Annotated in this window: 53 protein-coding genes and 2 tRNA genes (2 of these 55 only partly in view); 24 read left to right on the plus strand and 31 right to left on the minus strand. The window is 68.2% G+C overall.

Annotated features, from left to right (window positions below):
• The 3 genes in view from ASD72_RS13875 to efp are tightly spaced (at most 11 nt apart) and all read right to left on the minus strand, a layout consistent with a single transcriptional unit that may run on beyond the window.
• Positions 1 to 365: the beginning of a TRZ/ATZ family hydrolase gene (locus ASD72_RS13875; RefSeq protein WP_056880538.1), read on the minus strand. Its footprint begins 976 nt before the window's first position; 365 of the gene's 1,341 nt are visible here — the first part of the coding sequence; it begins with the start codon at positions 363 to 365; its stop codon lies off the left edge, out of view.
• A gap of 11 nt (positions 366 to 376) precedes the next feature.
• A complete protein-coding gene (locus tag ASD72_RS13880; protein WP_056880539.1) occupies positions 377 to 592 on the minus strand; it encodes a hypothetical protein in 216 nt (71 codons plus the stop codon).
• Positions 592 to 1,158 carry an elongation factor P gene (efp, locus tag ASD72_RS13885; protein ID WP_056880540.1) on the minus strand — a complete coding sequence of 189 codons (567 nt, stop codon included), beginning with the start codon at positions 1,156 to 1,158 and terminating at the stop codon, positions 592 to 594. Before efp ends, ASD72_RS13880 begins: the two co-directional genes overlap by 1 nt.
• Positions 1,159 to 1,259: 101 nt before the next feature.
• Here efp and epmB point away from each other — a divergent pair, with 101 nt between their 5' ends.
• Positions 1,260 to 2,279, plus strand: coding sequence for an EF-P beta-lysylation protein EpmB (gene epmB, locus ASD72_RS13890; protein ID WP_056880541.1), 1,020 nt, complete (start codon positions 1,260 to 1,262; stop codon positions 2,277 to 2,279).
• A gap of 99 nt (positions 2,280 to 2,378) precedes the next feature.
• Positions 2,379 to 4,454: an EAL domain-containing protein gene (locus ASD72_RS13895; RefSeq protein ID WP_056880542.1), complete on the plus strand. Its 2,076-nt coding sequence runs from the start codon at positions 2,379 to 2,381 to the stop codon at positions 4,452 to 4,454.
• Positions 4,455 to 4,535: 81 nt separating this feature from the next.
• Here the strand turns inward: ASD72_RS13895 and htpX are convergent, their stop codons facing one another.
• Positions 4,536 to 5,417 (minus strand): protease HtpX, encoded by an 882-nt coding sequence (gene htpX, locus ASD72_RS13900; protein ID WP_056880543.1) that lies wholly within the window; start codon positions 5,415 to 5,417, stop codon positions 4,536 to 4,538.
• A gap of 115 nt (positions 5,418 to 5,532) precedes the next feature.
• On the opposite strand from htpX, the gene gluQRS reads away from it, so the two are divergent.
• The 6 genes from gluQRS (at position 5,533) to ASD72_RS13925 (ending at position 9,206) form a co-directional block, all read left to right on the plus strand.
• Positions 5,533 to 6,453: a tRNA glutamyl-Q(34) synthetase GluQRS gene (gene gluQRS, locus ASD72_RS13905; RefSeq protein ID WP_056880544.1), complete on the plus strand. Its 921-nt coding sequence runs from the start codon at positions 5,533 to 5,535 to the stop codon at positions 6,451 to 6,453.
• A gap of 45 nt (positions 6,454 to 6,498) precedes the next feature.
• The gene (phbB, locus tag ASD72_RS13910) at positions 6,499 to 7,239 is read left to right on the plus strand and encodes an acetoacetyl-CoA reductase (protein ID WP_056880545.1); all 741 of its coding nucleotides are present in this window, start codon (positions 6,499 to 6,501) and stop codon (positions 7,237 to 7,239) included.
• Positions 7,240 to 7,402: 163 nt separating this feature from the next.
• Positions 7,403 to 7,906: a polyhydroxyalkanoate synthesis repressor PhaR gene (gene phaR / locus ASD72_RS13915; RefSeq protein WP_056880546.1), complete on the plus strand. Its 504-nt coding sequence runs from the start codon at positions 7,403 to 7,405 to the stop codon at positions 7,904 to 7,906.
• Between the two features lie 73 nt (positions 7,907 to 7,979).
• Entirely contained in the window at positions 7,980 to 8,720 is a 741-nt protein-coding gene (phbB, locus tag ASD72_RS13920; RefSeq protein ID WP_056880547.1) for an acetoacetyl-CoA reductase, read from the plus strand.
• A gap of 53 nt (positions 8,721 to 8,773) precedes the next feature.
• Positions 8,774 to 8,944, plus strand: a complete 171-nt coding sequence (locus ASD72_RS20985; RefSeq protein WP_155944648.1) for a hypothetical protein — start codon at positions 8,774 to 8,776, stop codon at positions 8,942 to 8,944.
• Positions 8,945 to 8,987: 43 nt separating this feature from the next.
• On the plus strand, positions 8,988 to 9,206 hold the full coding sequence (locus ASD72_RS13925; protein ID WP_056880548.1) for a hypothetical protein: 219 nt from the start codon (positions 8,988 to 8,990) through the stop codon (positions 9,204 to 9,206).
• Between the two features lie 3 nt (positions 9,207 to 9,209).
• Here the strand turns inward: ASD72_RS13925 and ASD72_RS13930 are convergent, their stop codons facing one another.
• The 7 genes from ASD72_RS13930 to ASD72_RS13960 all read right to left on the minus strand — a co-directional run bounded on the left by ASD72_RS13930 (position 9,210) and on the right by ASD72_RS13960 (position 13,846).
• Positions 9,210 to 9,665 (minus strand): phage tail protein, encoded by a 456-nt coding sequence (locus tag ASD72_RS13930; RefSeq protein ID WP_056880549.1) that lies wholly within the window; start codon positions 9,663 to 9,665, stop codon positions 9,210 to 9,212.
• Positions 9,666 to 9,731: 66 nt separating this feature from the next.
• Positions 9,732 to 10,082 carry a VOC family protein gene (locus tag ASD72_RS21215; RefSeq protein ID WP_162250391.1) on the minus strand — a complete coding sequence of 117 codons (351 nt, stop codon included), beginning with the start codon at positions 10,080 to 10,082 and terminating at the stop codon, positions 9,732 to 9,734.
• A 14-nt stretch (positions 10,083 to 10,096) separates the two neighbouring features.
• Positions 10,097 to 10,363 carry a hypothetical protein gene (locus tag ASD72_RS21220; RefSeq protein ID WP_162250392.1) on the minus strand — a complete coding sequence of 89 codons (267 nt, stop codon included), beginning with the start codon at positions 10,361 to 10,363 and terminating at the stop codon, positions 10,097 to 10,099.
• A 5-nt stretch (positions 10,364 to 10,368) separates the two neighbouring features.
• Positions 10,369 to 10,608, minus strand: coding sequence for a hypothetical protein (locus ASD72_RS13945; RefSeq protein WP_056880552.1), 240 nt, complete (start codon positions 10,606 to 10,608; stop codon positions 10,369 to 10,371).
• Positions 10,609 to 10,646: 38 nt separating this feature from the next.
• Positions 10,647 to 11,189, minus strand: a complete 543-nt coding sequence (locus tag ASD72_RS13950; protein ID WP_235578014.1) for an SRPBCC domain-containing protein — start codon at positions 11,187 to 11,189, stop codon at positions 10,647 to 10,649.
• On the minus strand, positions 11,186 to 12,097 hold the full coding sequence (locus ASD72_RS13955; RefSeq protein ID WP_056880553.1) for a M48 family metallopeptidase: 912 nt from the start codon (positions 12,095 to 12,097) through the stop codon (positions 11,186 to 11,188). Before ASD72_RS13955 ends, ASD72_RS13950 begins: the two co-directional genes overlap by 4 nt.
• A gap of 18 nt (positions 12,098 to 12,115) precedes the next feature.
• Positions 12,116 to 13,846 carry a formylglycine-generating enzyme family protein gene (locus tag ASD72_RS13960; RefSeq protein WP_155944671.1) on the minus strand — a complete coding sequence of 577 codons (1,731 nt, stop codon included), beginning with the start codon at positions 13,844 to 13,846 and terminating at the stop codon, positions 12,116 to 12,118.
• A gap of 230 nt (positions 13,847 to 14,076) precedes the next feature.
• Here ASD72_RS13960 and rnd point away from each other — a divergent pair, with 230 nt between their 5' ends.
• Entirely contained in the window at positions 14,077 to 15,186 is a 1,110-nt protein-coding gene (rnd, locus tag ASD72_RS13965) for a ribonuclease D (protein ID WP_056880555.1), read from the plus strand.
• Between the two features lie 17 nt (positions 15,187 to 15,203).
• Positions 15,204 to 15,279: transfer RNA gene (locus tag ASD72_RS13970), tRNA-Ala, on the plus strand.
• A gap of 482 nt (positions 15,280 to 15,761) precedes the next feature.
• Here the strand turns inward: ASD72_RS13970 and ASD72_RS13975 are convergent.
• The 3 genes from ASD72_RS13975 to ASD72_RS13985 form a co-directional block, all read right to left on the minus strand.
• Complete coding sequence (locus ASD72_RS13975; protein WP_056880556.1) at positions 15,762 to 18,533, minus strand: TonB-dependent receptor; 2,772 nt, start codon at positions 18,531 to 18,533, stop codon at positions 15,762 to 15,764.
• 273 nt (positions 18,534 to 18,806) lie between these two features.
• Positions 18,807 to 19,727, minus strand: a complete 921-nt coding sequence (locus tag ASD72_RS13980) for an alpha/beta hydrolase-fold protein (protein WP_081420362.1) — start codon at positions 19,725 to 19,727, stop codon at positions 18,807 to 18,809.
• Between the two features lie 22 nt (positions 19,728 to 19,749).
• Complete coding sequence (locus tag ASD72_RS13985; RefSeq protein ID WP_056880557.1) at positions 19,750 to 21,366, minus strand: alpha-glucosidase family protein; 1,617 nt, start codon at positions 21,364 to 21,366, stop codon at positions 19,750 to 19,752.
• Positions 21,367 to 21,735: 369 nt separating this feature from the next.
• Here ASD72_RS13985 and ASD72_RS13990 point away from each other — a divergent pair, with 369 nt between their 5' ends.
• Together ASD72_RS13990 and ASD72_RS13995 are read left to right on the plus strand one after the other, a co-directional pair.
• Positions 21,736 to 23,121 (plus strand): MFS transporter, encoded by a 1,386-nt coding sequence (locus ASD72_RS13990; RefSeq protein WP_056880558.1) that lies wholly within the window; start codon positions 21,736 to 21,738, stop codon positions 23,119 to 23,121.
• Positions 23,121 to 24,803 carry an alpha-amylase family glycosyl hydrolase gene (locus ASD72_RS13995; RefSeq protein ID WP_056880559.1) on the plus strand — a complete coding sequence of 561 codons (1,683 nt, stop codon included), beginning with the start codon at positions 23,121 to 23,123 and terminating at the stop codon, positions 24,801 to 24,803. The genes ASD72_RS13990 and ASD72_RS13995 overlap by 1 nt, the downstream gene beginning before the upstream one ends.
• Positions 24,804 to 24,966: 163 nt before the next feature.
• On the opposite strand, the gene ASD72_RS14000 is transcribed toward ASD72_RS13995, so the two are convergent.
• The 4 genes from ASD72_RS14000 to ASD72_RS14015 form a co-directional block, all read right to left on the minus strand.
• Positions 24,967 to 26,001: a LacI family DNA-binding transcriptional regulator gene (locus ASD72_RS14000; RefSeq protein ID WP_235578023.1), complete on the minus strand. Its 1,035-nt coding sequence runs from the start codon at positions 25,999 to 26,001 to the stop codon at positions 24,967 to 24,969.
• Positions 26,002 to 26,098: 97 nt separating this feature from the next.
• Positions 26,099 to 26,575, minus strand: coding sequence for an OsmC family protein (locus ASD72_RS14005; RefSeq protein WP_056880710.1), 477 nt, complete (start codon positions 26,573 to 26,575; stop codon positions 26,099 to 26,101).
• Between the two features lie 39 nt (positions 26,576 to 26,614).
• On the minus strand, positions 26,615 to 27,133 hold the full coding sequence (locus ASD72_RS14010; RefSeq protein WP_056880560.1) for a rhodanese family protein: 519 nt from the start codon (positions 27,131 to 27,133) through the stop codon (positions 26,615 to 26,617).
• A gap of 9 nt (positions 27,134 to 27,142) precedes the next feature.
• Positions 27,143 to 27,454: a metalloregulator ArsR/SmtB family transcription factor gene (locus ASD72_RS14015; RefSeq protein ID WP_056880561.1), complete on the minus strand. Its 312-nt coding sequence runs from the start codon at positions 27,452 to 27,454 to the stop codon at positions 27,143 to 27,145.
• 73 nt (positions 27,455 to 27,527) lie between these two features.
• Here ASD72_RS14015 and ASD72_RS14020 point away from each other — a divergent pair, with 73 nt between their 5' ends.
• Positions 27,528 to 28,388, plus strand: a complete 861-nt coding sequence (locus tag ASD72_RS14020; protein ID WP_056880711.1) for an MBL fold metallo-hydrolase — start codon at positions 27,528 to 27,530, stop codon at positions 28,386 to 28,388.
• 7 nt (positions 28,389 to 28,395) lie between these two features.
• Here ASD72_RS14020 and ASD72_RS14025 read toward each other — a convergent pair whose 3' ends face one another.
• From ASD72_RS14025 to ASD72_RS14055, 7 genes are all read right to left on the minus strand, one after another.
• The gene (locus ASD72_RS14025) at positions 28,396 to 29,085 is read right to left on the minus strand and encodes a murein L,D-transpeptidase catalytic domain family protein (RefSeq protein ID WP_056880562.1); all 690 of its coding nucleotides are present in this window, start codon (positions 29,083 to 29,085) and stop codon (positions 28,396 to 28,398) included.
• 107 nt (positions 29,086 to 29,192) lie between these two features.
• Positions 29,193 to 30,245 (minus strand): L,D-transpeptidase, encoded by a 1,053-nt coding sequence (locus ASD72_RS14030; protein WP_056880563.1) that lies wholly within the window; start codon positions 30,243 to 30,245, stop codon positions 29,193 to 29,195.
• Positions 30,246 to 30,254: 9 nt separating this feature from the next.
• Positions 30,255 to 31,550, minus strand: a complete 1,296-nt coding sequence (thrC, locus tag ASD72_RS14035; RefSeq protein WP_056880564.1) for a threonine synthase — start codon at positions 31,548 to 31,550, stop codon at positions 30,255 to 30,257.
• A gap of 38 nt (positions 31,551 to 31,588) precedes the next feature.
• Complete coding sequence (locus ASD72_RS14040) at positions 31,589 to 32,518, minus strand: homoserine kinase (protein WP_056880565.1); 930 nt, start codon at positions 32,516 to 32,518, stop codon at positions 31,589 to 31,591.
• A 37-nt stretch (positions 32,519 to 32,555) separates the two neighbouring features.
• A complete protein-coding gene (thrA, locus tag ASD72_RS14045) occupies positions 32,556 to 35,048 on the minus strand; it encodes a bifunctional aspartate kinase/homoserine dehydrogenase I (protein ID WP_056880566.1) in 2,493 nt (830 codons plus the stop codon).
• A 331-nt stretch (positions 35,049 to 35,379) separates the two neighbouring features.
• On the minus strand, positions 35,380 to 35,850 hold the full coding sequence (locus ASD72_RS14050) for a GNAT family N-acetyltransferase (protein ID WP_235578015.1): 471 nt from the start codon (positions 35,848 to 35,850) through the stop codon (positions 35,380 to 35,382).
• Complete coding sequence (locus ASD72_RS14055) at positions 35,847 to 36,989, minus strand: hypothetical protein (protein WP_155944649.1); 1,143 nt, start codon at positions 36,987 to 36,989, stop codon at positions 35,847 to 35,849. The genes ASD72_RS14050 and ASD72_RS14055 overlap by 4 nt, the downstream gene beginning before the upstream one ends.
• Positions 36,990 to 37,133: 144 nt before the next feature.
• Between ASD72_RS14055 and ASD72_RS14060 the strand changes: the two genes are divergently transcribed.
• From ASD72_RS14060 to ASD72_RS14085, 6 genes are all read left to right on the plus strand, one after another.
• A tRNA-Arg gene (locus ASD72_RS14060) sits at positions 37,134 to 37,210 on the plus strand.
• A gap of 237 nt (positions 37,211 to 37,447) precedes the next feature.
• The gene (locus tag ASD72_RS14065; protein WP_056880568.1) at positions 37,448 to 38,980 is read left to right on the plus strand and encodes an aldehyde dehydrogenase family protein; all 1,533 of its coding nucleotides are present in this window, start codon (positions 37,448 to 37,450) and stop codon (positions 38,978 to 38,980) included.
• Between the two features lie 149 nt (positions 38,981 to 39,129).
• Positions 39,130 to 39,408: a DUF4190 domain-containing protein gene (locus tag ASD72_RS14070; protein WP_056880569.1), complete on the plus strand. Its 279-nt coding sequence runs from the start codon at positions 39,130 to 39,132 to the stop codon at positions 39,406 to 39,408.
• A 14-nt stretch (positions 39,409 to 39,422) separates the two neighbouring features.
• Positions 39,423 to 40,478: a quinone-dependent dihydroorotate dehydrogenase gene (locus tag ASD72_RS14075; RefSeq protein WP_056880570.1), complete on the plus strand. Its 1,056-nt coding sequence runs from the start codon at positions 39,423 to 39,425 to the stop codon at positions 40,476 to 40,478.
• Positions 40,475 to 41,515 carry a UDP-N-acetylmuramate dehydrogenase gene (murB, locus tag ASD72_RS14080; protein WP_056880571.1) on the plus strand — a complete coding sequence of 347 codons (1,041 nt, stop codon included), beginning with the start codon at positions 40,475 to 40,477 and terminating at the stop codon, positions 41,513 to 41,515. Before ASD72_RS14075 ends, murB begins: the two co-directional genes overlap by 4 nt.
• Positions 41,516 to 41,531: 16 nt before the next feature.
• Positions 41,532 to 42,440, plus strand: coding sequence for a DMT family transporter (locus ASD72_RS14085; RefSeq protein ID WP_056880572.1), 909 nt, complete (start codon positions 41,532 to 41,534; stop codon positions 42,438 to 42,440).
• Positions 42,441 to 42,452: 12 nt separating this feature from the next.
• Here the strand turns inward: ASD72_RS14085 and ASD72_RS14090 are convergent, their stop codons facing one another.
• Complete coding sequence (locus ASD72_RS14090; protein WP_056880573.1) at positions 42,453 to 45,194, minus strand: serine/threonine-protein kinase; 2,742 nt, start codon at positions 45,192 to 45,194, stop codon at positions 42,453 to 42,455.
• Between the two features lie 95 nt (positions 45,195 to 45,289).
• Between ASD72_RS14090 and ASD72_RS14095 the strand changes: the two genes are divergently transcribed.
• On the plus strand, positions 45,290 to 46,186 hold the full coding sequence (locus ASD72_RS14095) for a GGDEF domain-containing protein (protein ID WP_056880574.1): 897 nt from the start codon (positions 45,290 to 45,292) through the stop codon (positions 46,184 to 46,186).
• Positions 46,187 to 46,199: 13 nt separating this feature from the next.
• Here ASD72_RS14095 and ASD72_RS14100 read toward each other — a convergent pair whose 3' ends face one another.
• Positions 46,200 to 47,141: a DedA family protein/thiosulfate sulfurtransferase GlpE gene (locus ASD72_RS14100; RefSeq protein ID WP_056880713.1), complete on the minus strand. Its 942-nt coding sequence runs from the start codon at positions 47,139 to 47,141 to the stop codon at positions 46,200 to 46,202.
• A gap of 387 nt (positions 47,142 to 47,528) precedes the next feature.
• On the opposite strand from ASD72_RS14100, the gene ASD72_RS14105 reads away from it, so the two are divergent.
• Both ASD72_RS14105 and ASD72_RS14110 read left to right on the plus strand, forming a co-directional pair.
• Positions 47,529 to 48,944 (plus strand): pectin acetylesterase-family hydrolase, encoded by a 1,416-nt coding sequence (locus ASD72_RS14105; protein WP_056880575.1) that lies wholly within the window; start codon positions 47,529 to 47,531, stop codon positions 48,942 to 48,944.
• A 54-nt stretch (positions 48,945 to 48,998) separates the two neighbouring features.
• Positions 48,999 to 49,607: a hypothetical protein gene (locus ASD72_RS14110; protein WP_155944651.1), complete on the plus strand. Its 609-nt coding sequence runs from the start codon at positions 48,999 to 49,001 to the stop codon at positions 49,605 to 49,607.
• A 166-nt stretch (positions 49,608 to 49,773) separates the two neighbouring features.
• On the opposite strand, the gene ASD72_RS14115 is transcribed toward ASD72_RS14110, so the two are convergent.
• Positions 49,774 to 50,445, minus strand: coding sequence for a phosphatase PAP2 family protein (locus tag ASD72_RS14115; RefSeq protein WP_056880714.1), 672 nt, complete (start codon positions 50,443 to 50,445; stop codon positions 49,774 to 49,776).
• Positions 50,446 to 50,449: 4 nt separating this feature from the next.
• A complete protein-coding gene (ispG, locus tag ASD72_RS14120; RefSeq protein ID WP_056880577.1) occupies positions 50,450 to 51,715 on the minus strand; it encodes a flavodoxin-dependent (E)-4-hydroxy-3-methylbut-2-enyl-diphosphate synthase in 1,266 nt (421 codons plus the stop codon).
• 83 nt (positions 51,716 to 51,798) lie between these two features.
• Here ispG and ASD72_RS14125 point away from each other — a divergent pair, with 83 nt between their 5' ends.
• Together ASD72_RS14125 and ASD72_RS14130 are read left to right on the plus strand one after the other, a co-directional pair.
• A complete protein-coding gene (locus ASD72_RS14125; RefSeq protein ID WP_056880578.1) occupies positions 51,799 to 53,034 on the plus strand; it encodes an ATP-binding protein in 1,236 nt (411 codons plus the stop codon).
• Between the two features lie 13 nt (positions 53,035 to 53,047).
• Complete coding sequence (locus ASD72_RS14130; protein ID WP_056880579.1) at positions 53,048 to 53,602, plus strand: response regulator transcription factor; 555 nt, start codon at positions 53,048 to 53,050, stop codon at positions 53,600 to 53,602.
• Positions 53,603 to 53,605: 3 nt separating this feature from the next.
• On the opposite strand, the gene ASD72_RS14135 is transcribed toward ASD72_RS14130, so the two are convergent.
• Positions 53,606 to 54,292, minus strand: a complete 687-nt coding sequence (locus tag ASD72_RS14135) for a hypothetical protein (RefSeq protein ID WP_056880580.1) — start codon at positions 54,290 to 54,292, stop codon at positions 53,606 to 53,608.
• A 98-nt stretch (positions 54,293 to 54,390) separates the two neighbouring features.
• Positions 54,391 to 56,192, minus strand: the 3' portion of a protein-coding gene (locus ASD72_RS14140) for a TonB-dependent receptor (RefSeq protein ID WP_056880581.1). It continues 400 nt past the right edge of the window; the window shows 1,802 of its 2,202 coding nt (coding positions 401-2,202); the start codon falls outside the window, past its right edge; it ends in the stop codon at positions 54,391 to 54,393.

Genomic DNA, 56,192 nt, shown 5'->3' on the forward strand with positions numbered 1-56,192 from the left:
TCGGCGATGGCGAGGGTGATGCCGTCGGCCACGAAATCGGGCCCGATCACCGCGCCCTCGATCGGCCAGATGTGCTCCTGCAGCCAGACCTTCAGCGGCAGGTCGTCGGCGACGCCGCGCAGCAGCGTCATCGGGTTGTGCGTGTGGGCATTCACCAGGCCGGGGATCAGCGCGGCATCGGGGCGCGACACCGTTTCGCGCGGGGCGAAACGCGTCCGCGCTTCGCGCACCGGCACGATCGCCACGATGCGGCCGCCGGTGACGGCGACCGCATGGTCTTCCAGCACGACCCCGTGCGGGACGACCGGCACCACGAAACCGGCTTCGATCAACAGGTCGCAGGCTTCAGGGGTGCGATCGCTCATGGGGCCTCGGCTCAGAATCCCAGCGTGTAGCTCAGGCCGATGGCGCCGGCGCCGAACAGCAGCCAGCACAGCAGCATCAGGGCCAGGGCGCGTCCATAGCCCAGCCGCGGCACGCTGGGGAACAGCCGCGGCAAGGTTGCGTTCCAGCACAGCATCACGCCCAGCCCGGCCACCAGCACACCGATGGCCCAGATGCCGAGGTAGAGATAGAGCGCCTGCTGTTCCATCACTTCACGCGGCTGACGTATTCGCCGGTGCGGGTATCGACCTTGATGATCTCTTCCTGGCCGACGAACAGCGGCACGCGCACGACCGCGCCGGTTTCCAGCGTGGCCGGCTTGCCGCCGGTACCGGCGGTATCACCCTTCACGCCCGGGTCGGTCTCGGTGATCTGCAGCTCGACGAAATTCGGCGGGGTCACCTGGATCGGATTGCCGTTCCACAGGGTCACCACGCAGTCTTCCTCACCCTTCAGCCACTTCTCGGCGCCGCCCATGCCGGCCTTGTCGGCCTGCACCTGCTCGAAGGTCTCCTGCTGCATGAAGTGCCAGTACTCGCCGTCGGAGTACAGGTACTGCATGTCGGTATCCACCACGTCCGCCGCCTCGACCGAGTCGGTGCTCTTCATGGTGATTTCCTGCACGCGGCCGCTCTTGATCAGGCGGTACTTCACGCGGGTGAACGCCTGGCCCTTGCCGGGCTTCACGTACTCGGTATCGCTGATGATCGCCGGTTCGTTGTGGATCAGGATCTTCATCCCGTTCTTGACGTCGTTCATGCCGTAACTGGCCATGGGTAAACTCCTTGGGTAAGACAAACCCGCCGCGGGACACGGCCGGCCGGATAGAATGGGAAGCCCGCCGGACCCGGCGGGCGCTTGTTTTCAGACCCGACATGATAACCGCAGCCCCCGACCCCCGACAGCCTGCCGCGCTGCTGCCCGCCCGCTGGCAGCAGGCCCTGCGGGACGCCGTGCGCGATCCGCGCGAGCTGCTGGACCTGTTGGGACTGGCCTCGCTGGCACCACGCCTGTCGGATGAAGCCGCCGCCCAGTTCCCCTTGCGCGTGCCGCGGGGCTTCGTGTCCCGCATGCGCCATGGCGACCCGCACGACCCCCTGCTGCGCCAGGTGCTGCCGCTGGACGTCGAGATGAACCCGGCGCCCGGCTACGGCCTCGACGCCGTCGGCGACGGCGCGGCCCGCACCGGGACCGGCATCCTCCAGAAGTACCGTGGGCGCGCCCTGCTGGTGGCCACCGGCAGCTGCGCGATCAACTGCCGCTACTGCTTCCGCCGCCACTTCCCGTACGCAGAGGAAACCGCCGCGCGCGAAGGCTGGCGCGAAGCCGTGGCGTTGATCCGCGACGACACCACCATCGAAGAGGTGCTGCTGTCGGGGGGCGACCCGCTGTCGCTCTCGAATGGCAAGCTGGCCGAACTGACGCGCGCGCTGGCGGATATCCCGCACCTGCGCCGCCTGCGCATCCACAGCCGCCTGCCCATCGTGCTGCCCGAGCGGGTCGATGACGGCCTGCTCGCCTGGCTCTCGGCGCTGCCCTGGCCGGTGGCGCTGGTGGTCCATGCCAACCATGCGAACGAATTCGACACCACGGTGGACGCGGCCCTCGGCCGCCTGCGCGCCGCCGGCGTGCAGCTGCTCAACCAGGCCGTGCTGCTCGGGGGCGTGAACGACAGCGTGGACGCCCTGGCGGCGTTGAGCGAACGCGGCTTCGCGGCCGGCGTGCTGCCGTACTACCTCCACCAGCTCGATCGCGTGGCGGGCGTGGCGCATTTCGAAGTCGATGACGCGCGCGCGCGCGCACTGCATGCCGCGCTCGCCGCGCGGTTGTCCGGCTACCTGGTGCCCCGCCTGGTGCGCGAGGTACCCGGCGACACCGGCAAGCGCCCGCTCTAGGCGGCGCAACCTGCGACGGCGCGCCGCATCTGCGACGCGTGCATTGGACGCTCCGCGCCCCTTCGTGTATTAAACCCGCACCCCTGGCGGACCCGCTGCATGCAGATCGGCAAAGACACCACCCTTCGATTGACTCTCGTGGACGACAGCGCCGAGGACGCCGAGGCGATCGTCTCCGCCCTGCGCAACGGCGGTATCGCCGTCCGTCCGCTCCGCCCGCTGGACCCGGCCGAACTGGCGCAGATGGTCGCCTCGCAGCCGATGGACCTGCTGCTGGCCTCGCGTTCGGCCAAGGGCATCCCGCTCGCCACCGTGCTGTCGCAGGTCGATGCCAGCGGCAAGGACATCCCGGTGATCGTGCTGGCCGACGGCCTCAACGAAGCCGACGTGCTGGCCGACCAGGCCGCCGGTGCCCGTGCCAGCGCGCTGCGCGGCCGCTTCGACCACGTGCTGACCGTGCTGCGCCGCGAATGGGGCGACCTCGATGCCCGCCGCTCGCAGCGCCGCCTGGAAGGCCAGCTGCGCGAGACCGAGCGCCGCTGCGATGCGTTGATCTCGTCCTCGCGCGACCCGATCGCCTACATCCACGAAGGCATGCATATCCGGGCGAACGATGCCTACCTGGAGATGTTCGGGTTCGAATCCTTCGAAGACGTCGAAGGCCTGTCGCTGCTCGACCTGGTCGGCCCGCAGTACGTCAACGACTTCAAGGCCCTGCTGAAGAAGCTCAGCAAGGGCGAACCGCCGCCGCCGCGCTTCGAACTGGAAGCCCGCAGCATCGACGGCGACAGCTTCCCGGCCACGCTGGAATTCGCCACCGCCACCTACGAGGGCGAGCCCTGCGTGCAAGTGGTGTTCCGCCGGCGCGAGGAGTTCGATCCGGAACTGGCGCGCGAAGTCGAGGACCTCCGCCAGCGCGACATGGTCACCGGCCTGATGAACCGCGCCACCTTCCTGCGCGAGCTGGAGACCGCCGTGGCCCAGGTCGCCCGTGGCGAAGACCAGTACGCGCTGCTGCTGCTGGAGCCCGACCACTACCAGCGCCTGCTGCATGACATCGGCATCGATTCGGCCGACGCGCTGGCCGCCGCGCTGGCCGCCCGCCTGTCGGAGAAGCTGGACGGCGAATGCACGGCGGCGCGCTTCGGCGAACGCACGTTCGCGGTCCTGCTGCGCGGCAACCATGCGCACACGGCCGCCCTGGCCGACAAGCTGCGTGCCGCCTATGCCTCCCACGTCTTCAACGTGGGCGAGCGCTCGGCGTCGGTGACGGCCAGCATCGGCGGCGTGCAGATCGGCGAGAAGATCGCCAGCGTCGGCCAGGTACTGACCCGCGCGACCGACTCGCTGCAGACCGCCACCAATCTCGGCGGCAACCGCATCGAGATCTTCGACCCCGGCGCCGTGGATCGCGCCGAGGAAGAGCGCGTGCAGAACTGGGTCAAGCGCGTCCAGGAAGCGCTGCAGGACGGCAGCTTCCGCCTCTACTTCCAGCCCGTGGTCAGCCTGCAGGGCGAACCCGGCGAGGTGTACGAAGCGCTGCTGCGCCTGGAGTCGAACGGCGAGGTGGTGCTGCCGCAATCCTTCATCGGTATCGCCGAAGACAACGGCCTGCTGGATGCCATCGACCGCTGGGTCGTGAACCGTGCCATCGAGGTGCTGGCCGAGCGCAAGCGCGCCGGGCACGACACCCGCATGGTGGTCAAGGTCAGCCCCGCGTCGTTCGCCGACAACCGCCTGCTCGACCTGATCGCCCGCCAGCTCGCGGCCCTCGACGTACCCGGCGACCGCCTGTGGCTGCAGACGCCGGAGGCCAAGGTGTTCACCCACCTGCGCCAGGCGCAGGCCTTCCAGGCCGCTGCGGCCAAGCTCGGCTGCCAGGTGGGCCTGGAGCACTTCGGTGCGGGCCTGGATTCCTTCCAGTTGCTCTCGCACTTCCAGCCGACCTTCCTCAAGATCGACCGCGTCTTCAGCGAAGACCTGGGCAAGACGGCGGAACACCAGCAGAAGATCCGCGAGATCGCCGGACGCGCCCAGGCGCTGGGCATCCTCACTGTCGCCGAGCACGTCCAGGACGCGGCCACCATGGCGTTCCTGTTCACCACGGGCGTGGACTACGTGGAGGGCAACTTCCTGGCCACGCCGGGGCCGATGATGAACTACGACTTCGGCTGACCCCGTCGCAGTCCCGCGTTGGAGCAAAAAAAGAAACCCGCCGGAAGGCGGGTTTCTCGTTCACGGCATGCGCAGGACGACTCAGGCGAACGTGCCCTGCTGCGCACGCAACGCGGCGATGCGTTCTTCCAGCGGCGGATGGCTCAGGAACAGCTTCTTCATGCCCTGGCCGATGCCGCCGGCGATGCCGAACGCCTCTACCTGCGCCGGCAAGGTGCTGGGACGCTGCTGCTGCGACAGACGCTCCAGCGCGGAGATCATCTTCTGGCGGCCGGCCAACGACGCGCCACCGTGGTCGGCGCGGAATTCGCGACGGCGCGAGAACCACATGGCGATCATCGTCGCGAACAGGCCGAACACCACTTCCAGCACCATCACGATGATGTAGTAGCCGAAGCCGCGGCCGCCGCCCTCGCGGTTGCCGGACAGGAACCCGTCGACGATGCCGCCCACCACGCGCGCCAGCACGATGACGAAGGTGTTCAGCACGCCCTGCAGCAGCGCCATGGTGACCATGTCGCCGTTGGCGACGTGGCTGACCTCATGACCGAGCACCGCTTCGGCTTCATCGCGGCTCATCGAGCGCAGCAGGCCGGTCGAGACCGCGACCAGCGCGTTGTTGCGGTTGGCGCCGGTGGCGAAGGCGTTGATCTCGGGCGCGTCGTAGATGGCGACCTCCGGCATGCCGATGCCCGCGGCCTGCGCCTGGCGCTGCACGGTAGCCACCAGCCAGCGCTCGGCGTCGTTGCGCGGCTGTTCGATCACCTGGGCGCCGGTGGCGCGCTTGGCCATCCACTTGGAGGTCAGCAGGGAGATCAGCGAGCCGCCGAAGCCGAGCACGGCTGCCATGGGTAGCAGCACGGCCAATCGTTGGGGATTCACACCCAGCAGCGAAAGTACAACGCTGACCAGGATCAGCACTGCCAGATTGGCTGCAAGGAAAAGGCTGACACGCGTGAACACGAGAGGAACTCCAGGAGAATATGCGAAGGTATACGGACGCAGAACTGCGGTTGCGGACACGCAAATTCAAGCAACTGCCTGACTACGTGGTTCAGCTTTCCTTTTCTTCCGACGAATGACCGAGACCGATCCCCACCTCATCTATCGCGGACGCTTCGCGCCCTCGCCCACCGGCCGACTGCACTTCGGATCGCTCGTGGCCGCGCTCGGCAGCTGGCTGCTGGCGCGCCACCACGGCGGGGAATGGCTCATCCGCGTGGAAGACCTCGATCCACCGCGCGAGATTCCCGGCGCCGCCCAGGCGCAGCTCGCGACGCTGGCCGCGTTCGGACTGATGTCCGACCTGCCCCTGCTCTGGCAGAGCCAGCGTCATGACCGCTACTCAGAGGCGCTAAGCCGACTCCTGGCCGACGGCGCCGCCTTCGAATGCCGGTGCAGCCGCACCGACCTGGCGGCTGTTGGCGGCATCCATCGCGCCTGCGTCGCCCACGGCCCGGCGCGTCCGCCCGCCATCCGCCTGCGCGTGGCCGACGACAGCCGCGTGGCCTTCGTGGATGGCCTGCAGGGCCGCATCGAACAGGCGGTGGACCGCGAGGTGGGCGATGTGGTGCTGCGCCGTGCGGACGGCTTCTGGGCCTATCAACTGGCGGTCGTGGTCGACGACGCCGACCAGGGCATCACCGACGTGGTGCGCGGTGCGGACCTGCTCGATTCCACCCCGCGACAGATCCTGCTCCAGCGCGCGCTCGGCCTGCCCACGCCGCGCTACCTGCACCTGCCGCTGATCGTCGATGCGGAGGGTCAGAAGCTGTCCAAGTCGATGGCCGCCTTGCCGATCGACGACCATGCCCCGCTGCCAGCGCTCCGGGCTGCGTGGACGGCCTTGGGACAACCCGCCGCCGCGCTGGCCGACGCCCCGTCGGTCGCCGGGGCGCTGGCGTCTGCGCAGCGGCATTTCCGTCCCGAAGCGCTGCCAAAAGTGAGACATGCGACGTTCGCTGCAGCGCACAACAAACCTGTCGCAGGCGCTGTCTAGAATCCAAGGGCCGTCGGCTTGCGACGGTCCAAGGAGATCTCCCACATGACAGCGCGCGTCGCCCTGGTCACCGGTGGCACCGGAGGTATCGGTACCGCCATCTGCAAGAAGCTGGCCGACATGGGCCACAAAGTCGCCACCAACTACCGCAACGAAGAGAAGGCGCGCGCGTGGCAGGCGCAGATGAAGGCCGACGGCTACGACATCGCGCTGGTCAAGGGCGACGTGACATCGCCCGACGAAGCGCAGGCGATGGTGAAGGAAGTCGAGCAGACGCTCGGCCCGGTCGAAGTGCTGATCAACAACGCCGGCATCACCCGCGACGGCACCTTCCACAAGATGTCGGCCACGCAGTGGGGCGACGTGATCAACACCAACCTCAACTCGGTGTTCAACGTCACCCGCCCGGTGATCGACGGCATGCGCGACCGCAAGTGGGGCCGCATCATCCAGATCAGTTCGATCAACGGCCTGAAGGGCCAGTACGGCCAGGCCAACTACGCCGCGGCGAAGGCCGGCATGCACGGCTTCACCATTTCGCTGGCGCGCGAGAACGCCAAGCTCGGCATCACGGTCAACACGGTCTCGCCCGGTTACGTCGCCACCGACATGGTGATGGCGGTGCCGGAGGAAGTCCGCGCCAAGATCGCCGCCGACATCCCCACCGGCCGCCTGGGCAAGCCCGAGGAAATCGCCTACGCCGTGGCGTTCCTGGTGGACGAACAGGCCAGCTGGATCACCGGATCCAACCTGGACATCAACGGCGGCCACCACATGGGTTGGTGACACCCGGGGCGGCGCCGCAGGCGCCGCCCTTCCATGGCCTGCACGTCGGCATGCTGCGCAGCATTATTCCTTGGCTGAACAGGGCAACCCCCTCTTGTGGCCTGTTGCAAGGGCTGTTGCGCTGCGTCATGCTGGCTCCATACGCGTTTAGAGTGAATGCTCAATGGCTGCGATCCGCATCATCAAGAAGTACCCCAACCGTCGTCTGTACGACACCGAGATCTCCAGCTACATCACCATCGAGGACGTGCGCCAGTTGATCGTCGATGGCGAGGATTTCGAAGTCCGCGACGCCAAGACCGGCAACGACCTGACCCGCACCGTGCTGCTGCAGATCATCAGCGAGCAGGAGCAGGACGGCGAGCCCGTGCTCTCCACGCAGCTGCTGAGCCAGATCATCCGGTTCTACGGCGACTCCCTGCAGGGCTTCATGGGCAACTACCTGGAGCGCAGCATGCAGTTGTTCATGGAGCAGCAGCAGCAGTTCCGCAGCCAGATGGGCAACCTGCTGGGCCAGACCCCGTGGACCATGATGAACCAGCTGACCGAGCGCAACCTCGAGCTGTGGCAGGAATTCCAGCGCAACCTCAGCGGTGGCCTGGGCCGCCCGACGACGGTGAAGCCGAAGGAAACACCGCGCGAGACGCCCAAGACGCGCGCACGCTGAGACACCCTGTAGTGAAACCCGGCCCGCGCACGTTGCGCGGGCCTTTTTTTAGCCCGCGACACAGGAAATACGCATGACGCAACGCATTGCCGTGGTGACCGGTGGCCTGGGCGGCCTGGGCCTGGCCATCAGCCAGGCGCTGGCGCGCGCCGGCCGCAAGGTGGTGGCCGCCGACCTGCCCGCCTCTCCCGAACGCCTCGAACGGTTCCATGCCGAAACCGCCGGCCTGGACATCGAGCCCGCCACCGTCGACGTGGCCGACTTCGATGCCTGCGCCGCCTTCGTGCAGGGTATCGAGGCGCAACATGGCGCGCTCGATATCCTGGTCAACAACGCCGGCATCACCCGCGACGCCACCCTGCGCAAGATGGACAGGGCGCAATGGGATGCGGTGATCGGGGTGAACCTGGACAGCGTGTTCAACCTCTGCCGCCATGCCGTGGACGGCATGCAGGCACGCGGCTTCGGCCGCATCGTCAACATCAGTTCGGTGAGCGGCCAGACCGGCAACTTCGGCCAGGTGAACTACGCCGCGGCCAAGGCCGGCCTGCACGGTTTCTCGATGTCGCTGGCGCGCGAAGTCGCCCGCAAGGGCGTCACCGTCAACAGCGTCTCGCCCGGCTATGTGGAAACCCCGATGACCGCCGCCATGCCCGGCGAGGTGCGCGAGCGTACCGTCGCCGCGGTTCCGGTCGGCCGCATCGGCCAACCCGACGACATCGCACGCGCCGTCGCCTTCCTCACCGCGGACGACGCCGGCTACATCACCGGCGCCAACCTGCCGGTCAACGGCGGCCTGTTCATGAGCTTCTGACCGGAATCCCGGTCCCACGCCGACACACTTACGAATCCTCACGAGGCTCCCGCATGAAACTCACCCCTCCCACCTTCGGCGTCTGGCTGATCGCGCTGCTGCTCGGCGGCGGCGGCATCGCCGCGAAGTTCGGCTATGTGCCGGTGCTGGCCCCGCACGCGTTCTGGCTGGTCGTCGCCGGCTTCGGCCTGCTGGTCGCGGCGACCGTCTTCAGCAAGCTCTGAAGCACCGGGCTATGCTCCCGGCGTCGATCGTCGGGAGCTGTCCATGGATCTGATCGCTTCGTTGTTGGGCGACCTGTGGGCCCGGCCCCGCCTGGTCGTCCCGCTGCTGCTCGGCGTCGCGGCCGGCCTGGGTCTGTTCCACTTGACCGGCAAGGAACCCTCGTCCGCCGCCATGGCGCTGGGCTGTGCGCTGCTCGGCCTGGTCATCGGGTTCGCGCTGGAGTACCTGCGCGAACCCTCCCCGCACGACCCTGACGCCTGACCGTCATTCCATCTCGAAACGCTCGAACGCGATCTCCAGCGTTTCGAACAGCGTGTCGCCCAGCGCCGCGTCCATCGGCGAAGGCGTGTACGCCGCCGGTCTCGCCCGCAGGAAGCGCCAACGCATCACCGGGTTGCCCTGCTCGTCCAGCAACGTGATGGCGACGGTGCGTCGCGCATCGCCGCCATTGCGTGCCTCGTCCCACCACTGGTACCACGCCAACGAACCGATCACGCCCCGGCGCAGCACCAGGTTGTCGTAGTGGGTCAGGGTGGACAGCTTGATGGCTTCCGGCGTCTTGTCGTTGCCGTTGCGGTATTCATTGACCTGCAGGCGGGCTTCGGGGAACAACACCTCGGCCACGCCCCCGTCAGGTCCATCACCCAGTCCGAGATCGACGAGGAAGTTCATTCCGGCATACGGGCGGTCGCGCTGTACGGGCATGGGCAGGGGTTCCATGTGGGAAGGGAGGTGTACCCGCGTGGGGAACACTACTCTTCCAACGCGATCCTTCGCGCCGAGAGGTCAGGCCGTCTTCGCCTGCCCGATCCACAACCGATTGCCGTCGGGATCGTCAATCCGGAACTCGCGCATGCCGTAGAACGTGGTGTCCAGCGCGGGCACGTCCAGGCCGTTCGCGCGCGCCTGCGCATGGAAAGCGTCGATGTCGTCCGGATAGAGATAAAGCACCGCACCGCGCGGCGCGTCGGGGTTCACGTTGATCGACTGGTCCAGCATCATCCGGCAATCGCCCCAGCGCAGCTTCGCCCAGCCCCAGTCGTCGCGGCGATCTTCCACCGCGAAGCCCAGCTGTTCGTAGAACGCGATCGCCCGCGGCAGGTGGCGGACGGGTTGCATGGGGATGATGTGGGACACGGGGTTTTCCCGCTTCATTTGTCGTGGGGGTGCGTGAAGCGCGATGCAATGAGAATAAGCGTCGAGATCGCAAGTACGAACCAGCAGATCACGAAAACCCCGCCCGCGCACCACACAAGTGCAAAGAGCACGTCCGCAAGCATGTCGCGACCGGCATACCTCGCAGCACCGGAGCTGAGCCCCAAGACGAGCGCCACCCCCCATGCGCAGAACGCAACGCGTTTTGCGCGGCCGATGATGACGTCATCGGTCACCGCGCGCCGAGTGCGCTCTTGCTGCAAGGGCCCTACTCCGCCGCCCACACCACATCGACACCTTCGGACTCGCCCACCGCCGTGCGCAGCAGCGCGACGAAACCGGCGCTGGCGCCCAGGCTTTCCAGCGCATCGATGGCGGTATGTTCGACGTAGTAATCCTGGTCCTTGGACGACTCTTCTTCCATGTAGTCCACCAGCATCTGCAAGTCCGCTTCCGAGATGCTGCCCAGCGTGCGGCCACTGTCCTTTTCCGACAAACGAATGCTCATGCGGTCTTCCTTTCCTCGAACGTTGGGGTGGATGGAGGTCAGCGCGGGGCGCCGTCGGCGCCCTTGCGCAGGAAGGCGGCCAGGCCGCCCAGTTGCAGGCCCTGCACCTTGTCCACGACGGGCGCGAACGTGCTCATGTCGTCCGGCGTATAACCGCCGGCGCGGTACCACAGGGTGATGCGGGTGCCGCCTTTCTCTTCGACGAAGCGCCATTCCAGCGCGCCGTGCAGGCCCATGCCCTGCAGCGGGCCGAGGCCGCCGGTCATGCGCATCAGCTTGCCGGGGTCGGTGAAGGTCACCGTCATGTGCCAGGCCTGCTGCGCGCCGTTGATCTCGCAGAAGCAACCGCCCACCTTGTCGCTGATGGACAGCTTCGATGCATCGCCCCACCACGTGTGGTCGGCGGGCCACCAGCGGCCGACGTCGTTCACCAGCGCTGCGTAGGCCACCTGCGGCGCGACGGGCACCCATTCGGAATTCTCGACGGTGAAGCCATTCGGCTGCGCGTCCTTGATCGCCGCCTGCGCTGGCCCGGCGACGGTCGCGACGGCCAGCAGGAAGGCGCCGGCCAGCGCCTTCACTTCGCCGCTCCCTGCGGACAGAACTTGGCGCGATACGCCATGGCCTTGGGCATCAGTGCGGTGAGGTTCTGGATGCGCGTACCGGGATTCGGGTGCGTCGACGAGAATTCCGGCGGCGCCTGTCCGCCACTGGCTTCGCTCATGCGCTGCCACAGCGGCACGGCTTCTTCCGGGTTGAAGCAGGCGGCCGCCGCCAGCATCAGGCCCACTTCGTCGGCCTGGGTCTCGTGTTCGCGCGCGTAGGGCAACAGGTAGCCGTAGCCCATCGCGGCCATCACCATCTGCTGCTGTTGCGGGTCCATGCCGCTCATCGCGCCCGCCATCTGCCCGATCTGGGTGAGCTTCTGCTGCGACATGCGCTGGGCGCCGTGGCGCAGCAGCGCGTGGGCGATCTCGTGGCCCATCACCACGGCGACGGCGTCGGCGTTCTTGGCCACCGGGATCAGCCCGGTATAGACGGCCATCTTGCCGCCGGGCAGGCAGAACGCGTTGGCCTGGTCGGACTGGATCACGTTGACGTCCCAGTCGAAGGACTTCCAGTTGCCGTTGGGCTGGGTGCCCTTCTCCGCCGCGATGGCGGCCTCGACCTCGGGCACTTTCGCGATCAGCCGCTGGGCGATGCTGCGCACCTGCTGGGCGATCTGCGAATTGGGGTCGACCGGTTGCTCCTGCTGCAGGATCTCCTCGTAGGCCTGCAGGCCGAGGGCCTTCTCTTCCTCCACGCCGATCGAGTTGTCGATCAACACCTTCTCGCCGGTGTACGGATCGACGACGCGGTTGTTCAGGTAGTAGCAGCCGCCGTAGACCAGGAACCCCAGCAGGATGATCCAGCGGAGGTTGCCCAGTCCGCCGCCCCGCCGCCCGCCACCCTGCCCGTACTGCGAGCGCCCGTAAGGATCTTGCCTCATCACCCTCTCCCTGGCGGCCTAGATGCCGCGAACGACGCGGAAGCCCACCCGCGCATTAGTCATATCCGAATCCGATGACGAACGCCATGCGGCACGCGCCTGCGCCGGTGAACTGGCCCAGGAGCCGCCGCGCACCACCCGCGACCGGCAGCCGGGATTGAACCACGCGGCTCCGTCCGCCGGGGCGCGCCGGTAGCTGGCGTGCCAGCAGTCGCTGACCCACTCGCTGGTATTGCCTTCGAGGTCCTTCAGGCCGAACGCATTGGCGCGGAAGCGCCCCACCGGCGCCGGACCCCAGTAACCGTCGCCGTAGGCGATGAAGGCGTTGTTCCAGTTGCGGCCGCTGGGGGAGCGGTCATTGCCCCCGGTCAGGTTGGCCACCCCGCGCGGCGGCTGGCCGTTGCCCCACGGATAGCGGCCCTGCTGGCCGCCGCGCAAGGCGTATTCGTACTCGGCCTCGCTGGGCAGGCGATAGCCGTGGCCGGTCTGCCCGGCCAGCCACTCGGCGTAGGCTTCGGCGTCGTACACACTGACGTGCAGCACGGGCATGTCGTCGCTGGCGGGGTCGCCGGCATAGTCGGACTGCCAGTCCACGCCACTGCGCCGCACGAAGTTGCCGCTGCGTTCGTCGTAGATGATGGAATGGCCGCGGCGGGTGGCGCGCGGCCGGTACTGGGTGGCCTGGACGAACCGGCGGAACTCGCCGACGGTCACCGCATGCCGCGCCATCGCGAAACCGCGGTCGAAGCGCACGTAGTGCGCGGGCTTCTCGGCATCGGCGGCATCGGCCTCGTCCTCGGCCGCCCCCATCAGGTAGCCCCCGTGCGGCACCACCACCATCTCCGGCCCGCGGCCGCCGTGGTGGAGCGCGTCGGTGAACGCCTGACCCGGTCGGAACAGGCCGTAGTACGTGGCCAGGTCGATGCGCTGGCGAAGGTCGGCGGCGACCCGGTCGCCGGGCCTGGCGATGCGGAGCACGTCGGCCAGCTTCACGCGCGCGTCCTTGATGCCTTGCGGCGTAGCGATGTCGCGCACGCCGGCGTCGCGCAGTTCGATGATGCGGGCGATGCGGATGGCCTCCACGCGCACGCGGGCGTCGGCCACGGTCTGCGCGTCCTCGCGGACACGGGCGGCATCGTCCAGCCAGCCGGTGGCGGCATCGAAATCGCTGGCGTGGGCCGCGTCCTCGGCGCGCCGGATCAGGGCGCTCTCGACGGCCGCGACGCCCTGCATCGCGCGCGGCTGGCCGGGCTTCCACTTCAGCACCTCGCGGAAACCCGCAAGCGCGCCGCCGCCCTCTTCGCCGAGCCGGCCCTCACGCAGTGCGCGCTCGGCGGCGATGTTCAGGCGGGTCAGCTGGTCGGCATCGTCCACGCGCGCCAGATACGCGATGACGGCGGGATCGGCCGGTGCCAGTGTGCGCGCCACCGCAGCGACCTGGCGTGCGCGGCGCAGCGATTCGGTGCGGTCTTCGGCGTGGCGCAACGCCTGCGCGCCCTGCTCCAGCAACGCATCCAGGCTGCGTTCCAGGCCGGCCTTGGCACGCGCGTCGGCCGGATCCAGTCGCTGCAGGGCGAGATAGAGCGGGATCGCATCGTCGGGGCCATCGAACAGGCGGCCCCCGGCCAGCGCGTGCGCGGCGCGTTGGCGCGCGCCGGCCGCTTCTTCGGCCGTGAGCGCCACCGCGGGCGCACGCCAGGTCAGTTCGTCCATGCTGCTGTCGTCGCCGCTGACGGTGACGCGCGGCATGCGCACGCTGTCGCTGGCGGCCTGGCCGTCCTGCGGCGCGCCGTCGTCGCGCGAACACGCGGCCAGCGACGACAGCAAGATCAACAAGGCGGCAAGGAGTGCGCGCAAACATCCTCCGTGAAGGGAGCGACCGGCTCCCGTGAGAGAATGCCGGCAGACATACCGGCAGAGCCGGGACCTTAGGTTATTGTCCCCCGACTGAGCAAACGACGCATCACGCGGAGATTACGTTGCCCCACTGGATAGACACCCCCGCCGCACTGGACGCGCACCTTCAGCGCCGCCCGACGCGGATCGGCCTGGATACCGAGTTCGTCCGCGAGCGCACCTTCTGGCCTCAACTCGCGCTGGTGCAGATCGCCCTCGACGAGGACGTGCTGCTGGTCGATCCGCTGGCGCCGGGCATGACCGATGCTCTCCGGCCCTGGCTGGCCGATCCATCGATCACCAAGGTGATGCACAGCGCCAGCGAGGACCTGGTGGCGTTCAAGGTGGCCTGTGGCGTGCTGCCGACGCCGTTGTTCGATACCCAGATCGCCGCGGCGCTGGCAGGCGTCGCCGCGGGCATCGGCTACCAGAAGCTGGTGGAACGCATCACCGGCGTCGTACTGCCGAAGGGCGAGACCCGCTCGGACTGGTTGCGCCGGCCGCTCAGCGACGCGCAACTGCACTATGCGGCCGACGATGTGCGCTACCTGTTCGCCGTGCACGACGCGCTGCGGACCGAATTGGCCTCCACGGACCGGCTCGGCTGGCTGGAGGAAGACTGCGCGCGCTTCGTGGAGAACGCGGCGCAGGACGAAGGCGAGCGTTGGCCGCACCTGTCGATGCGGAGTGCGCAGTTCCTGGACATCGACGCGCAGCGCCGGCTGGTGCGTGTGTTGCGCTGGCGCGAGGTGCAGGCGCGCGCCAGCGACAAGCCGCGCAGCTGGATCCTCGACAACGAACTGGCCGTGGCGCTGGCGCGTACGCCCCCCATCGACAAGGCGGCGCTGCTGCGCTTCTTCGACACCCAGCCCAAGGCCCCGCGCAAGCTGGCGGACGCGATCTGGCAGGCGCTGGACACCCCACTGGACGACGAAGCCGACATGCCGGTGGCACGCAACGCGACCGACGGCGACAAGGCCCGCCTCAAGCGCCTGCAGGATGCCGTGGCCCAGCGCAGCAGCGAACTCGGCCTGCCCGACGGTGTGCTGGCATCGCGCCGCTATCTGGAAGGCCTGCTGGATTCGGGCCAGTGGCCGGCTGCGCTCGGCGGCTGGCGCCGACGCGAACTGGAGCCCGTCCTGGCACCCGTGCTGGACGGCGCAGGCTTGGCACAGCCAGCCCCTGCGGGCTAGAATGGCGCCGCTCTTGTGGGGCCATAGCTCAGCTGGGAGAGCGCGTCGTTCGCAATGACGAGGTCGGGAGTTCGATCCTCCCTGGCTCCACCACTTACACGAAGCCCCGCTCACGCGGGGCTTTCTGTTTCCAGGCGTTCAACGATCCTGCAGTGGGTGCATTCGCAACAGAACCCACGTGATGGTCCTGAGGTCCTGCGCAGGAAACGGGTTCGGCTCGACTGGCCTCACCGCGCGCCCTTCTTCTCCTGCTTGTCTGCCCGCTTTTCCTTCAGCGTCTTGGCGGGCTTCTTCTTCTGTTCTTTCTTCTTGTCCAGGCCTTTGGCCATCTCCGCATCCCTTGGTTGGTGTCGACGACGGGATGATGGCATCTGGGCCGCCCCGACGCGAGCGCCGGACGCGCCGCCCGGCGACCGGCGCCATGACGAGGTCGGGAGTTCGATCCCCCCGGCTCCCCCTTCCATCCGAAAGGCCAGGCGAATGCTCGCCTTTTCCTTTGCGCCATCTATGGCTGTCCAAAGAAAAAGCCCGCCGGCAGGCCGCCGACGGGCTGGGAGAGCAAGGTAACGCGTGGATCAGAACTTGTAGCTGACGCCCAGCAGGTAGGTGCGGCCCCATTCGACGTATTCCAGCGGACGGTCCTTGGTGCCGGCGTAGGTCTGGTAGGCCTCGTCGGTCAGGTTGCTGGCCTGGAACAGCACACTCAAGCCACCGAGTGCGTGCCCATCCGGGAATGTGTAGCTGACCTGCGCATCGGTGATGTTCTCGCCGACCACGTAGCGCAGCGTGCGGTTGCCGTTGAAGTTGCCGATCTCGCCGATGAAGTCCGAGCGGCGACGCTGGTTGACGCGTGCCTCGAACCCGTTCTTCTCGAAGTACACCGTCAGGTTGTACACACGCTTGGACAGGCCCGGCAGGTCGATGTCGCCAGCGCCGACACTGGAGGCGCTTTCCGGGTCGCGGATCTGGATGTTGCTGTCGTTGAACGTGGCGCTGGCTACCGCACCGAAGCCCTGCAGCACGTCACTGAACATGTCGAACGGCAGCGACGCCGTCAGTTCCAGGCCCTGCAGCGTGCCACCCTCGCCGTTCACCGGCCGCGAGTAGCTGCCGATCGGATTGACGTCGACGCCCGGGTTGTTGGCGTTCGGCGGGATGTCGGGCGTGTACGCAGACAGATCATAGAAGGGATCGGTCTGGGTGTAGATGTACGTCTGCAGGTCCTTGTAGAAGTACGCCGCCGCCACGTAGGCCTTGGTCCCGAAATACTTCTCGTACGACACGTCGAACGCGTAGGCACGCCACGGATCCAGCAGCGGATTGCCACCGCTGGCGTAGCTGTTGCGCAGGCCGGTGCCGTTCTCCGGATCCGGGCCGTCGGACGCCGTCACTTCCAGCGACGCGCGCAGTTGATCGACGCGGGGACGCGCCACCTGCTTGGCCAGCGCGACACGCAGCGTCTGGTCGTTATCGAAACCGAAAGCCAGGTTCATGCTGGGTAGCACGTCGGTGAAGGTCTTGCCCATGTGGATCGGCTGCGGATCGCCGCCGCCGCTGAGCCGAATCGCATCGGAAGACTGGTCGACGCGCTGGACCTGCACGCCGGCATTGCCGCGCACGCTGACGTTGCCCCACTCGGTATCGATGTTGCCGCGCACGAAGGCGGTGCTCGTCTTCTCCCTGACATCCCACGACTTGGCGACCAGGTAGGCCGCGTCAGCGTTCGGCTGGAAGATCATGTATCGCGCAACAGCGGCCGGCACATTCCAGGACGGGATATAGCCGACACCGGCGAACCTGAGATCGACCGGACGGTATTGCAGGTCGGAAGCGATCGTCGTTTCACCTTGTGGACCGAGGTTGATGTTGCCTTCAGGCTGACGCTTGTTCTTCTCGCGGTCGGCATAGTTGAGGCCGACGTCGATGTCGGACATCCACGACAGGAACGCCGGCGCCGGGAACGAGGCGGCCAGCTTGCCAGTGCGCAGCTCGTCGACGACGTTCGGCACCTTGCCATAGCCCGAGCCGTAGATCGTGTTGGCCAGATACAGCGAATCCGGATTCGAGTAGTCGCGCCCCGGGTTGATCTGCGAAAAGCCGTTGTTGCGGATCTGAAGCTGCAGCGTATCCAGCTGCGGCGACGGCAGCATCTGCGTGTTGTTCTCGAGGTTGAGCTCGTCACGCTTGGCACGCGACCAACCGATGTCGGCGATGATGCGCGCCTGGCCGGCGGTGAACTCGTTGTTCCAGCCGAAGGCGTTGATCTCGTCTTCGCGCTTGTTGTACATGCCGCGCACCAACGGGTACACGTTGCCCATGGTGCCGCCCGTGAACGTGTTGTCGCCGTTGATGGACGGATTGGTGACCTGCAGACGGGTTGCGCCGTTCGTCCCGTTGTAGTCGCCGATGTGAACTTCCAACTGGTTGGCGGTATCGACCTGCTCCGCCTCCGAGTGGAACAGGTCCAGCGTACTGGTCCATGCATTCGACGGACGGAACTGCAAGGTGGCCATCACGCCATCGCGCTTGGTTTCACCGGTGCGGCGCAATGCCTTGATGCCGTCGGAGTAGAACGTGCCGGACGGTACGCCCGGGCGCCAGTTGTCGCCGATCGCCTGCCAGGGCTCGTAAAGACCGACCTGGTTCTCCTGGATCGGCGTCGTGGTGTGCGAGTAGCCGATCGAAAATCCGAAGGTCCGCGCTTCATTCTGGGTGATGTAGCTGGCGTTGACACGTTCGCCATAGGCCGATGCATCAGCGGCCGCACCCAGCGAGTTGCGCTGGCCACGCACGCCCACCGTGCCCACCGGCGCGTCGAAGCTCAGCGGACGCACCGTCTGCATATCGATCGTTCCGGACAGGCCCTGGCCGATGAGGCCGGCGTCGGGCGTCTTGTACACGGTCACGCCACCGACCAGCTCCGACGGATACTGGTCGAACTCGACACTGCGATTATCGCCGGTGCTGACCATCTCGCGGCCGTTCAGCAGCGTGGTGGAGAAATCGGGCGACAGGCCACGCACGCTGATCACCTGCGCACGACCGGCGACGCGCTGCGCCGCCAAGCCCGGCAGGCGACCGATGGATTCGCCGATGCTGACATCCGGGAGTTTGCCGATGTCTTCGGCGGACACCGCTTCGACGATGGAGGTGGAATCGCGCTTGACCGAGATCGCGCTCTCGATGCCGCGGCGGATACCGGTCACCACCACCGTATCCAGCTCGGTGGCTTCGGCCTGTTCGTTCTGTTGTTCGGCGGGCTGGGCGGTCTGGGCGTTGACGCCGGTCGCGGTGAGCGCGATGGCAGACGCCAACGCCGCGCTCAGCAGGTTGCGCTTGAGTTGCATGTTCCCCTCTCCAAGGACGTTGTATGCGACGAACCGGGTGCGTCGCGCAGTGCGATCGCCCGGGTCTTACACGTCGGGACACGGGGCCCCGAAACGTGCGGCCATGGTAGTGGCGCGTGCAGTTGCACAAACCGGCCTGCATACGTATTCATGCATATTCCGCGCGGCGGCGTAACACGCGTTCCGTACGCACGGACACGCACGCGTATGCGCGTCGCGCGAGGCCGCAACGTCGTTCAGACAGGCATCGGACGCGCGGTCGCGCGTTGCGCTTCAGGGCCGCAGCAGGAACATCAGCGGCACCTCGATACGATCACGCCAGGCAGCTTCGTTGTGGGTCGCACCGAGATAGCGATGGCTCAGCAGATCCACGCCGGGACGATAGCCACGCGCGCGCAGTACGCCATCGACGCGCTGCTGATACGGCTCGTATTGCGCATCGATGGCCTCGGTGCCGTAGTCGAAGTAGAAGCGGTTGCCGCCCGGCGCAGGCAGATGCTGCGCCAGGTAGCCCTCGACGATGCCATCGGCGATCGGCCAGTGCGTGGACACGCACCCTGCGCCGCCGAACACGCCCGGGTACTCCAGCACCGCATACGCGGAGATCAGGCCGCCCATGCTGGAGCCCATCACCGACGTATCCGCGGGACCCGTCAGCGTGCGGTACTGCGCATCGATGAAGGGCTTCAGTTCGGTGACGAGAAACGCGAGGTAGTCGTCCGCGACGACCTCGGCCGTCGGAAACGGCGGATCGCCCGGTGTAGGGATGAACGTCGCACCCTGGATCGCCTTGCGCGGCATGTATTCCTGCAAACGCCTGGGCGTGTTCCATACCGCCACAACGATGGCGGCGCGCGCATGTCCGTTGGCGATCAGGCGCGTCATCGCCTCGTCCACGCCCCAGTCCACGCCGGTGTACGACGTCGATGGATCGAACACGTTCTGCCCGTCGTGCATGTAGAGCACCGGGTATCGCGTACCCGCCGCGGCGTCGTAGCCGGGCGGCAGCCAGACATCCACGTTCCTCGCAGCGACATGGCGCGAGGGGAACTGCGCATGGCGCAGCAGCGTACCGGTGACACCCTCCCCGGTCACCGCTTGCGCAGCGGGGACGGACGGCGGCTTCACCTGCGCGTGCGCGACGAAGGCCGCGGCGAACAACAGCAGCGCCACGCCGAACGTTCCCAGCCGCATGCCCATGGTCGTATCTCGTCGCTCAGTCGATGAGGGCGTAGTACACGCCCCGGGCCGGCAGCATGAGCGTGCCATCCCGCACGGTGCCCGATGGCAGGCCGTGATGGTCTGCCACGCGCGGCGACATGCCTTCCGGCAACGGCCATGCGGCTTCCGTCGATGACAGGTTGAACACCACCAGCATTGTGCTGCCCTCCACTTCGCGTTCGAATGCGAGCACCGGTTCCGGCGCATCCAGGAAGCGAATGCTGCCCACGCGCAGCGCGGGGTGGCGGCGGCGCCATGCGAGGAAGCGTCGCACCTGGTTGAGGACCGAGCCGGCATCGGCTTCCTGCGCGGCGACGCTGATCGCGCGGTGTTCGGCAGGGATGGGCAACCACGGATGCCCGCTGCTGAAGCCGGCCTGCTCGCCATCCTGCCACGGCATCGGCGTGCGGCATCCGTCGCGGCCCTTGAAGTTCGGCCAGAACGTCTTGCCGTAGGGATCCTGCAGGGCTTCGTAGGGCACGTCCGCTTCGGGCAGGCCCAGTTCCTCGCCCTGGTACAGGCAGACCGAGCCGCGCAAGGAGCACACCAGCGCCACCAGTTGCGCCGCCAGGGCCGGCGACGCATCGCCACGTCCCCAACGTGTCACGGCGCGCTGCACGTCGTGGTTCGAGATCGCCCAGCAGGGCCAGCCTTCGACCATCGCCGCTTCCAGGCGCTCCACGGTGCCGCGGATGTAGGCCGCCGTGCCGTCGTCGGTCAGCAGCTCGAAGCTGTAGCCCATGTGCAGGCGCTGGTCGGTGACGTACTCGGCGGTGGTGGCGAGCGAATCCTCCGAGGAGATTTCGCCCAGGGCACCGGCGTCGGGATACTGGTCCAGCAGTCCGCGCAGGCGCTCCAGGAAACCGATGTTCTCCGGCTGCGTATTGTTGTGGTAGTGGTACTGGTACGCGTACGGATTGTCGGGACTGAAGCCACGCCCCACCCGCTTCTCCTTCGGCTTCGGCGGGTTGTCGCGCAGGTGCGCGTCGTGGAAGCAGAAGTTGATCGCGTCCAGGCGCAGGCCGTCCACGCCCTTGTCGAGCCAGAACTTCACGTTGTCCAGCGTGGCGTCCTGCACGGCCGGGTTGTGGAAGTTCAGGTCGGGCTGGCTGGCCAGGAAGTTGTGAAGGTAGTACTGCTCGCGCCGCGGCTCCCAGCGCCAGGCGACGCCGCCGAACAGCGACATCCAGTTGTTGGGCGGGGTGCCGTCTTCCTTCGGGTCGGCCCACACGTACCAGTCGGCCTTCGCGTTGTCCCGGCTCTCGCGGCTCTCCTTGAACCAGGCATGGTCCACCGAGCAATGGCTCAGCACCTGGTCGATCATGACCTTGATGCCCAGTGAGTGCGCCTTGGCCAGCAAGCGGTCGAAATCGGACAGCGTGCCGAACAGCGGGTCCACGTCGCGGTAGTCGGCGATGTCGTAGCCGAAGTCGGCCATCGGCGACTTGAAGAACGGCGAGATCCAGATGGCGTCCACGCCCAGGCCCGCGATGTAATCCAGCTTCTCGACGATGCCCGGCAGATCGCCGACGCCATCACCGTTGGTATCGAGGAAGCTGCGGGGGTAGATCTGGTAGATCACCGCGCCGCGCCACCAGTTGTTCTTCGTCATTGCAGCACCAGGTCGCATGCATGGCGCACCCCTCCGGTGCGCACGGCGGGCGCCACTATTCCACGAGCCATCGATACGCGTGAGCGCAAGGCGTCATGGGCACGCATGAATACGTATGCATGCGCCGCCCGCTTCGAGGGTGGCCTTGCTCATCCATCGCCCCCTTCGAGAACGGAAGGCGCCGTCGAAACCCAGGCGCGGCAAGGCTCTCCGGGCTGCGCGCGTGCGCGGCAACGCGATCGCGCGGCGTCCGCCCCCGCACCCGCGTTGTTTGCGGTGCAGCATGGAAACACCTGCGCTTGCCTGCAAGATGCCGCCACGTCCGCAGCTTCGCGCGCGTCTTTCCGTCCACGCTCCAGGAACCCCTGCATGACCGCCAAGCCGCGCCTGTCCTTCTGGCAGATCTGGAACATGTCGTTCGGTTTCCTCGGCATCCAGTTCGGCTTCGCGCTGCAAGGCGGCTTCATGTCGCGGATCTTCCAGACGCTGGGCGCGGAGAAGGACGCGCTGCCGCTGCTCTGGATTGCCGCACCGCTGACCGGCCTGCTGGTGCAGCCGATCATCGGCTACCTCAGCGACCGCACCTGGCACCCGCGCCTGGGCCGTCGCCGGCCCTTCTTCCTGATCGGCGCCATCCTCAGCTCCATCGCACTGGTGTTCATGCCGCACTCGCCCACGCTGTGGATCGCGGCGGGCCTGCTGTGGGTGCTGGATGCCAGCATCAACATCAGCATGGAGCCGTTCCGCGCACTGGTGGCCGACAAGTTGCCCGAGGAGCAACGCTCGTTCGGCTTCGTGCTGCAGACGCTGATCATCGGCGTGGGCACCTGGGTGGCCAGCAACCTGCCCTGGTTCATCACCCAGCTCGGCGTGCCGAACGAAGCCGGTCCCGGCGTGGTGCCGCCGTCGGTGAAGGTGGCGTTCGCGATCGGCGCCTTCGTGTTCATGGCCAGCATCCTGGTGACCATCCTCACCACGCCCGAGTATCCGCCGGACGACCTGGAACGGTTCCGCGACGCGCAGAAGCAGCGCGGCAACTTCGCCGGCGAGATCGTCCACCATGTCGTCCACATGCCGGCGCAGATGCTGCGCCTGGGCCTGGTGCAGTTCTTCAGCTGGCTGGCGTTCTTCGCGATGTGGAGCATGGCCACGCCCGGCCTGACCGAGCATGTGTTCAAGGCGCCCGCCCCCGACCCTGCCGCCTTCGACATGGCGGTGCCGGCACAGGCCGCCGCCTTCCAGTCGGCCAATGCGGCGTTCCAGAACGCGGCGGACCTGGTGGGCTCTTACATGGGCTATTACGGGCTATCGTCGATGCTGGTCGCGCTGTTGCTCAGCTTCTATGCCGCGCGATTGCCGCTCAACCGCAAGGCGGTGCACGCGGGCTCGCTGGTGCTGGGCGGTATCGGCTTCCTGTCGATGTGGTCCGTACCCAGCCCGGCGTGGCTGATCGGTTCGTTCGCGCTGGTCGGCGTGGCCTGGGCCAGCATCCTGTCGATGCCCTACGCGCTGCTGTCCAGTCATGTGCCGGCGGAGAAGATGGGCATCTACATGGGCATCTTCAACATGTTCATCGTGATACCGCAGATCGTGGCCGCCACGCTGCTGGGTCCGTCGCTGCGCACCTTCTTCGCCAACGAATCCGTATTCGCCCTGGTCATCAGCGGCACCAGCCTGCTGCTCGCCGCCGCGGCGCTGGTCTTCGTGCGCGAACCCTCGCATGCCCCCGCTCCTCTTTCCTCGCAGGCCCATTGATGAAGCACGCCCACCGCTCCCTCGCTCTGGCGCTCAGTGCGCTGCTGGCGCCCGCGTCGGCGCTGGCCGTCGTGCCCGCGGATGAGTTCTACGGCACCACGGAGCCCTTCGCGAAGGAAGCCGTGTATTTCGTGCTGACCGACCGCTTCGTCAATGGCGACCCGTCGAACGATCATCGCGACCAGGGTGGCAAGAACGCCACCTTCGATCGTCCCACGCCGGGCGCACCGGAAGGCCAGACCGACAACGTCGGCTACCTTGGCGGTGACTTCAAGGGCGTGCTGGACAACGCCGGCTACATCCGCGATCTCGGTTTCACCTCGGTGTGGATCACGCCGATCATCGACAACCCGGACGAAGCCTTCACCGGTGGCGAAGAAGTGAAGTGGGCGGGGATGTTCACCGACCGCGGCAAGACGGGCTACCACGGCTACTGGGGCATCAATTTCTACAAGCTCGACGAACACCTGCCCAGCGAAGGACTGGATTTCGCCGGCTTCACCCGCGCCATGAAGGACCAGCAGCTCGACGTGGTACTGGACATCGTCGGCAACCACGGCTCGCCTGCGTACTCGATGCCGAAGATGCAGCCGCAGTACGGCAAGGTGTGGGACAAGGGCGGCAAGCTGATCGCCGACCACCAGAACCTGGACCCTGACAAGCTGGACCCGCGCCGCAAGCCCATGCACGCCTTCTACAACACCGGTGGCGGGCTGGCGCAGCTCTCGGACTTCAACGAGAACAACCCCGCGGTGATGGAATACCTGGTCGGCGCGTACGAGCAGTGGATCGACCAGGGCGCGGCCGCGTTCCGCGTGGACACCATCGCCTGGATGCCGCACGCGTTCTGGAAGGAATTCGCCGACCGCATCCGCGCGAAGAAGCCGGGCTTCTTCATGTTCGGCGAGAACTTCAACTACGACGCCGCGAGCATCGCCGGCCACACCTGGGTCCGCAACGGCAACTACAGCGTGCTGGACTTCCCGCTGAAGGGAAAGCTGACCGAGGTGTTCGAGAAACCGGGTACCAGCTACGAGGAAATCGGCAAGGCGCTGTACCTGGAAGACGGCCCGTACGCGAATCCGTACGAGCTGATGACCTTCTACGACAACCACGACATGGCGCGGATGAACGCCAGCGACGCGGGCTTCATCGACGCGCACAACTGGCTGTTCACCGCCCGCGGCATCCCGGTGGTCTACTACGGCTCGGAGATCGGCTTCGAACGCGGCCGCGCCGAACATGCGGGCAACCGCAACTACTTCGGCCAGGAGCGCATCAACGCGGCGCCGAAGAGCCCGATCTTCGCGCCGCTGAAGCGCATCGCGCAGTTGCGCCGCGACACGCCGGCCCTGCAGCGCGGCCTGCAGCTCAATGTGCGCATGAAAGGCGACCAGGCCATCTTCTACCGCGTGCTCCAGCACGAAGGGACCACCCAGACCGCACTGGTGCTGCTCAACAAGGCGGATGCACCGGCGAAGCTGTCGGTCTCCGACCATCTGCAGCCGGGCCAGTGGCGCGATGCGTTCACCGGCAAGACGCAGCGGGTGCGCAACCGCCTCCAGGCCGACGTTCCCGCGCACGGCGTGCGCGTGTTCCTGCTGGACGCACCGATCACCCGCGCCGACACCCGCGCTCGCCTGGCGGAGCTGATGGCGCGCAAGGCGCCGAAGGCGGATTGACCTGGGTCGCCCTTTGTAGGAGCGACGTAAGTCGCGACCGCAGACCGTGCACGCCATGAACGTGTGCCGGCCTGCCCACTGCCAGGGTTCGCCTTGGACATCCAGCGCCAAAGTGGACTGACGGCAACCGGTCGCGACTTACGTCGCTCCTACAACGGCGTCCTCACTTCGCCGCCGTCGAGCCCCGCAACGCCAGCCTCACCGGAATCGTCTGGCTCTCGGCGGGCTCGCCGTTGATCAGTGCCAGCAGGGTCTCGACCAGCAGCGCGCCCGCCAGCTTGGTGTCCTGCTGCACGGTGGACAGGCCCGGATTGACGAAGCTGGCCAGCGGAATATCGTCGAAGCCGGCCACGGCCACGTCTTCCGGCACCCGCATGCCGCGCTCCAGCAGCGCCTTCATGGCGCCGACGGCGATCAGGTCGCTCGCCGCGAAGATCGCATCGAATGGCACCCCGCGCGCCAGCAGTTCGGTCGCCGCCTCGTGGCCGGACTGTTCGGTGGTGATCGCATCGACCTGCAGCGCCGGATCCGCCGCCAGGCCCGCGACTTCGAGCGCGTGGCGGTGGCCGAGATAGCGCTCGAAGAACTCCGGGTAGTGGTTGGACGCATGCCCGAGGAAGGCGATGCGGCGACGGCCCTGTGCGACCAGGTGCGCCGTGATGTCGTGGCCGCCCTGGGTGTTGTCGCAGCCGATCGACACACCCGGCGTATCCGGCTGTACCGCACCCCAGCGGACGAAATGGGTGCCCTGCTCGACCAACCGCTCCAGCCGACTGCGCGATTCGAGGTAGTCGCCATAACCGAGTAGGATGATGCCGTCGGCCTTCTTGCTGTCCTCGTAGTCCGCCTGCCAGTCGTTGGACAGCTGCTGGAACGAGATCAGCAGGTCGTAGCCACGCAGCGCGCACGCCCGGGTGATGCTGCCCAGCATCGACAGGAAGAACGGATTGATCGCCGATTCGTCCGGGGTCGGGTCTTCGAAGAACAGCAGCGCGAGCGTGCCGGAGTGCTGGCGGCGCAGGTTGGAGGCGTTCTTGTCGACCTTGTAGTTCAACTGCTCGGCGATCGCCAGGATGCGCTTGCGCGTTTCCTCATTGACCATCGGGCTGCCGCGCAACGCGCGCGACACGGTAGGCTGGGACACGCCAGCCAGGTGGGCGATGTCCAGCGAAGTGGCCTTCCCCTTGATGGGCGCGATCACGGACGGGTTCGTATACGGTCGGAACGGGCCCCGATGATGACACGCCCCCGGCGGGGCTTCACCCCGCAGCGGCGACGGAAGCGGTTACAGCGGCTCAAGCATCGGGCGTCCGGGCCGTGCCGTGCAGTTGCACGCCGTCGGCATCCGTGATGCTCACGGAAACATCGATGCCGTGGCGGACGCTCTCCGTCACCACGCAGAAGTTCTCGAACTGGGCCAGGATGCGTTCCAGCGACGCATGCGCCGCGCCCGCCTCCGCGAGCCGGATGTCGGCGTGGATATGGCCCACGCGCAACCTGCCCTGTTCGTTGCGCACCAGCTCCGCGGTGGCGTGGGTCACCAGCTTGCCCGGCGCATTCTTGAACTTGCGCAGCGCGAACAACAGGCTGGCCGACAGGCAGTTGGCCACGGCCGACAGCAGCAGGCGCGTCGGATTCGGGCCCTCGCCCTTGCCCAACGGCGCCGGCTCGTCGGTCATCAGGTCGGCGATGGTGGTTTCGTCGAAGCGGATGCGGAAGGCGTAGTCGTCCTCCTGCTCCAGGGTGAGGCTGATGCGCTGGGAATCACTCATGGACGACTCCATTCGACAGAGAAGGGGCAAGGGACGGGATCATGGCACCGCGCGGCGATTCCAGGGCATCCAGGCCAGCACACGCGCCATGCCGCAGAAGCCACTGACGCCGGCGAACACCAGGCCCGCCCCCACGAAACCGGACAACAGCAGCCCCCACGGCGAGACGGCCGTCGCCAGGAGCACGCCCGTCAACACCAGCGCGCCCGCTGCGATCTGCACCTGGCGCATCAGTTCGATGGGCTGCCGGCGATCCACCTCCACGGGCAGGCCTGCGCGACGCCAGGCCTCGATTCCGCCCTCCAGCAGGTATGCCTGGCTTGCGGTCGCCGCCGCGAGGTGCGCCGCGTGCGCCTGCGTGCGCGCACCGGAACGGCAATGGAACACCAGCGCCATCGCGCCTTCCGGGAGCGGCTGCTCCGCTTGCGTGATGGGCCACGGCACCGCGCCGGGAATATGTTCGCGGGCGTACTCGTCGGGGTTGCGGATGTCCACCAGCACGGCACCCTGGGCGCGCAATGCGTGGGCTTGGTGCGGTGAGAGGCAGGGAATCGTCATCGGGCGTCCTCAGGGGCAGTAGAGATCCTTGAGCAGCGCGACGATCCGCTCCACGCGAGGATCGGCGATGCGGTAGTACACCGTCTGCGCTTCGCGCCGGTTGTCCACCAGCCCGTCCTCGCGCAGGCGTGCCAGGTGCTGCGACAGCGCGGACGGGCTCAGCCCCGCCGCCTGCGACAGGGCGCCCGCACTACACTCTCCCTCGGCGACCAGCGTGCACAGGACCAGCAGGCGGCCGTCATGCCCGAGCGCGCGCATCAGCGCGGCGGCTTCGGCAGCGCTGGCTTGCAGCTGTTGCAGTTCGCGTTGTTTCAGGGGCATGGACCACGCTTCACTTCAGGCTTTACTTAATTTAGTATTTACTAAACTTAAAAGCAACTCCATGGAAACCGTCATGAATCGCCTCCACGTGCACGCCCAGTTCGACGAAGCGACCAACACCGTCAGCTACGTGGTGTGGGATGCAGCCACCCGCCAGGCCGCGATCATCGATCCGGTGCTCGACTACGACCATCGCGCCGGCCGTGCGTCGTACCTTTCGGCGGATGCGCTGCTCGGCTTCGTCGCGGACCAGGAACTGTCGGTCGCCTGGGTACTGGAAACGCATGCGCATGCCGACCATCTCAGCGCGGCACCGTACCTGAAGGAGAAAACCGGCGCCCCCATCGGCATCGGCGAGCACATCACCGATGTGCAACGCACTTTCGCGCCGGTGTTCGGCATGGACGACGTGAGTGGCGACGGCCGCGAATTCGACCGCCTGTTCCGCGATGGCGATACCTTCCCGCTGGGCGAACTGCAGATCGCCGTACTGCATACGCCCGGCCATACCCCGGCCTGCGTGTCGTACCGCATCGGCGACGCCGTGTTCGTTGGCGACACGCTGTTCATGCCCGACTACGGCACGGCGCGCGCGGACTTTCCCGGCGGCGATGCGCGCACGCTGTACCGCTCGATCCAGAAGCTGCTCGCGTTGCCGGACGACACCCGTCTGTACATGTGCCACGACTACAAGGCGCCCGGCCGCGACCGGTTCGCGTGGGAAACCACCGTCGCCGACGAGAAGGCCCGCAACGTGCACGTCGGTGGCGGCGTAGACGAGGCCACCTTCGTCGCCATGCGCGAAGCGCGCGATGCCACGCTGTCGGCGCCCGTGCTGTTGCTGCCCTCGCTGCAGGTCAACATCCGCGCCGGTCGCCTGCCGGAGCCGGAAGACAACGGCCGCCGCTATCTGAAGATTCCGCTGAAGGTCTGAGCGACGCTCAGCCGCCCGCGCTGGCGGCCACCGCGGGATGCGCGGCGACACCCTCGCCGCAGTCGGCGCTCAGCAACGAGGAGCGTTTCAGCCAGTCGGCATCCGGGTAGTAGGCGAACACGAAGGAGCCGCCGCGGATCGTGTCGATCAGCGGGCGCGCCACGGCCGTGCGTACCGCCGGGCATCCCAGGCTGCGACCGAGACGGCCTTGCGCACGGATCAGCGTATCGCTGACATACGGCGCGCCGTGGATGACGATCGCGCGCTCGCGTGCGTTGTCGTTGAAGCCGGGTTCCAGCCCCTGCAGGCGCAACGAATAGCCGTTGGACCCGCTGTAGGACTCCTGCGTGACGAACGCGCCCAGGCTGGACATGTAACTTCCGTTGGCATTGGAGAACTTCCTCGCCAGGTTCTCGCCGGTGTTGCGCCCGTGCGCCACCCATTCCTCGAACAACAGGCGCTGGCGCTCCAGGTCGAACACCCACAGGCGTGGTTGCGTGGACGGGCGCGAATAGTCGATCACGCTCAGGCGCTGCGACGGCACCGGACCACCGCGTTTGATCGAACACGCCATCGCACGCGTCGCCATCGAAAGCACATTGCGGTCCAGGCCCGGGGCAGCGCGATGGAGGGTGTCCACCAACCGGTCGGTGTTGTCGGCGGGCGGCGCTGCCATGGCGGGCGCGGCGACCACCATCGAACACAGGGCAGCGAAAGAGAGGCGACGCAGGGACGGGATCGGGCGGAGATTCATGGCAGAGGGACCTGGGGGAACAACGCCGACCTCCCGATTCCGTCCGCGACTCAGCGTACGGCCGTTGTGGGGCCGGCTTCGTCCGATTCCAAGACCGGGACCGGCGCCTGTTCGGCCGGCGTTGCATGGATGCCCGGCAGGTCCGACAGCAGCACGGTGGTGCCCGGCGTCAGGATGCCGTACAGCCGGCGCGAGAAATCCTGCGGAATCCAGAACGCCTCGCCCAGCCGGCGCAGGGGCGGCATCGGCGCATCCGCCGCGCCCAGCACGCGGTGGGCGACCCAGCGATACTCCTTCTGGCGCGGATCCAGCAGGCTGGGGATGTCCTCCATCTCCGTCGTCATCACCAGCAGCACGGTGCCGTTGAGGGCGAAGTCCTGGACCATCTGCAGCGGCGCCGAACCGATCAGCACGCCATTGCGCAATACCGAGACGCGTTGGTCGTAGAGACTCACGAGGACGCTGACGGGCCCTTCCGGCGAAGCCGCTTCGTTCCAGTACACCTCGTAGGCCGACAGCGATGGATGCGCAGCCTGTCCGCCCGACGTGACCGGCGCGAGCACCGCGGGGTGCACGATGCTCGCCGGCGACGCTTTCGCATTGGCGACCACGACCGAATCGCCGAAGCGGGTGATACCGAACAGTTTCTCCGCGAACGCCTGCGGCAGGCGCACGCAGCCATGCGAGGCCGGATAGCCCGGCAGATTGCCGCCGTGCAGCGCGATGCCGTCCCACGTGAGCCGCTGCATGTACGGCATGGGTGCGTTGTTGTAGAGGTTGGAGCGGTGGTCCTTGTTCTTCTGCAGGATGGTGAACACCCCCGTGGGCGTTTCCTTGCCTTCCTTGCCCGAACTGATCGTCGACACGCCGATGGCGATGCCGTTGCGGTACACGTACGCGCGTTGCTCGTCCAGGCTGACCACCAGGACCACGGGGCCGTCGGGCGCGATCTGCGGGTACCACAGGAACTCGCCCGGCTTGAGCGCGCGGACGTCGGGCGTGGAGACGGCGGTGGCGGTGGGTGCGGCCTGCGCCTGTGCCCACCCGGGCACGGCGAAGGCCAGCAGGCAGGCGAAGGCGAGCGGGGTCAGGGCGCGGGGCATGCGTCCAGCTTACACGCCGGCAAGCACGGCCAGGCGCAGCGCCTCGTAATCGTTGGGGACCGGCGTCGCATGGGCGGGACGCGCGAGCAGATCGGCCAGCGCGGGGGGCACCTCGACACCGCGACCGATCAGTGGCTCCACCACGCTTTCGAACTTGGCCGGGTGCGCGGTGGCCGCCACCGCCCAATCGCCGCCCTCGCCCTGCGCACGCAGGTCCTCCAGCACCTTCACCGCGGTCGCGGTATGCGGGCAATGCACTTCGCCATGGTCACGGTAACGCCGCGCGATCACCTCCCGGATGGCATCGTCGCCGACCTCGGTAGCGGAGAACGCCGCGCGCAGCGCCGCATCGTTACCGTCGAACAACCAGCGCAGGCGCTCGAAATTGCTCGGCGCGCCGACGTCCATCGCATTCGCCAACGTCGCCACGCTGGCGGAAGGCGCGTACTCGGCGCCGGCGAAGAAATCCGGCAGCACGCGGTTGGCGTTCGTCGCCAGCGCGATGCGCCCCAGCGGCACGCCCAGCGCGCGCGCCAGGATCGCGGCCAGCGCATTGCCGAGATTGCCCGTGGGCACGACAAGATTCAGCACCCGGCCGGTGGCCGCCCGGTGGGCCAGCGCCGCGTGCGCGTAGTAGCTCATCTGCGGCAGCAGCCGGCCCAGGCTGATGCTGTTGGCGGAACTCAGCGGCGCCTGCGCCTGCAGCCCGGCATCGTTGAGCGCTCGCTTCACCAGGGCCTGGCAGTCGTCGAACGAACCCGCGACACGCAACGCCGTGATGTTGTCGCCGAAGCAGCCCAACTGGTGCGCCTGCCGCGGCGACACGCGGCCGTCGGGATACAGCACGATCACGCGCAACCCGGGCTGGCGGTGGAACGCCGCCGCGACCGCTGCGCCCGTATCGCCGGAGGTGGCCACCAGGATCGTCAGCGGCTTGGCCTCGCTCCGCCGCAAGCGCGCCATGCTGGCCGCCAGGAAACGCGCACCGAAATCCTTGAAGGCCGCGGTCGGACCATGGAACAACTCCAGCACGTGGTCGGCCGGCGTGCCGAGTGCGCGCAGCGGCGCGGGGAAGTCGAACGCCTCGCGGCAGATCGATGCCAGTTCCCCCGCGAGGGCATCGCCCGCGAAGAACGGCGCCAGCAAGGTGGTCGCGGTATCGGCGATGTCGCGTCCCGGCGCGAGGTCACGCGATGTCGGCAACGCATCGGGGACATAGAGGCCGCCATCGGGCGCGAGCCCGGCGGCGATCGCCTGGCTCAGCGTGGCGGCAGCTGCGGCGTGACGGGTGGAAATGAAGTTCATGGATCGGGACCGTGGGTAAAGAGGTGCGATGAAACGCGTCAGGACGTGGGCAGCAGGTGCGCGGCAGGCGCGTCGATCGGCGACACCCAGGCCTGGCTGTCGAAACCGGCGGCAGCGAAGGCGGCCTGCACGGCGGGCGCGGCGGCTTCGGCCTCCACGCGCGATTCGAACCAGGCGAACACGCTGGGGCCCGCGCCGGAAATGCTGGCGCCCATCGCACCCGCCGCAAGCGCCGCCTGTTTCGCGGCATCGAAACCGACGATCAGCGGTGCGCGACGCGGTTCCACCAGGACGTCGCGCAGCCCTGCGCGGACCAGCGAGGCATCGCCGGCATGGCAACCCGCCAGTACCAAGGCGAGGTTGGCGCTCTGCGCAACGAATTCCTTCAACTCGTAGGCGCCCTGCAACGCGGCGCGCGCGCGGCGCGTCTCCAGGATCGCATCCGGGTGCACCAGCACGCTGTGCCAGGCGGCCGGCACCGGAACGCGCACCAGGTGCTCCGCCGTGGCGAGCACCAAGCCGCCCAACAGCATCGGCCCGAGGTTGTCGCCATGTTTGCCGCCGCTGGCGACCGCTTCGCCGACCAGCGCGTGCGGATACAGGGCTTCGCGCGCGAGCGGCGTATCGAGCACGGCGTTGGCCGCCACCAGCGCCGCCACGCAGGACGCGGCGGAGCCGCCCATGCCCGAGCCCAGCGGAATGCCCTTCTCGATCTCGACTTCGAAACCGAACGGCAAGCCGAGGGCGTCGCGCAACGAGATCAGCGCCGCGCCCGCGGTGTTGCCGGGCGCATCCAGCGGCAGGTCGACGGTGGCGCCACGGATGGACGCGATGCGCACCTCGGGCGAATCGATGCGACGCACCGTCACCGTATCGCCCGCGCCTTCGATCACGTGGCCGAGGATGTCGAACCCCACGCCCACGTTGCCCACCGACGCCGGTGAAAACGCGCTTGCCTGCTGCCTCATGCCCACGACGCTCCCGATGGCCTTGTCGATATCCGCCTCACAGCTTGGCTCCCTGCCCCGCCGCCACCCGCAGCACATCGGCGAACACGCCGGCCGCGGTGACTTCCGGCCCCGCACCGGGGCCCTGCACGATCAGCGGATTGTCGCAGTATCGCCGCGTGGTGAACTGCACGATGTTGTCGGTCAGGCGCAGGTTGGCGAAGGCGTGCGCGACCGGCAGTTCCACCAGCCCGACGCTGGCGCGGCCTTCCGCATCGAGCCTGGCCACGTAGCGCAGCACGTTGCCGGCGGCCTTCGCCTTCGCCAGGCGCGCATCGAAATCGGCATCCACCTCGCCCAACCGCTGCATGAAATCGCCCACGCTCGCCTGCCGCAGCGACTCGGGGACCAGGCTCTGCACCTGCACGTCCTCCAACGCCAGTTCACGGCCCGCCTCGCGCGCCAGGATCACCAGCTTGCGCGCCACGTCCGTGCCGGACAGGTCGTCGCGCGGGTCGGGCTCGGTATATCCCAGGCCGCGCGCTTCGGTCACCAACTGCGAGAACGGCACGCTGCCGTCGTACTTGTTGAACAACCAGGCCAGCGTGCCCGAGAAGATGCCTTCCACCGAGACCACGGCGTCGCCGGTATCCAGCAGGTCGCGCAGCGTGGAGATCACCGGGAGGCCGGCGCCCACGGTCGCCTCGTAGCGGAAGCGAGCGCCGCTGGCGGCGGCCGCCTCGCGGATGGCGTGGTAGCGCGCCAGCGAACCGGCGCCGGCCTGCTTGTTCGGCGTGATCACGTGGATGCCGGCGGCAAGCCAGTCGGCATAGCGGTCGGCGACGACCGGGCTGGCGCTGCAGTCCACGATCACCGCGTGCGGCATGTGCGCCGACAGCAGGTGCTGGGTGAAGCGGTCGAGGTCGGCGGGCTCCGCACTGGCGTCGAAGCGCGCGCGCCAGTCGTCGCCCAGGCTGCGCTCGTCCAGCAGCATGCGCTTGCTCGAGGCGATGGCACGCAGGCGCAGGTCGAGGTTGGCCTTGGCCAGCAATGGCGGCTGCGCCGCGCGCAGTTGTTCGATCAACGCCGCGCCGACGTTGCCGGGCCCGATCACGCCGATGGCGAAGGTCTGCGGCGACAGCCAGAAACCCGCATGCGCGGCACGCAACGCCTTGGTGGCGTCTGCGCCGTCGATGGCGACGGAAATGTTCCGTTCGGACGAGCCCTGGGCGATCGCCAGGATGTTCACCTGGGCACGGGCCAGCGCGCCGAACAGGCGCGCCGACACGCCGGGCGTGCCGGCCATGCCGTCGCCGACCGCCGCCAGCACGCTGACGCCATCGCGGCGCTGGACGCGCTGGATCTGGCGGGTATCCAGTTCGTGCGCGAAGGCGTCCAACAGCGCCGCTTGTCCCTTCGCGGCTTCGCTGGCCTTGACCACGCAGCAGATCGAATGCTCGGACGAGCCCTGCGAGATCATCACCACCGACACATGCGCGTTGCGCAGCGCCGCGAACACGCGCTCCGCCGTACCGGGCACGCCGATCAGACCGGTGCCCTCCAGGTTCAACAGGGCCAGGTCGGCGCTCAGCGTCAGGCCCTTCACCGGGCCCACGGCATCGCGCTCGGCGGTGATGCGGGTGCCGGGGTGCTCCGGATGGAACGTGTTGCGGATGATGATCGGCAGCCCGCGCTCCATCGCCGGGGACATGGTCTGCGGATGCACGACCTTGGCGCCGAAATAGGCCAGTTCGCAGGCTTCGTCGTAGCTCAGCGCGCCCAGTTGCACGGCTTCCGGCACCACCCGCGGGTCGGCCGAGAGCACGCCGTCCACGTCGGTCCAGATATGCAGTTCCGCTGCGTCGTACAGGGCGGCGAAGATCGCGCCGGAGTAGTCGCTGCCGTTGCGGCCCAGCGTGGTGAAACGACCTTCGCGATCGCGTGCGACGAAGCCGGTGACCACCACGCGGCGCTGCGGGTGCGTGGCACGCCACGCCGCGAGCCGTTGCGCGCTGTCCTCCCAGTCGACCACCACGCCGAGTTCGCCGTGGTCGACGCGCAATACATCGCGCGCATCCAGCACGGCGCAATCCTCGCCCTGCAGCGTCAGGTATTCGCCCAGCAACCGCGCCGAACATACTTCGCCCAAGCCCTGCACGCGCTGCAGCACCAGTTCGGGCAGGCCGCCGATGACGATCAGCGCGTTGAGGATCTCCTCCAGCCGCTGGAAGCGCTCGTCCACCCATTCGATCACCGGCCCCGCCGCCTCGCCCAGCAGCGCCACCGCCGCGCCGCGATGGCGAGCGCGCAGTGCGTGCCAGCTCTCGTGCCACTCGGGACGGTTGGCGGCGGCCAGCTCGCACAACTCGATCAACGCATCGGTGACGCCCTTCATGGCCGATACCACGGTGACCTGCACCTCCTCGTCGCGCGCCAGCAGCAGCTTCGCCACGTGGCGGTAGCGTTCGGCATCGGCGACGGAGGTGCCGCCGAACTTGTGGACGACGGTGCGGTGTTTCGGTTGTTCGACTGCGGCGCTACGGGACGACATGGCTCAGGAACCTCGGTTGGGAGGCCCGGCACGCATCAGGAATCGGGGTGGCCCTGCATCCTGATCCGGGTGCGGGGCCGTGGGTTGCGAGTTACGCGAACACGACCAGCCGCACCTGACGAGTCAGGGTGGTAATGGTCGTAATCAGGGTCGTGCGTCCACCGCACGCATGCGCCGACGCCGGCATGGGGGCCGGGGTCGTGTCCGCAGGAGCGTGGGCAAGGGAGCGCATGGCGGAAGAAAAACACGGCCCCCCGGGGGGCTGTCAAGCGTTGCGACGCAACAAAGCCAATGATTTCATATGGATGCATATGAAACCAATCCGCGACACCTAGAGCGCGCGGCTCATGAAGACGCTGTTCGGATCTTCCACGTAGTCGCCAAAGGGCGCGCATGGCGTGAAGCCGGCGCGCGCATACAGGGCACGTGCCGGCGCGAAGTAGGCCATCGAACCGGTCTCCAGGCTGAGGCGCACGTACCCGCGCCGGCGCGCCTCGGCCAGGAGATGATCGAGCATCGACGCGGCGACACCACGCCGCAGGTGCGTCTGCGCGGTCCGCATCGATTTCACTTCGCCGTGGGTCGCGTCCAGCGCGCGCAGCGCACCGCATCCGGCCAGCGATTCGCCTTCCCAGAGCGTCCAGAAGCTGATGTCGGGCTGCCGCAGCGCATCCAGGTCGAGCGCGTGCACGCTTCCGGGCGGCGAGGTGCGGTGCATCCAGTCCAGATGCTCCTGCAGCAGCGCGATCACAGCGGGGTGGCGGAGATCGTCGAGGCGGAGGTCCATGGCGTCCAGGCTCATTCGGCGCAGTCGTGATCCACGTTCAAGACGAAGTGCTGCCCCTCGCGCGTCTGTTCGAGCACCGCCAGTTCCACGCCCCTGACGCCGCCATGGTCCATCGCCCGCATGGCATCGGAGACCCGCGATCGCGTGTCGGCGCGGCCTTCGAGCGTGCAGCGCCGCGCGGTGCATTGCACGCGGGTGATGCCTGGCAGCCCGCCCACGTGCTCGCCCAGTTTCCGGGTCAGCGGGGCGCACATCGCCACGCTGGCGTCCGGCGCGGGCGTCGGCACCTCATCCATGGCGCCGCTGAGGTATTTCTGGGCCAGCAGGCGGGCGTCCCGTTGCTCCTGGGTCTGGTACGGCATGAAGACGCCGTCTTGATACATCTCACGCGCCGCCAGCGGCCGATCGTCGTTGGTCACCCACTTCGCCCAGTCGATCGGGGTGATCTCGGCGGCCGGCGCGGGCGCGGCATGCCACCAGTACTCGCGCTCGCCTTCTCCCAGATCGATGTCGGGTTTGCAGCCGTCGCCGCACCAAATCGAGAAGCTCTGCCGGACCTTGTAGCGCGTTACCGCCACCAGGCCACCATCCCGGGCCCGCGTCATCCTCACTTCGGCGCGGTCCATGTGGTCGGCGTCCGGCATCTCGTCACCGCTGAAGACCACCCACCCTTTCTCGCAGGTATAGGCCATGTTGCTGATCGAAGTGGTCAACTGCTGCTTCAACATCGGCGGTGGGACGCGCACCTTGCGGGGGTCGCGCTCCAGGCGCAGCCCGCCCACCGCCTGGCGCGCCACCAGCGATCCGGCCCACAGGGCGTACTGGTAGGGCTCTTCGCGACGCCACTCCTTGAACGCCTCATGCGTGTCTTCCGTACTGCTCCAACTGCTGAGGACGATCTGCTGATCGTCGATGGCATCGATGCTCCACACGCCGTAGTGGTCCGGCACCTTGTCGAGCGCGCGCTCCATGGCCACTCCCAGGAACCGCTGCCGCTTTCCGCCAGCATGCTGGAAGGTGTAGGTGCCCCTCAGGTCGGGACATCCCTCCTTGAAACCCGCGAACCAGCCGGGATCCGGCGCGGGGATACCCTCGGGACGCTGGGAACACCCCACCAGCAGCAGGACCCACAGGACCGCTCCCCATCCCCGCATGCACCGCCCCCCGTCTTCATCGTCGGACAAGGTGTAGCGCAGAACGCACCGGATGCGCCACCGCGGAACCCAGCGCCCATCGAACGTTTGGCAGGTGGACGTCTTGGGAGGCATCGCGACCATGCGCTATCCTTCCGCCGTCTTGGCCCCGTAGCTCAGCTGGATAGAGCGTCCCCCTCCTAAGGGGAAGGTCGCACGTTCGAATCGTGTCGGGGCCGCCATCTCCTCTCCCTTGCGTGCACCTCGTCGAATCGACGAGCGATCCGTTGCCGCATCGGCAATCCGAGCAAAGCCGGGCGCTGAATCCTCGGCGTTCCGCGCAAGCGCGCATCGCGCCGGAACCTCCGGAAAAACAGGGGCTTACGTACGACCTGCCCCACCCGCTCTGGTAGAATCGCGGACCCCTTTCGATGCCGTGCGTGGTCCGGCGGCATCCCGTGCAATGACCTGGAGCTTCCATGCCTGCTGACCTCCTCAAGGCCCTCGGCCTCGCCACCACCAACTCCGGCACCTACCTCGGCAGTGGCGAGTGGTCCACGACCACGGACGCCGGCCTGCTGCAGTCGATCAACCCGACCACCAACGAGGTGATCGCCGAGGTCCATGCCAGCAGCCAGGCCGATTACGAGAAGGTCGTCGCCCGTGCCCAGGCCGCGTTCAAGATCTGGCGCACCACGCCGGCCCCGCGCCGTGGCGAAGCCGTGCGCCTGTGCGGCGACGCGCTGCGCAAGCACAAGGACGCGCTGGGTTCGCTGGTCGCGCTGGAAATGGGCAAGAGCAAGCCCGAGGGCGATGGCGAAGTGCAGGAGATGATCGACATCGCCGACTTCGCCGTGGGCCAGAGCCGCATGCTGTACGGCTACACCATGCACTCCGAGCGCCCGGGCCACCGCATGTACGAGCAGTACCAGCCGCTCGGCCTGGTCGGCATCATCAGCGCGTTCAACTTCCCGGTCGCGGTGTGGGCGTGGAACTCGTTCCTGGCCGCCATCTGCGGCGACATCTGCATCTGGAAGCCCTCCAACAAGACGCCGCTGACCGCGATCGCCAGCATGAAGATCTGCAACGACGCGCTGAAGGCCGGCGGCTTCCCGGACATCTTCTTCCTGATCAACGACGCCGGCGTCGAGCTGGCGCAGCAGTTCGTCGACGACAAGCGCGTCCCGCTGATCAGCTTCACCGGCTCCACCCAGGTCGGCCGCACCGTCGGCGAGCGCGTCGCCCGCCGCATGGGCCGCAGCCTGCTGGAGCTGGGCGGCAACAACGCGATCATCCTGGACGAAACCGCCGATCTGAAGCTGGCCGTGCCGGGCATCGTGTTCGGCGCCGTCGGCACCGCCGGCCAGCGCTGCACCACCACGCGCCGCCTGATCGTGCACGAATCCATCTACGACAACGTGCTCGCCACGCTGATCAAGGCGTACAAGCAGGTGGAAGGCAAGATCGGCGACCCGACCGACCCCGCCAACCTGATGGGCCCGCTCAACAGCCAGGGCGCGGTGCAGCAGTTCCTGGATTCCATCGCCAAGGCCAAGGCCAGCGGCGGCACCGTCGAAACCGGCGGCACCGCGATCGACCGCCCGGGCAACTTCGTGCTGCCGGCGATCGTCACCGGTCTGCAGAACTCCGATGAGGTCGTCCAGCACGAGACCTTCGCGCCGATCTTGTACGTCATGAAGTACAAGACGCTGGACGAGGCCATCGACATGCAGAACGCCGTGCCGCAGGGCCTGTCGTCGTCGATCTTCACCCAGAACCTCAAGGCGGCCGAGCAGTTCCTGTCGGCGGCCGGCAGCGACTGCGGCATCGCCAACGTCAACATCGGCACCAGCGGCGCCGAGATCGGCGGTGCGTTCGGTGGCGAGAAGGAGACCGGCGGCGGCCGCGAATCCGGTTCGGATGCATGGAAGGTCTACATGCGCCGCCAGACCAACACGATCAACTACTCCGACTCGCTGCCGCTGGCGCAGGGCATCAAGTTCGACCTCTGAGGGTGTCGTGGCCGGCGCGCAAGCGTGCCGGCAGCCCCGCGAGGGCTCACGTTCTGGGATAATCGCGCCACCCTCCGGGGTGGCGCGCGTGTTTGCGCCGGCCCGATCCAGCGCCAGCGCACCTCCCTGACCCCTGCACGGAGCTCCTGATGAACCAAGCCCGCACCACCAGCAGCCTCGCCATCGCCAGTCTCGTGTCCGGCATCCTTGGATGGACGCTGCTGCCCTTCATCGGCACGCTCGTCGCCATCGTCACCGGGCACATGGCCCGCGGCGAAATCCGGCGCAGCGGCGGCACGCTGGAGGGCGACGGGCTCGCCATCGGCGGCCTGATCCTGGGCTGGCTGTCGGCATTGTTGTGGATCGTGGGCATCATCGTGCTCTTCATGTTCCTGGGCGGTCTGGCCTGGCTGGCGACGCTGAACTGAGCCCGCCCGCCTCCATGTATCCCCTCGCCCGACCTTTCCTGTTCGGCCTGGATGCCGAAACCGCCCACGGCCTGGGCCTGAAGGCCCTCGACCTCGCCTACCGCACCGGCACCACGCCGCTGGTGGCGCGACCGATCACGCCCATGCCCACCAAGGTCATGGGCCTGACCTTCCCCAATCCCGTCGGCCTGGCCGCCGGCATGGACAAGAATGGCGCGCACATCGACGCGCTGTTCGGGCTGGGCTTCGGCTTCGTCGAGATCGGCACGGTCACGCCCAAGCCTCAGCCCGGCAATCCGAAGCCGCGCATGTTCCGTCTGCCGCAGCACAAGGCCGTCATCAACCGGCTCGGCTTCAACAACGAAGGGGTCGACGCGCTGGTGCGCAATGTCGAAGCCGCGCGCCGCGATCGCGGCCTGCTCGGCATCAACATCGGCAAGAACAAGGACACATCCAACGAGCGTGCCGCGTCCGATTACCTGTACTGCCTCGAGCGCGTCTACCGGTTGGCCGACTACATCACCGTCAACATCTCTTCGCCCAACACCGCCGGACTGCGCGAACTGCAGGAAGAGCAGGCGCTGCGCCAGCTGATCGGTAGCCTGCGGGAAGCGCAGGAAGATCTGGCCGCACAGCATGGCAAGCGCGTGCCGATGCTGGTGAAGATCGCCCCTGACCTGTCCGACAGCGACATGGACGCCGTGGCGCGCGTGCTTGGCGACATGCAGGTGGATGGCGTGATCGCCACCAACACCACGGTGTCGCGCCTGAGCGTGCAGGAGCACCCGCATGCGCGCGAGACCGGCGGCCTCTCCGGCGCGCCGTTGATGGGCCAGTCGACGCTGGTGTTGCGCCGCATGCGCACCCGCCTGCCCGACACCATCCCGCTGATCGGCGTGGGCGGCATCCTGTCCGGCGCCGATGCGGTGGCGAAGATGTCCGCCGGCGCTTCGCTGGTGCAGTGCTACACCGGCCTCGTCTACCGGGGGCCGGAGCTGGTCCACGAATGCGTCGAGGCGATCCGCCGACGCCGTGAAGCTCCCAGCCGTGGTCCGGTAGCCCCCGAATGACCCAGGGGTACCGCCTCACCGCGCACGCGCCGCTGCGTGGCCGCACCACCTTCGGCGTGCCGGCCACGGCACCGTGGCTGATCGACGTCGACGACACCGCTGCGCTTCCCGACGTGCTTGCGCTGCCGCAGGTCACCGGGGCCGAGAGCCTGGTGATCGGCGGCGGCAGCAACCTGCTGTTCGCCGGCGATGCGCCCGGCGCGGTGATCGCGATGGCCACCCACGACCTGCGCGTGCTGTCGGACGATGGCGCGCAGGCGCGCGTGCGCGCCGATGCCGGCGTCGCCTGGCATCCGCTGGTGATGTGGACGCTCGACCAGGGCCTGTGCGGCCTGGAGAACCTGGCGTTGATCCCCGGCACCGTGGGCGCGTCGCCGATCCAGAACATCGGTGCGTACGGCACCGAGGTCGGCGAGTTCATCGACGTGGTCGAAGCGCTCGACCGCCACAGCGGCGCGATGGTGAGGCTGGACCGCGCGGCGTGCGCCTTCGCTTACCGCGACAGCGTGTTCAAGCACGAGGCTGACCGTTACCTGGTGACGGCGGTGGAGTTCGTGCTGCCGCGCACGCCGCAACTGCGCCTGGACTACGCGGGCATCCGTGAAGAACTCGGCGCGATGGGCGTCAGCGTGCCCACGGCGCGCGACGTGGGCGCGGCCGTCGCGAACATCCGCCGCCGCAAACTGCCGGACCCCGCGGTCGTCGGCAATGCCGGCAGCTTCTTCAAGAACCCGATCATTTCGCAGGCGCAGGCCGACGCGCTGCTGGTCGACTACCCCACCCTGCCCGTGTTCCGCGGCGATGCCCTCCACAACCGCAAGGTGTCGGCGGCGTGGATGATCGAAGCCTGCGGCTGGAAGGGCCATCGCGACGGCGATGCCGGCGTGTCCGCCGCGCACGCGCTGGTGCTGGTGAACCACGGCCTGGCCACCGGCGCACAACTGCTCTCGCTCGCGCGGCGCATCGCGGACGCCGTGCACGCGCGCTTCGGCGTCGCCATCGAACCCGAACCGAAGATCATCGGCGCGCGCTGGTAGGCCGCCGCACCGCCCCATGCCCACCGTTCCCGCCCACTTCCGCGCCGCCGTGCTGATGCTGGGCAGCACGGTACTGTTCGCGCTGATGGTGGTGTCGATCCGGCTCGCGTCGGCGACGCTGCACACGTTCGAGATCGCGTTCTTCCGCAACTTCTTCGGCCTGCTCGCCGCGGCGCCGCTGATCCTGCGGCACGGGCCGGGGATCCTGAAGACCACCCAGTTCCCGCGCTACCTGTTCCGCTGCCTGATCGGCATCTGCTCGATGCTCGCCGGCTTCTGGGCGATCGGCCACCTGCCGCTGGCGCAAGCGGTGTCGCTGTCCTACTCCACGCCGCTGTTCGTCACGCTGGCCGCGGCGGCGATGCTCAACGAGCAGGTGCGCGCGCGCCGCTGGACGGCAGTGGGGCTGGGTTTCATCGGCGTGCTGGTGATCGTCCGCCCGGGCACGACGGAGTTCACCGTCGATGCGCTGATCGCCGTGCTCGCGGCGGTGATGAGCGCATTGGTCGCCATCCAGATCAAGCAGTTGTCGTACACCGAGCCCGCCGATCGCATCGTCATCTACACCACGCTGTTGTGGGTGCCGATGTCGCTGCTGCCGGCGCTGGCGGTGTGGGAATGGCCGCAGGGCATCACCTGGGTCTGGGTGATCGCCGCCGGCGTGCTGGGCACTGGCGGCCACATGCTGTGGACGCGCGCGCTGAAGCTGGGGGAAGTCTCGGCGCTGACGCCGATCAGCTTCATGCAGCTGCCGGTGGTCGCGTTGTTCGGATGGCTGCTGTTCGACGAATCGCTCGACACCTGGACCCTGGTCGGCGCCGGCATCATCTTCGGCGCCAACGCCTACATCGCCCATCGCGAAGCGGTGCTCGCCCGCCGGGCCGCCTCCGAGGCGCCGAGCGCTGCGGCCAAGCCCGGCGAGTGACGCGACGCCCGCTCAGCCCCGCTTGAGGGGCTGCTTGCCGGGCCGTTTCCCTTCGCGGTAGAGCCGCACGAAATCGGCATCGTCGTCGCTCAAGGTCTTCGGATCCGCCACGAGCAGCGGCGCGACGTACTGACGGTAAAGCGGCGCGGCGTCCGCCTTCCGTCCCAGTTCGCCATAGGTGTCGATCAGGTTCCAGGCCGCGATACGCGTTTCCAGGTCGGTCTCGCCCAGGACGCGCCGACGGATCTCGAACAACCGCTGGTACTCGGGCACCGCTTCCGGAATACGGCCGAGTACCCGTAGCGCTTCGGCGCGGATGACCATCGTGATCTGCGCCTGCGGGTGCTTTTCGCCCAGCGTCTTCAGCGCGAGCGGTTGTACATCGCCCAACAGGCGAAGCGCCGCTTCCGGTTGGCCGGCATTGAGCAAGGTACCGGCGTGATTGACCAGGATCGACAGCGTGTCCGGATGCGCGGCGCCCTGGGTGCGGCTGCGCGCGGTGATGACCTGCTCTTCCAGCGGCAGCGCGGCGGCGAAATCGTCGAGCCTGGCGTAGGCCGTCGCCAGATTCAGGCGGGTGCGCACCGTCTGCGGATGGTCGTGGCCGAGCACGCGCTCGCGCGCGGCGAGCACCTCACGCAAGGCCGGAACCGCCGCCTTCACCGACTTCTTGTCGCCGCCATCGATCATCATCGTGGCCAGCGTGCTGCGCGCCTGCAAGGTCGTGGGATGCTCGCTGCCCAGCTTGGTGGTGTAGCGCGCGGTGAGGTCGCGCTGCATCGCGAGCGCCGCTTCCTTCTCGCGGTTCATGATGCGCAGGACGGCCAGGTTGCCCATCGCGGACAGGGTTTCGTCGTCGTCCGGCCCCAGCGTGGCGGTGCGCAACGCCACCACCTTTTCCATGTTGGCGCGCGCCTCGGGCAGTTCGCCCAGGTTGCGCTGCACGGCGGCGAGATTGTTGGTCGCTTCCAGCGTGGCAGGGTCGCGCTCGCCGACACTGGCGAGCAGGCGCTCCTGCACCGCCTGCACGACGCCCTTGGCCCGCGGGCGATCGCCGCGTGCCGAGATGACCTGCGCCTGCGCCAGTTCCAGCTTGACCCGCACGCGATCGTTCACCGGCAGCGCGAACGCGCGCGGCAGCGCCTTCTGCAACACGGTCTCGGCCTGGTCGATGTGGGCGCCCTCGAGCAGGGCCTGCACCTGTTCGTTGCGCGCGCGCAGCGTCTCCGGCGCGCCATCGCCCAGCGTGGCCGCGCGATGCTCGGCGACCCGGCCGAAATGCTCCGCGGCTTTGTCGTAGCGTCCGATGGCGGCGTACACCCGCGCGACCGATTCGCGCAGGCTGGCGGCCACGTCGGGCTGATCGGCGAAATCGCGAGCGATGGCCTCTTCGGCGTTGGCGAGCAACTGGCGGTCCACCAGGTCACGCGCCAGGTCGCCGGTGCTCGCCTTCGCCAGCGTCGCGCCGAACGCGGACGAGGCGCCCGGATCGACGCTCGCCACCTGGCGGACCAGCCCTTCGGACAGGCCAACGCCCATGGTCTCGATGTCGATGCCTTCCAGCATCGACTGCTGGAACGCCGCCACTTTCTCCAGTTCGGCACTGCGCGACTCGGCGACCGCACGCTGCGCACGTGCCTGCTGCAGGCCATACAGCGAAAGCCCCAATCCACCGAGCAGCGCGAGCAGCACCACCGCTGCGGCGGTTGCAGCCGTGCGGTGGCGGCGGAGGAACTTGCGTGCGGCATAGCCCCGGCTCGGCGGTACCGCGAGGACCACCCGACCATCGAGATAGCGCTGCAGGTCGTCCGCGAGTGCGGCGACCGAGCCGTAGCGCGCCTCGCGGTCGTGCTGCATCGCCTTCAGCACGATCCAGTCGAGATCGCCGCGCAGGCGGTCGCGCATGCGCGTGGGCGAAAGCCCGCGTTCGTCGGCGACCTGTCGCGCCTGGTCGGCCGGCAACGCGGCCAGCCGCGATGACGGCGCCACAGCGGTGGGCGTATCCGCCGCCCAGGTTTCGCCGACCGCATCCGGGCGCACACCGGCGATCAGTTCGTACAGCACGACGCCGAGCGAATAGACATCACTGCGCGTGTCCACCTGGTGCGCATCGCCGTGCGCCTGCTCCGGGCTCATGTATTCGGGCGTGCCGGCGCGCTCGAGCGCCGCATCGCCGGCCAGCGAGGCCGCCATCGCAATGCCGAAATCGATGATCTTCGGCACGGGCCGGCCATCGAGCGTGTCGACCAGCAGGTTGCCCGGCTTCAGGTCGCGGTGGACCACGCCCTTGTGGTGGGCGTGCTGCACGCCTTCGCAGACGCGGATGAACAACCCCACGCGCTCGTCCAGCGACAACCGCTGTTCGCGGCAGTAGCGCGTGATCGGGCTGCCCTCGATCAGCTCCATCGCGAAGAACGGGAAGCCTTCCTCGGTGGCGCCGGCGTCGTAGATCTGCGCGATGGCGGGGTGGCGCATCTGCGCCAGCACCTGCCGCTCGACCTCGAAATGGGCCAGGTGGCGCGCCTGGAGCTTTTGCGCGCGCAACAGCTTCAGCGCCACCTCGCGACGGACGGGTTCGAGCTGGGCGGCACGATAGACCTCGCCCATGCCGCCGCGCCCCAGCAGACCCTCGATGCGGTAACGGCCCAGCCGCGCGCCCGGCGCGAGCGTGCCATCGGGCGCGGTCGGTGCGTCCTGCAGGCGCGTGGCCAGCTGCTCGGTGGGCGCGAGGTCGTCGTAAGGTTGCGATGTCATGCCACTATCCCCGGTGGGCGACGCCATGGTACTGGAAGCCTGTCGCCACCGGCCGATCCGGTACACTTCCGGACGCATCCGCCTTCCGCGCTCGCATGTCCCGGGACCCCCAAGACCCGCATACCACGCTCCGGACCGTCCTCAGCGACGGCCCGCGCCCGCTGTCGCCCCGCTCCGCCTGTGTGGTGGTGATCCAGGGCGAAGGCCTGGGCCGCCGGGCCGACGTCGGCGACCAGCGCGTGGTCGTGGGACGCTCCCAGGAGGCCGACCTGCATATCCCGCACAACAGCGTGTCGCGCCTTCACTGCGAGATCTGGCGCGATGGCGAGACCTACCGCGTGCGCGACCTCGGCGCCACCAACACCACGCGCCTGAACGATGCGCCCGTGCAGGAAGCCGCGTTGGCCGACGGCGACCACCTGACGCTGGGCGAGAGCATCCTCAAGTTCATCAGCCACAGCAGCGTGGAAGCGCACTACCACGAAGAGATCTACCAACTGGCCACCCACGATGCGCTGACGGAGATGTACAACCGCCGGCACTTCATCGAAACGGTGGACAAGGAGATCGCACGCGCGATGCGCCATCACCGCGCGTTGACGATGTGCATCATCGACGTCGACCTGTTCAAGCCGATCAACGACCGCTACGGCCATATCTCCGGCGACCACGTGCTGAAGCAGATCGCGGGGCTGGTGCGCCGGCACGTGCGCAACGACGATGCCGCCGCGCGCATCGGTGGCGAGGAATTCGCCGTGCTACTGCCCGAATGCGGGCCCGAGGCCGCCTACGGTTTCGCGGAGCGCCTGCGCGAAGCGGTGGAAGCCGTCGTGTTCCGGCCCGGCGGCGAAGCCCAGCGCATCACCGTGAGCATCGGCATCGCCTCGCTGACGCTCGACCGCGATACCTGCAGCCGGATGATGGCCGCCGCCGACGCCGCGCTGTACCGCGCCAAGAGCGAAGGCCGCAATCGGGTCTGCATCGAACCCTGACGGGCGGGCCGCGTCAGCCGCCCAGGCGCTCCACGCCGTAGCCCGCCGCACGCCAGGCATCGATGCCACCGCGCAGCGGCAGCACATCGCGGAAGCCGGCCGCACGCAGGCGCGCCGCCATCCAGGCCGCCGACACTTCATCCGGGCATGCGCAGTAGATGACGATCTTCCCCTCGCGCGGATACGTGGCGAGGATGCCGTCGAGCCGGCGCTCGTCCGCGAATATCGCCCCGGGAATGACGTAGGGGTCCACATCGCGGAACCCGGGCGCGCGGATGTCGAACACGACGGGCGACTCCCCGGCGCGCATCAGCGCGTCGAGCGCCGGCGGATCGATGCGGGCGGCCTCCAGCGACTTCAGCAGCGTGCGTCGGCGCCACCAGCGCCAGCCGACATAGGCCGCGAACGCCGCGGCGATCAGGACCACGGCACCGGTACCGAGTTGCGACAGCGCGTCGATGACGGTCTCCACCTGATCGGCGAACAGCACGCCCAGCCCCAATCCCAGCGCCGCCCACAACGCGGCACCCAGGCCGTCGTAGCGCAGGAAGCGCGGCAACCCCGCCTGCATCGCACCGGCCAGCGGCACGGAGACCATCGACAGCCCGGGAATGAACTTCGCCACCGAGAGAATGCGGATGCCGAAACGACCGTAGAAACGTTCCGTGCGCTTCATGCAGGTGTCGCGCGACAGCGACAACCGGCACAGCGACTGCAGCGTGCGGTTGCCGTAGCGGCGACCGGCGTAGAACCACACGCTGTCGCCGATCAACGAGGCCAGCACCGACACGCCGAGCACGCCGGCCAGCGGCAGCCACAGCGGATCGGCGTGCAACGCCAGGCCGGCGCCGACCAGGATCAGCGTGGGCATCGCGGGCACGGGCAGACCCAGCGACAACGCCAGCACGTTGGCGAACACCAGCAGCACGCCGTAGCGGTCGATCAGTTCCTGCATTGCGATCCCCGGGAAGTCCACGCCGCCTTCCGCGCCGTGGGTCGGCATGTTCGACCTCGCACGCTCCATCGGCAAGGCGTGGCCCTGCAACGATCCGTTGCCCGGCAGGATCGCGCACGCCTGTACCACCCGCCTGCGCGCCAGCTCTGCTGCGCTGCATGATCCGGGGCCGGCCGCGTGGGCTGGCGAGCGCACCCGGAGGGGGCATTCCGGCCAATGCAGGGGGCGTGCGCAGCCAAACCCGCCTCCCTCACGCCGGCTTAATCCCTCCGCCGGCGTACGGGCCGACCATCCGCCGCTGTACGGTCGCCGCCCCCCAACGCGTGCCGCACGCCAAGGCAGTCCATCCCGTTGAACGTCCACAGACTCTCGCCGGAGGATCCGATCATGGTTGCACCCGTACGACCCGCACGCCTGTCTCTCGTCCTGGCCACCGCCGGTCTCACCCTGATGGTCGCGGCGCCCCTGAAGGCCGAAGAAGGCGACTACAGCTTCTGGCAAACCCTGGTGAACCTGGTGTCGCCACCCAAGGCCGACAACAAGGTCACCTCTGCGCAGCGCACCGGCCACTATCCGTTGCTGTCGAACCCGTCCGGCTTCGACGACGGCTTCCAGCCCGGCCGCTACGACGCCTGGCAGACCATCCAGCTGGCGCCCTCGACCGGCGCGGTGTGCGGCGATGGTTCGCCGTTCAAGTTCTTCGTCAATCGCGTGGCCGACACGCGCAACACCATCATCTACATGGAAGGCGGCGGCGCGTGCTGGGACTACGCCAGTTGCACCGGCCAGAGCGGCATCCGCGGCGCGCGCAATCCGAATGGCATTCCCGACGACTACATGAGCCTGCTGAATCCGGGCGCCAGCCTGGTCAGCCCGTTCGTCACCCGCGTCAGCCCGTTCGATGCGGTGAAGACGCAGGGTTGGAACATGGTCTACGTGCCCTACTGCACCGGCGACATCTACAGCGGCGACCGCGTCGCGGTGTACGCCGACCCCAGCGGCCAGGCCGCGCCGCTGGTCTGGCACCACAACGGCGCGCGCAACACACGGGCGGTGGTCAGCTGGCTGAAGGACAACCTGCCACGGCCGACGCAGATGCTGTCCACCGGCTGCAGCGCCGGCGGCGCAGGCAGCCTGACCAGCTATCACCCGCTGCGGCGCGACCTGGCACCGACGCGCAGCTTCCTGATCGACGATTCCGGCCCGATCTTCCCGACGTTGAAGAACGGCAACCCGGTGGACTACCCGTCGCAACCGCTGATGGCGCTGATCCGCAGCGCCTGGGGCCTGGACCAGCCGAACGGCCCGCTGCCCTACCTCGCCAACGGCCTGCCGCAGTTCGACCTCAACGAACTCGGCAGCCTGTACCCAGCGCTCTCCAGCAAGTACGCGAACGACCGCCTCGGCCACACGCACTTCTGGAAGGACCTCAACTATTCCTCGTACTCGTACGAGCGCTTCTATCCCGACATCGCCAACGCGCCCGACCAGGCGACCAAGGAAGCGCGCATCCATGCACGCTGGAACACCGACACGGCACGCCTGCGCGATCGCCTGAACACGTTGAACAACTTCGGCGGCTATTTCCCGCAGTACCGCGCGCTCAACGAGAGCCACTGCACCACCATCGTCGACTTCAAGAACGCCGACGTGCAGGCGCAGAACCTGGAGCTGAAGCACTTCATCGACAGCGTGCTCGATGGCCAGGGCAAGGTGATCGACGCCAGCGAGCAGGACGACAAAGCCGACAAGGCCAAGCCGTTCAACCTGCTGTATTGGCTGGTCGACCAGTTGCTGGGTTGACGGGACCGTCGCGGGCCGTCGCCGTGCGGCGGCCTGCGCGACCTGGAGGAGCGCATGAAACACCCGCTTGTATTGGCCATCGTCCTCCTCGCAACCGCGGCCGGCGCCGCCGTGTGGTGGCACTCGCACGCCGCGCGCACGCCGGCCCCGCCCACGGCGGCGGATGCGACGCCATCCGCGTCACCGGCGTGGCTGCGTCTGCAGGCCACGCCGCAGGCGAGGGATCACCGTGAACGAGAGCGCTTCGAAGCCGATGCCCGCGATTTCTTCGCCCGCGCGTCGTCCTTGCGTCCGGTGGAACGCAGCGAGCGTGCCGATGCGTTGTCGCGCCAGATCGACCGCTACGAAGGCGACGGCGGGCTGTCGGCCGGCGAGGCGGTCCTGCTGCGCACCGCCCTGGTCAAGGCAACCGTGGAGGACCCGGCGGAGCAGGTGGAACAAGTCGCCGCCATCGCCGATCGCTATCGCACCCACGCCGACCAGCGCATGGCCGCCTTCGCTGCGCAGCAAGCCCGCGATCCGCGGTTCCAGGCGTACAAGGCGCGCGAGGCGCACGTCGTCAGCGAGGTCATGGCGATGACGTCGATTCCGGCCGGCCTCACCCGGGACCAGTACCTGCGGCAGCGGCTGCAGGAAGAGCGCGAGCGCGCGTACGCGCCGTAGGGCTGCGCCTCTGTAGGAGCGACGTAAGTCGCGACCGCACGCCGACAGCGTCATGATCGATGCGGTTCACGTTATGGCGCCGGATCGATCCCCATGCTTTGCACGGCCGGGACCCCTCGTTGATCCGGTCGCGACTCACGTCGCTCCTACACCAGCTGGCAGCCGCCTACCTGACCTGCCACGGCCGTTCGCGGATCCGATACAGCACCAGGTAGACGCCAGACACCCAGGCGATGCCGGCGGCCCAGCCGCCGAGGATGTCCGATGGGTAATGCACGCCCAGGTAGATGCGCGAGGCGCCGACGGCAAGCGCGAACAGCACCGCAAGCGCGGCGACCGGCCAGCGGGCGCGCGTATGCCAGCACAGCAGCACGACGACCATCGCCAGCGTCGCCGACCCCATCGCATGGCCGCTGGGGAAACTGAAGGTGTGTTCGGGCGCGATGGATTCCCACAGCGTGGGCCGGTCGCGCTGGAAGAATTGCTTCGTCGCCAGGTTCAGCAGCGCCGATCCCGCGAACGAGGCACCGGCGAACGTGGCTTCGCGCCAGCGCCGGGCGACCAGCAGGCCGACCGTCAGCGCGATGTCGACGGGCACCACGCCCCACTGGTAGCCGATCGCCGACATGAAGACGAAGAAGCGGTCCAGCGCCGGCCCGGCGAGCGCGTGCGCGCGCCACAGCAGCGGATCGTCGAAGTAGAAGACTTCCAGTTCGTGGACTTCGTCGGCGAGTTCGACGAACAGCCACAGCGGCGCCAGCAGGCACAGGAACAGCAGGACCAGGCGGCCGCCATGCTCGCGCAGCAGGCTGGCGATGAAGCGTCCGCCCTGTGCCAGCCTGTCAGCCGGTGACACGCGCGTACTTGGCCTCGACGTACTCGTCGATCAGCGCGACGAACTCGTGGGCGATGTTCTCGCCGCGCAGGGTGATCTTCTTCTCGCCATCGACGAACACCGGCGCTGCCGGCGCCTCGCCGGTACCCGGCAGCGAAATGCCGATATTGGCGTGGCGCGATTCGCCCGGCCCGTTCACCACGCAGCCCATCACCGCCAGGGTCATGTTCTCCGCACCGGGATGGGTCACCTTCCACTCCGGCATCTTGCCGCGCACGTGTTCCTGCACGACCTTGGCCAACTCCTGGAAGAACTCGGACGTGGTGCGGCCGCAGCCCGGGCAGGCGGTGACCATCGGCGTGAACGCGCGCAGGCCGGTGGTCTGCAGCAGCTCCTGCGCGACGATCACTTCCTGCGTCCGCGACTGGCCGGGTTCCGGCGTCAGCGAGATGCGGATGGTGTCGCCGATACCTTCCTGCAGCAGCACGGCCAATGCGGCGCTAGACGCGACGATGCCCTTGCTGCCGATGCCGGCTTCGGTCAGGCCCAGGTGCAGGGCGAAATCGGTGCGGCTGGCCATGTCGCGGTACACGGCGATCAGTTCCTGCACGCCGCTGACCTTGGCCGAGAGCACGATGCGATCACGCGGCAGGCCGATCTCGACGGCGCGTTCGGCCGAATCCACCGCGGAGCGGATCAGCGCCTCGCGCAGCACGCGGCCGGCGTCCCACGGCGTTTCGCGCGTATGGTTCTCGTCCATCAACTGCGCCGCGAGCGCCTGGTCCAGCGAGCCCCAGTTGGCGCCGATGCGGACCGGCTTGCCGTAGCGGATCGCGAACTCGATCAACTGGGCGAACTGGGTGTCCTTCTTCTTGCCGAAGCCGACATTGCCCGGATTGATGCGGTACTTGGCCAGCGCTTCGGCGCAGGCCGGCTCGCCCGCCAGCAGTTGGTGGCCGTTGTAGTGGAAGTCGCCGATCAGCGGCACCGAGACGCCCATCATCTCCAGCTTTTCGCGGATGCGCGGGATGGCGGCGGCGGATTCGGGGTTGTTGACGGTCAGCCGGACCATTTCCGAGCCGGCGCGCCAGAGTTCGGCTACCTGCTTCACGCTGCCGGCGATGTCGGCGGTGTCGGTGTTGGTCATCGACTGCACCACCACCGGGCGGCCGCCGCCGACGACGGCGTTGCCGATCTGGACGGCCTGGGTGATGCGGCGCGGCCAGGGCGCGGCGTCGGTGGGGGGCGTGGGGCGGGTGACGGCGTCGTGCATGCCGCCATTGTAGCGTGGGCACCCCGCCGCCCTGCGACGCCATGCCGCAGGCCCCGCACGCGCGCTTGCTCTAGCATGTACCGATGCCGAATACCCTCCTGACCACCACGCCATCGTTCCTGCGCACCCTGTGCAACCTGCGCTGGGTGGCGATCGTCGGCCAGGCGGTGACGGTGCTGGTGGCACTGGGGCCGCTGGGCATCGCCCTGCCCCGCTGGCCGCTCTGGGGCGGCATCGTGGCCCTGGCGCTGTTCAACCTCTACGCCACCTGGCGCAGCCACCGGCCCGGTGAGGAAACGCCGGCCGAGGCCTTCACCCACATGCTGGTGGACGTGGCCGTGCTGTCCTGGCTGGTGGCCTGGAGCGGCGGCATCGGCAACCCGTTCAGCTCGATGTTCCTGCTGCTGATCGCCGTTTCGTCGCTCGCGCTGCCGCTGCGCTGGGTGCTGGCCACCGGCGTGGCCTGCCTGCTGGGCTACATCCTGACCGCCGTGTTCGGCCGTCCGCTGCCGCACCTGCATGGCGACAATTTCAACGTGCACCTCTGGGGCATGGCGGTGAACTTCGTCCTCTCCGCGGGCGTGGTGCTTTACTTCTCCACGCGCCTGGTCGCCGCGCTGCGCCTGCGCGAACAGGAACTGGCGCGCCTGCGCGAACGCTTCGCGCGCAACGAGGGCATCGTCGCGCTGGCCACGCACGCCGCCGCGGTCGCGCACGAGCTCAACACACCGTTGGCGACGATGACGCTGCTGACCGAGGACATCCGCGAGCACGCGAGCGAACCCGACATCCGCGAGGACGCCGGCACGATGCGCCAGCTGATCGACCTGTGCCGCGATCGCGTGCGCGCGCTCGCCGCGTCCGCGGACATGGGCGTGCACCAGCGCGTGGACCTGGACGGCGTCGTGGAGCGCTGGCAGCTGATCCGCCCGACGGTGGAACTGCAGCGTACCGGCGCGCTCCCGCCGTGGCTGGCCACCGACGCTTCCACCGGCCACCTGCTGCAGGCCTTGTTGAACAACGCCGCCGATGCCAGCCGCCAGGCCGGTTCGCAGCGCGTGGACCTGGACCTGCGCTGCGAAGGCGACGAGCTGGTCGGCACCGTGCGCGATTACGGTAACGGTTTCCACGAGGCGCTGCCGTTCCAGTCCGAACAACTCTTCCGCACCAGCAAGCCCGAGGGCATGGGCGTGGGCCTGGCCCTGTCGCATGCCACGATCGAGCGGCTGGGCGGGCGCATGACCATGCGCGCCGTGCCGCCCAAGGGCGTGCAGGTGCAATTCCGCCTGCCGGTGGCAGGCCACGACGAAACACCCTGACGCGAGGTTCCGGATGAAAGGCCTGCTGGTGGACGACGACGAACTCTATGCCCGCACGCTGCAGCGCAGCCTGGCGCGCAAGGGCATCGAGACCCAGATCGCGCTGGACGCGCCGAGCGCGCTGGCGCGGGCGCGCGAATTCCAGCCTGATTTCGCCCTGGTCGACCTGAAGCTCGGCAGCGATTCCGGCCTGGCCCTGATCGAACCGCTGCGCGGCATCCGCGCCGATATGCAGATCCTGCTCGTCACCGGCTACGCCAGCGTCGCCACCGCGGTGGAATCGATCAAGCGCGGCGCCGACGACTACCTGCCCAAGCCCGCCACGGTGCCGACGATCCTGCGTGCGCTGGGACTCGAAACGCCGGCCACGCCGCTCGACGACGCCGATGCGGCCGAAGACACCATGACGCCGCTCAGCCGGCTGGAGTGGGAACACATCCAGCAGGCGCTCGCCGAGACCGAAGGCAATATCTCCGCCGCGGCACGCCTGCTGGGCATGCACCGCCGCTCGCTGCAGCGCAAGCTGGCCAAGCGGCCAGGGCCCGAGCGCCGCTGGGTCGACGAGTAGCCGTCAGCCGGGCGGATCGCGGTCCGGATCTGCGGCAAGCCCTGCGCCGAGCCCCATGCCGGCGCCGGCGCCCATGCCCGCACCCATGCCGCCCGCACCGCCACCGGCGCGGGCCCCGCCGCCCTGGCGATCTTCGCCTTTGCCGCCCTCGCCCTTCCCCTTGGTGGCCACCGGTCGCGCCGGTCCTTGCCGTGGAATGGCGAGGCCGGACGGAACGGGTTCCAGGTCGAGCACGCTGCGGATGAAGTCGCGCAGCGACACCACCAGCGCATCCGTGTGGATGGGTTTCCCCGCGGCAAGATCGGTGGCGGCCTGCGCCGCCAGCCGTACCTGCTCATCGGTGCCCAGCAGGATGATGTCCGACAAGGCCGCTTCGACCGCATCGCGGATGCGCCGACCGCGATCGCTTCCGTTGTCGTCCTCGCCGCCTTCATCGCGCATCCGCTGTCGCAACTCGCGCAAATGGGTGGGATCGACCTCCAGATCGCCGGTGAACGAACCACCCAGTGTCTTGTAGGCCGCGATCAGCGTGCGCAGCCGTTCGTTGATCTGGCGATTCTCGCGCGCACGCCGCTCCTGCACGGTCTGCATGACCAGCAGGCGGATACCGACACCGATCAGCGTGATCAGCGCCAAGCCCGCCAGCGTGGTCAACAGGCCCTGCCACGAACTGAAATCCAGACCCCGCATGCGGCGCTCCCTCGATGGATGGCGATGGCATCCATCCTATCCAACGAAGGGAAGGCCGGCGCGAAGGCCACGCCGGCCGGCATGCGCGGGCGACAGGATCAGAATCGCTTGCGCAACACGACCTCCCAGCTGCGCGGATCGCCCAGGTACACCATCGTGCTGCCCAGCGCGTACACCACGTGGGTGCGATCGCCGAGATTGCGACCGCGCACGCTCAGGTCGGTGCTGTCGTTCCAGGCGAAATCCAGATGCGCGCCCCAGGTGGCGTATCCGGCGGTGGACAAGGTGTTGGCGGCATTGGCGTAGCGCGACGAGACCCCGCGCAGGTCGATGCCGGCGCTCCAGCGCGGACCGAAGGCATAGTCCACCCACACGTTGCCGACACGGGAGGGTGTGTTGGCGGGCCGGTTTCCGGCGCGCGACACCGGCGATCCACCAACGTTCTCGAAAAAGTCGTCCAGCGTCGCATCGACCCAGGCCAGATTGCCCTCGACGGTAATCGCTTCCGATGGGCGCCAGCCGAACGAGGCCTCCACGCCGCGAGCGGACTGCCGGCCGACCGGCAGCGTCTGGCCGGGATTGGCGGGATCGGTGATCGCCACGTTGCGGCGCACGATGCGATACGCCGCCAGCGTGGCGAAACTGCGCCCATCGCGCGATTGCAGCTTCGTTCCGATTTCGCCCTGGCGCCCCGTCGTGAGGTCGAAGTCGCGCAGCGTGGCGAAGTTCGCGGTACTGAGGATGCCGGCCGGCGGATCCGCCGCGGTGCTGTATTGCGCGTAGACGCTGGCTTGCGGCGTGAGCGCCCAGTTCAATGCGGCGCGGCCCGTCGTGGGCGTGTAGGTACGCTCGAAGCGCGCGGGATTGGTAGCCGTCACCGCACGATGGTTCGCCACGTCCAGCACGATGCGGTCGCGGCGCAGGCCCGTCAGCAGCGACAGCGAAGGCGTCAGGCGGGTGAGGCTTTCCATGTAGGCCGCCTGCGTGTGCAGCCGGTTCGTGCGGTCCGGCGTATGCACGAGGGACGCACCCGGCACATCGAGGAACTGCCCCGGCGTCACCGCAGCCAGCGGCACCGTATCGACCGTGGCCGACAGCGACAGCGGGAAGCGCGTCTGCCGGTTGTAGCTGGCATCCAGGCCGGTGGCCCATTGCGTGGGCAGGCCGAACAGCATGCCTTCATGGATCCATTCCAACCGGTTGCCGTAGAGCTGCTGGTCGTGCCGCTGCAACAACGCGCCGGAACGGATCACGCCATCGTTGCCGGGCGCCAGGCGGTAGCTTTCCACGTTGCGGTAGTCGCGCAATGCATCGTAGTGGTAGACGGTATTGCGCACGGTATCGCGCTCGCCCGGCGTCCACTCCAGCAGCGAACGCGCCCATAGCACGTCCTGTCCGTAGTGACCGTCGGCGACGTTGTAGTTGCGGCCGACCGTCTCCGGCAACACCGACAGGCGCCCGGACGCCGGCTGGCGCACGGGCGTACCCCAATAAGGACGATGATCCTCCTCCCGTTGGGATTCCACGGCCAGCGTGTGGCGCAGCGTGGGCGCCAGTTGCACCAGCCAGGAGGCGGCCACCGTCGATGCCTCGCGCGCCTGTCCGTCGACCCAGCTCTCACCGTCGCGTGCGCTCGCATCCAGCCGGATCGCCTGCCGCGCATCGTCGCCACCGATGCGCAGGTTGGCGCCCATGGCCAGCGTGCCGTCGTGGAACGACCCCCACGCTGCCTGCACCGCCGCTTCATCGCGATCCAGCCTCGCCAGGCGGGTGACGTAGTTGAGGGTGCCGCCGACCGCGCCGGCGCCGTAGAGAAAGCTCGAAGGCCCACCGATGGCTTCCACCCGTTCGTATTGCCACGCATCCACGGGGCGCGCGGCGATGCTGGCGTACTGCACGT

Origin of the sequence: Pseudoxanthomonas sp. Root630, from assembly GCF_001427585.1 — a bacterium.
GTDB lineage: Bacteria > Pseudomonadota > Gammaproteobacteria > Xanthomonadales > Xanthomonadaceae > Pseudoxanthomonas_A.

Bases quoted from the DNA above. Each gene is read 5' to 3' on its own strand.
- ASD72_RS13880 (WP_056880539.1), bottom strand. From the start codon at position 592: ATGGAACAGCAGGCGCTCTATCTCTACCTCGGCATCTGGGCCATCGGT.
- efp (WP_056880540.1), bottom strand. From the start codon at position 1,158: ATGGCCAGTTACGGCATGAACGACGTCAAGAACGGGATGAAGATCCTG.
- epmB (WP_056880541.1), top strand. From the start codon at position 1,260: ATGATAACCGCAGCCCCCGACCCCCGACAGCCTGCCGCGCTGCTGCCC.
- ASD72_RS13895 (WP_056880542.1), top strand. From the start codon at position 2,379: ATGCAGATCGGCAAAGACACCACCCTTCGATTGACTCTCGTGGACGAC.
- gluQRS (WP_056880544.1), top strand. From the start codon at position 5,533: ATGACCGAGACCGATCCCCACCTCATCTATCGCGGACGCTTCGCGCCC.
- phbB (WP_056880545.1), top strand. From the start codon at position 6,499: ATGACAGCGCGCGTCGCCCTGGTCACCGGTGGCACCGGAGGTATCGGT.
- phaR (WP_056880546.1), top strand. From the start codon at position 7,403: ATGGCTGCGATCCGCATCATCAAGAAGTACCCCAACCGTCGTCTGTAC.
- phbB (WP_056880547.1), top strand. From the start codon at position 7,980: ATGACGCAACGCATTGCCGTGGTGACCGGTGGCCTGGGCGGCCTGGGC.
- ASD72_RS20985 (WP_155944648.1), top strand. From the start codon at position 8,774: ATGAAACTCACCCCTCCCACCTTCGGCGTCTGGCTGATCGCGCTGCTG.
- ASD72_RS13925 (WP_056880548.1), top strand. From the start codon at position 8,988: ATGGATCTGATCGCTTCGTTGTTGGGCGACCTGTGGGCCCGGCCCCGC.
- ASD72_RS13930 (WP_056880549.1), bottom strand. From the start codon at position 9,665: ATGGAACCCCTGCCCATGCCCGTACAGCGCGACCGCCCGTATGCCGGA.
- ASD72_RS13945 (WP_056880552.1), bottom strand. From the start codon at position 10,608: ATGAGCATTCGTTTGTCGGAAAAGGACAGTGGCCGCACGCTGGGCAGC.
- ASD72_RS13955 (WP_056880553.1), bottom strand. From the start codon at position 12,097: ATGAGGCAAGATCCTTACGGGCGCTCGCAGTACGGGCAGGGTGGCGGG.
- ASD72_RS13960 (WP_155944671.1), bottom strand. From the start codon at position 13,846: ATGCCGCGCGTCACCGTCAGCGGCGACGACAGCAGCATGGACGAACTG.
- ASD72_RS13975 (WP_056880556.1), bottom strand. From the start codon at position 18,533: ATGCAACTCAAGCGCAACCTGCTGAGCGCGGCGTTGGCGTCTGCCATC.
- ASD72_RS13980 (WP_081420362.1), bottom strand. From the start codon at position 19,727: ATGCGGCTGGGAACGTTCGGCGTGGCGCTGCTGTTGTTCGCCGCGGCC.
- ASD72_RS13985 (WP_056880557.1), bottom strand. From the start codon at position 21,366: ATGACGAAGAACAACTGGTGGCGCGGCGCGGTGATCTACCAGATCTAC.
- ASD72_RS13990 (WP_056880558.1), top strand. From the start codon at position 21,736: ATGACCGCCAAGCCGCGCCTGTCCTTCTGGCAGATCTGGAACATGTCG.
- ASD72_RS13995 (WP_056880559.1), top strand. From the start codon at position 23,121: ATGAAGCACGCCCACCGCTCCCTCGCTCTGGCGCTCAGTGCGCTGCTG.
- ASD72_RS14005 (WP_056880710.1), bottom strand. From the start codon at position 26,575: ATGAGTGATTCCCAGCGCATCAGCCTCACCCTGGAGCAGGAGGACGAC.
- ASD72_RS14010 (WP_056880560.1), bottom strand. From the start codon at position 27,133: ATGACGATTCCCTGCCTCTCACCGCACCAAGCCCACGCATTGCGCGCC.
- ASD72_RS14015 (WP_056880561.1), bottom strand. From the start codon at position 27,454: ATGCCCCTGAAACAACGCGAACTGCAACAGCTGCAAGCCAGCGCTGCC.
- ASD72_RS14020 (WP_056880711.1), top strand. From the start codon at position 27,528: ATGAATCGCCTCCACGTGCACGCCCAGTTCGACGAAGCGACCAACACC.
- ASD72_RS14025 (WP_056880562.1), bottom strand. From the start codon at position 29,085: ATGGTGGTCGCCGCGCCCGCCATGGCAGCGCCGCCCGCCGACAACACC.
- ASD72_RS14030 (WP_056880563.1), bottom strand. From the start codon at position 30,245: ATGCCCCGCGCCCTGACCCCGCTCGCCTTCGCCTGCCTGCTGGCCTTC.
- thrC (WP_056880564.1), bottom strand. From the start codon at position 31,550: ATGAACTTCATTTCCACCCGTCACGCCGCAGCTGCCGCCACGCTGAGC.
- ASD72_RS14040 (WP_056880565.1), bottom strand. From the start codon at position 32,518: ATGAGGCAGCAGGCAAGCGCGTTTTCACCGGCGTCGGTGGGCAACGTG.
- thrA (WP_056880566.1), bottom strand. From the start codon at position 35,048: ATGTCGTCCCGTAGCGCCGCAGTCGAACAACCGAAACACCGCACCGTC.
- ASD72_RS14050 (WP_235578015.1), bottom strand. From the start codon at position 35,850: ATGAGCCTGGACGCCATGGACCTCCGCCTCGACGATCTCCGCCACCCC.
- ASD72_RS14055 (WP_155944649.1), bottom strand. From the start codon at position 36,989: ATGCGGGGATGGGGAGCGGTCCTGTGGGTCCTGCTGCTGGTGGGGTGT.
- ASD72_RS14065 (WP_056880568.1), top strand. From the start codon at position 37,448: ATGCCTGCTGACCTCCTCAAGGCCCTCGGCCTCGCCACCACCAACTCC.
- ASD72_RS14070 (WP_056880569.1), top strand. From the start codon at position 39,130: ATGAACCAAGCCCGCACCACCAGCAGCCTCGCCATCGCCAGTCTCGTG.
- ASD72_RS14075 (WP_056880570.1), top strand. From the start codon at position 39,423: ATGTATCCCCTCGCCCGACCTTTCCTGTTCGGCCTGGATGCCGAAACC.
- murB (WP_056880571.1), top strand. From the start codon at position 40,475: ATGACCCAGGGGTACCGCCTCACCGCGCACGCGCCGCTGCGTGGCCGC.
- ASD72_RS14085 (WP_056880572.1), top strand. From the start codon at position 41,532: ATGCCCACCGTTCCCGCCCACTTCCGCGCCGCCGTGCTGATGCTGGGC.
- ASD72_RS14090 (WP_056880573.1), bottom strand. From the start codon at position 45,194: ATGACATCGCAACCTTACGACGACCTCGCGCCCACCGAGCAGCTGGCC.
- ASD72_RS14095 (WP_056880574.1), top strand. From the start codon at position 45,290: ATGTCCCGGGACCCCCAAGACCCGCATACCACGCTCCGGACCGTCCTC.
- ASD72_RS14100 (WP_056880713.1), bottom strand. From the start codon at position 47,141: ATGCAGGAACTGATCGACCGCTACGGCGTGCTGCTGGTGTTCGCCAAC.
- ASD72_RS14105 (WP_056880575.1), top strand. From the start codon at position 47,529: ATGGTTGCACCCGTACGACCCGCACGCCTGTCTCTCGTCCTGGCCACC.
- ASD72_RS14110 (WP_155944651.1), top strand. From the start codon at position 48,999: ATGAAACACCCGCTTGTATTGGCCATCGTCCTCCTCGCAACCGCGGCC.
- ispG (WP_056880577.1), bottom strand. From the start codon at position 51,715: ATGCACGACGCCGTCACCCGCCCCACGCCCCCCACCGACGCCGCGCCC.
- ASD72_RS14125 (WP_056880578.1), top strand. From the start codon at position 51,799: ATGCCGAATACCCTCCTGACCACCACGCCATCGTTCCTGCGCACCCTG.
- ASD72_RS14130 (WP_056880579.1), top strand. From the start codon at position 53,048: ATGAAAGGCCTGCTGGTGGACGACGACGAACTCTATGCCCGCACGCTG.
- ASD72_RS14135 (WP_056880580.1), bottom strand. From the start codon at position 54,292: ATGCGGGGTCTGGATTTCAGTTCGTGGCAGGGCCTGTTGACCACGCTG.